This is a genomic window from Amycolatopsis sp. NPDC004378, from assembly GCF_053602455.1.
In genome coordinates this window covers 1-56,326 of record NZ_JBSGDR010000027.1, presented here as the reverse complement: position 1 = coordinate 56,326, position 56,326 = coordinate 1, and the positions used below count along the sequence as shown (strand labels likewise).

The 56,326-nt window shown below is 69.3% G+C and carries 55 protein-coding genes and 3 pseudogenes (1 of these 58 cut by a window edge); 29 read left to right on the top strand and 29 right to left on the bottom strand.

The annotated features are described in order from the left end of the window. The 4 genes in view from ACWEN0_RS43535 to ACWEN0_RS43520 are tightly spaced (at most 53 nt apart) and all read left to right on the top strand, a layout consistent with a single transcriptional unit that may run on beyond the window. Positions 1–190, top strand: the 3' end of a protein-coding gene (locus tag ACWEN0_RS43535) for a glycoside hydrolase family 35 protein (protein ID WP_451986841.1). 1,580 nt of this gene lie to the left of the window's left edge; the window shows 190 of its 1,770 coding nt (coding positions 1,581–1,770); its start codon lies off the left edge, out of view; the stop codon is at positions 188–190. A 25-nt stretch (positions 191–215) separates the two neighbouring features. Beyond that, complete coding sequence (locus ACWEN0_RS43530) at positions 216–1,583, top strand: ABC transporter substrate-binding protein (RefSeq protein WP_451986839.1); 1,368 nt, start codon at positions 216–218, stop codon at positions 1,581–1,583. A 10-nt stretch (positions 1,584–1,593) separates the two neighbouring features. Beyond that, on the top strand, positions 1,594–2,547 hold the full coding sequence (locus tag ACWEN0_RS43525; protein WP_451986837.1) for a carbohydrate ABC transporter permease: 954 nt from the start codon (positions 1,594–1,596) through the stop codon (positions 2,545–2,547). A gap of 53 nt (positions 2,548–2,600) precedes the next feature. Then, the gene (locus ACWEN0_RS43520) at positions 2,601–3,416 is read left to right on the top strand and encodes a carbohydrate ABC transporter permease (RefSeq protein WP_451986835.1); all 816 of its coding nucleotides are present in this window, start codon (positions 2,601–2,603) and stop codon (positions 3,414–3,416) included. Positions 3,417–3,451: 35 nt separating this feature from the next. Here the strand turns inward: ACWEN0_RS43520 and ACWEN0_RS43515 are convergent. Continuing rightward, a pseudogene (locus ACWEN0_RS43515) lies at positions 3,452–3,643 on the bottom strand (MmyB family transcriptional regulator); the annotation flags it as partial. Positions 3,644–4,199: 556 nt separating this feature from the next. On the opposite strand from ACWEN0_RS43515, the gene ACWEN0_RS43510 reads away from it, so the two are divergent. Beyond that, positions 4,200–4,805, top strand: a complete 606-nt coding sequence (locus tag ACWEN0_RS43510) for a hypothetical protein (RefSeq protein WP_451986833.1) — start codon at positions 4,200–4,202, stop codon at positions 4,803–4,805. Here the strand turns inward: ACWEN0_RS43510 and ACWEN0_RS43505 are convergent. The 8 genes from ACWEN0_RS43505 to ACWEN0_RS43470 form a co-directional block, all read right to left on the bottom strand. Then, positions 4,777–5,013, bottom strand: coding sequence for a hypothetical protein (locus ACWEN0_RS43505; protein ID WP_451986831.1), 237 nt, complete (start codon positions 5,011–5,013; stop codon positions 4,777–4,779). The genes ACWEN0_RS43510 and ACWEN0_RS43505 overlap by 29 nt on opposite strands. Before the next feature lie 119 nt (positions 5,014–5,132). Beyond that, entirely contained in the window at positions 5,133–6,680 is a 1,548-nt protein-coding gene (locus tag ACWEN0_RS43500) for a hydroxysqualene dehydroxylase (RefSeq protein WP_451986829.1), read from the bottom strand. Then, complete coding sequence (locus ACWEN0_RS43495) at positions 6,677–7,408, bottom strand: class I SAM-dependent methyltransferase (RefSeq protein WP_451986827.1); 732 nt, start codon at positions 7,406–7,408, stop codon at positions 6,677–6,679. Before ACWEN0_RS43495 ends, ACWEN0_RS43500 begins: the two co-directional genes overlap by 4 nt. Then, positions 7,405–7,728, bottom strand: coding sequence for a lycopene cyclase domain-containing protein (locus ACWEN0_RS43490; protein ID WP_451986825.1), 324 nt, complete (start codon positions 7,726–7,728; stop codon positions 7,405–7,407). The genes ACWEN0_RS43495 and ACWEN0_RS43490 overlap by 4 nt, the downstream gene beginning before the upstream one ends. After that, complete coding sequence (locus ACWEN0_RS43485; protein ID WP_451986823.1) at positions 7,725–8,066, bottom strand: lycopene cyclase domain-containing protein; 342 nt, start codon at positions 8,064–8,066, stop codon at positions 7,725–7,727. The genes ACWEN0_RS43490 and ACWEN0_RS43485 overlap by 4 nt, the downstream gene beginning before the upstream one ends. A 1-nt stretch (position 8,067) precedes the next feature. Beyond that, positions 8,068–9,030: a phytoene/squalene synthase family protein gene (locus ACWEN0_RS43480; protein WP_451986821.1), complete on the bottom strand. Its 963-nt coding sequence runs from the start codon at positions 9,028–9,030 to the stop codon at positions 8,068–8,070. Further along, positions 9,027–10,544 carry a phytoene desaturase family protein gene (gene crtI / locus ACWEN0_RS43475; RefSeq protein WP_451986819.1) on the bottom strand — a complete coding sequence of 506 codons (1,518 nt, stop codon included), beginning with the start codon at positions 10,542–10,544 and terminating at the stop codon, positions 9,027–9,029. Before crtI ends, ACWEN0_RS43480 begins: the two co-directional genes overlap by 4 nt. Beyond that, a complete protein-coding gene (locus ACWEN0_RS43470) occupies positions 10,541–11,608 on the bottom strand; it encodes a polyprenyl synthetase family protein (RefSeq protein ID WP_451986817.1) in 1,068 nt (355 codons plus the stop codon). The genes crtI and ACWEN0_RS43470 overlap by 4 nt, the downstream gene beginning before the upstream one ends. Before the next feature lie 475 nt (positions 11,609–12,083). Here ACWEN0_RS43470 and ACWEN0_RS43465 point away from each other — a divergent pair, with 475 nt between their 5' ends. From ACWEN0_RS43465 to ACWEN0_RS43455, 3 genes are read left to right on the top strand one after another with little or no spacing between them, the layout of a single operon-like run. After that, positions 12,084–12,899 (top strand): carotenoid biosynthesis protein, encoded by an 816-nt coding sequence (locus tag ACWEN0_RS43465; protein ID WP_451986897.1) that lies wholly within the window; start codon positions 12,084–12,086, stop codon positions 12,897–12,899. Beyond that, the gene (locus ACWEN0_RS43460; protein ID WP_451986815.1) at positions 12,881–14,014 is read left to right on the top strand and encodes a glycosyltransferase; all 1,134 of its coding nucleotides are present in this window, start codon (positions 12,881–12,883) and stop codon (positions 14,012–14,014) included. Before ACWEN0_RS43465 ends, ACWEN0_RS43460 begins: the two co-directional genes overlap by 19 nt. Continuing rightward, positions 14,011–15,531 carry a phytoene desaturase family protein gene (locus tag ACWEN0_RS43455; protein WP_451986813.1) on the top strand — a complete coding sequence of 507 codons (1,521 nt, stop codon included), beginning with the start codon at positions 14,011–14,013 and terminating at the stop codon, positions 15,529–15,531. Before ACWEN0_RS43460 ends, ACWEN0_RS43455 begins: the two co-directional genes overlap by 4 nt. Here the strand turns inward: ACWEN0_RS43455 and ACWEN0_RS43450 are convergent. Next, complete coding sequence (locus ACWEN0_RS43450; RefSeq protein WP_451986811.1) at positions 15,454–16,092, bottom strand: CDP-alcohol phosphatidyltransferase family protein; 639 nt, start codon at positions 16,090–16,092, stop codon at positions 15,454–15,456. The genes ACWEN0_RS43455 and ACWEN0_RS43450 overlap by 78 nt on opposite strands. A 51-nt stretch (positions 16,093–16,143) precedes the next feature. Between ACWEN0_RS43450 and ACWEN0_RS43445 the strand changes: the two genes are divergently transcribed. The 4 genes from ACWEN0_RS43445 to ACWEN0_RS43430 all read left to right on the top strand — a co-directional run bounded on the left by ACWEN0_RS43445 (position 16,144) and on the right by ACWEN0_RS43430 (position 20,306). Continuing rightward, complete coding sequence (locus ACWEN0_RS43445) at positions 16,144–17,064, top strand: YhjD/YihY/BrkB family envelope integrity protein (protein ID WP_451986809.1); 921 nt, start codon at positions 16,144–16,146, stop codon at positions 17,062–17,064. 168 nt (positions 17,065–17,232) lie between these two features. Continuing rightward, complete coding sequence (locus tag ACWEN0_RS43440; RefSeq protein ID WP_451986807.1) at positions 17,233–18,129, top strand: MerR family transcriptional regulator; 897 nt, start codon at positions 17,233–17,235, stop codon at positions 18,127–18,129. A 179-nt stretch (positions 18,130–18,308) separates the two neighbouring features. Then, positions 18,309–19,199, top strand: coding sequence for a MerR family transcriptional regulator (locus ACWEN0_RS43435; protein ID WP_451986805.1), 891 nt, complete (start codon positions 18,309–18,311; stop codon positions 19,197–19,199). Positions 19,200–19,295: 96 nt separating this feature from the next. Next, complete coding sequence (locus ACWEN0_RS43430) at positions 19,296–20,306, top strand: DUF5914 domain-containing protein (protein WP_451986803.1); 1,011 nt, start codon at positions 19,296–19,298, stop codon at positions 20,304–20,306. On the opposite strand, the pseudogene ACWEN0_RS43425 reads toward ACWEN0_RS43430, so the two are convergent. Continuing rightward, positions 20,297–21,007 (bottom strand): annotated as a pseudogene (locus tag ACWEN0_RS43425) (phytoene/squalene synthase family protein); the annotation flags it as partial. The gene ACWEN0_RS43430 and the pseudogene ACWEN0_RS43425 sit on opposite strands and share 10 nt — an antisense overlap. Positions 21,008–21,037: 30 nt before the next feature. Here ACWEN0_RS43425 and ACWEN0_RS43420 point away from each other — a divergent pair. From ACWEN0_RS43420 to ACWEN0_RS43410, 3 genes are read left to right on the top strand one after another with little or no spacing between them, the layout of a single operon-like run. After that, entirely contained in the window at positions 21,038–21,535 is a 498-nt protein-coding gene (locus ACWEN0_RS43420; RefSeq protein WP_451986901.1) for a hypothetical protein, read from the top strand. Positions 21,536–21,593: 58 nt separating this feature from the next. Then, a complete protein-coding gene (locus ACWEN0_RS43415; protein ID WP_451986801.1) occupies positions 21,594–22,226 on the top strand; it encodes a hypothetical protein in 633 nt (210 codons plus the stop codon). Between the two features lie 2 nt (positions 22,227–22,228). Beyond that, positions 22,229–23,446, top strand: coding sequence for a copper amine oxidase (locus ACWEN0_RS43410; RefSeq protein ID WP_451986895.1), 1,218 nt, complete (start codon positions 22,229–22,231; stop codon positions 23,444–23,446). 15 nt (positions 23,447–23,461) lie between these two features. Here the strand turns inward: ACWEN0_RS43410 and ACWEN0_RS43405 are convergent, their stop codons facing one another. Next, complete coding sequence (locus ACWEN0_RS43405) at positions 23,462–25,294, bottom strand: PAS domain-containing protein (protein ID WP_451986799.1); 1,833 nt, start codon at positions 25,292–25,294, stop codon at positions 23,462–23,464. A 1,571-nt stretch (positions 25,295–26,865) separates the two neighbouring features. Between ACWEN0_RS43405 and ACWEN0_RS43400 the strand changes: the two are divergent. Both ACWEN0_RS43400 and ACWEN0_RS43395 read left to right on the top strand, forming a co-directional pair. Next, positions 26,866–27,021: pseudogene (locus tag ACWEN0_RS43400) on the top strand (oxygenase MpaB family protein); the annotation flags it as partial. A gap of 261 nt (positions 27,022–27,282) precedes the next feature. Continuing rightward, complete coding sequence (locus tag ACWEN0_RS43395) at positions 27,283–27,414, top strand: hypothetical protein (protein WP_451986797.1); 132 nt, start codon at positions 27,283–27,285, stop codon at positions 27,412–27,414. A 48-nt stretch (positions 27,415–27,462) separates the two neighbouring features. Here ACWEN0_RS43395 and ACWEN0_RS43390 read toward each other — a convergent pair whose 3' ends face one another. The 3 genes from ACWEN0_RS43390 to ACWEN0_RS43380 are packed head-to-tail and all read right to left on the bottom strand — an operon-like array spanning position 27,463 to position 30,264. Then, the gene (locus ACWEN0_RS43390) at positions 27,463–28,290 is read right to left on the bottom strand and encodes an SDR family NAD(P)-dependent oxidoreductase (protein WP_451986795.1); all 828 of its coding nucleotides are present in this window, start codon (positions 28,288–28,290) and stop codon (positions 27,463–27,465) included. Then, positions 28,287–28,817, bottom strand: a complete 531-nt coding sequence (locus ACWEN0_RS43385; RefSeq protein ID WP_451986793.1) for a DUF4188 domain-containing protein — start codon at positions 28,815–28,817, stop codon at positions 28,287–28,289. Before ACWEN0_RS43385 ends, ACWEN0_RS43390 begins: the two co-directional genes overlap by 4 nt. After that, positions 28,810–30,264, bottom strand: coding sequence for an MFS transporter (locus ACWEN0_RS43380; RefSeq protein ID WP_451986893.1), 1,455 nt, complete (start codon positions 30,262–30,264; stop codon positions 28,810–28,812). The genes ACWEN0_RS43385 and ACWEN0_RS43380 overlap by 8 nt, the downstream gene beginning before the upstream one ends. 54 nt (positions 30,265–30,318) lie before the next feature. On the opposite strand from ACWEN0_RS43380, the gene ACWEN0_RS43375 reads away from it, so the two are divergent. The 5 genes from ACWEN0_RS43375 to ACWEN0_RS43355 all read left to right on the top strand — a co-directional run bounded on the left by ACWEN0_RS43375 (position 30,319) and on the right by ACWEN0_RS43355 (position 32,532). Then, positions 30,319–30,789, top strand: coding sequence for a winged helix-turn-helix transcriptional regulator (locus tag ACWEN0_RS43375; protein ID WP_451986791.1), 471 nt, complete (start codon positions 30,319–30,321; stop codon positions 30,787–30,789). Positions 30,790–31,170: 381 nt separating this feature from the next. Further along, complete coding sequence (locus ACWEN0_RS43370; RefSeq protein ID WP_451986789.1) at positions 31,171–31,332, top strand: hypothetical protein; 162 nt, start codon at positions 31,171–31,173, stop codon at positions 31,330–31,332. Positions 31,333–31,351: 19 nt separating this feature from the next. Next, positions 31,352–31,906, top strand: coding sequence for an ISL3 family transposase (locus ACWEN0_RS43365; protein WP_451986787.1), 555 nt, complete (start codon positions 31,352–31,354; stop codon positions 31,904–31,906). Then, a complete protein-coding gene (locus tag ACWEN0_RS43360; protein ID WP_451986785.1) occupies positions 31,899–32,090 on the top strand; it encodes a hypothetical protein in 192 nt (63 codons plus the stop codon). The genes ACWEN0_RS43365 and ACWEN0_RS43360 overlap by 8 nt, the downstream gene beginning before the upstream one ends. A 247-nt stretch (positions 32,091–32,337) precedes the next feature. Further along, the gene (locus ACWEN0_RS43355; RefSeq protein ID WP_451986891.1) at positions 32,338–32,532 is read left to right on the top strand and encodes a transposase; all 195 of its coding nucleotides are present in this window, start codon (positions 32,338–32,340) and stop codon (positions 32,530–32,532) included. A 614-nt stretch (positions 32,533–33,146) separates the two neighbouring features. Here ACWEN0_RS43355 and ACWEN0_RS43350 read toward each other — a convergent pair. The 3 genes from ACWEN0_RS43350 to ACWEN0_RS43340 form a co-directional block, all read right to left on the bottom strand. Then, positions 33,147–33,680: a hypothetical protein gene (locus ACWEN0_RS43350; RefSeq protein WP_451986783.1), complete on the bottom strand. Its 534-nt coding sequence runs from the start codon at positions 33,678–33,680 to the stop codon at positions 33,147–33,149. A gap of 476 nt (positions 33,681–34,156) precedes the next feature. Continuing rightward, positions 34,157–34,540, bottom strand: a complete 384-nt coding sequence (locus tag ACWEN0_RS43345) for a hypothetical protein (RefSeq protein ID WP_451986781.1) — start codon at positions 34,538–34,540, stop codon at positions 34,157–34,159. A gap of 25 nt (positions 34,541–34,565) precedes the next feature. Then, positions 34,566–34,928 (bottom strand): hypothetical protein, encoded by a 363-nt coding sequence (locus ACWEN0_RS43340; protein WP_451986779.1) that lies wholly within the window; start codon positions 34,926–34,928, stop codon positions 34,566–34,568. Positions 34,929–35,175: 247 nt separating this feature from the next. On the opposite strand from ACWEN0_RS43340, the gene ACWEN0_RS43335 reads away from it, so the two are divergent. Continuing rightward, on the top strand, positions 35,176–36,243 hold the full coding sequence (locus tag ACWEN0_RS43335; RefSeq protein WP_451986777.1) for a helix-turn-helix domain-containing protein: 1,068 nt from the start codon (positions 35,176–35,178) through the stop codon (positions 36,241–36,243). A gap of 945 nt (positions 36,244–37,188) precedes the next feature. On the opposite strand, the gene istB is transcribed toward ACWEN0_RS43335, so the two are convergent. The 5 genes from istB to ACWEN0_RS43310 form a co-directional block, all read right to left on the bottom strand. Further along, on the bottom strand, positions 37,189–38,004 hold the full coding sequence (istB, locus tag ACWEN0_RS43330; RefSeq protein ID WP_451986775.1) for an IS21-like element helper ATPase IstB: 816 nt from the start codon (positions 38,002–38,004) through the stop codon (positions 37,189–37,191). A gap of 4 nt (positions 38,005–38,008) precedes the next feature. After that, complete coding sequence (locus ACWEN0_RS43325) at positions 38,009–39,301, bottom strand: Mu transposase domain-containing protein (protein ID WP_451986773.1); 1,293 nt, start codon at positions 39,299–39,301, stop codon at positions 38,009–38,011. 354 nt (positions 39,302–39,655) lie between these two features. Next, positions 39,656–41,209, bottom strand: a complete 1,554-nt coding sequence (locus ACWEN0_RS43320) for an ISL3 family transposase (RefSeq protein WP_451986889.1) — start codon at positions 41,207–41,209, stop codon at positions 39,656–39,658. A gap of 85 nt (positions 41,210–41,294) precedes the next feature. Then, positions 41,295–41,468: a hypothetical protein gene (locus ACWEN0_RS43315; RefSeq protein WP_451986771.1), complete on the bottom strand. Its 174-nt coding sequence runs from the start codon at positions 41,466–41,468 to the stop codon at positions 41,295–41,297. A 160-nt stretch (positions 41,469–41,628) separates the two neighbouring features. Continuing rightward, positions 41,629–42,930: a PP2C family protein-serine/threonine phosphatase gene (locus ACWEN0_RS43310; RefSeq protein WP_451986769.1), complete on the bottom strand. Its 1,302-nt coding sequence runs from the start codon at positions 42,928–42,930 to the stop codon at positions 41,629–41,631. 352 nt (positions 42,931–43,282) lie between these two features. Between ACWEN0_RS43310 and ACWEN0_RS43305 the strand changes: the two genes are divergently transcribed. Continuing rightward, positions 43,283–43,525, top strand: a complete 243-nt coding sequence (locus tag ACWEN0_RS43305) for a hypothetical protein (protein WP_451986767.1) — start codon at positions 43,283–43,285, stop codon at positions 43,523–43,525. Positions 43,526–43,836: 311 nt separating this feature from the next. On the opposite strand, the gene ACWEN0_RS43300 is transcribed toward ACWEN0_RS43305, so the two are convergent. After that, positions 43,837–44,061 (bottom strand): hypothetical protein, encoded by a 225-nt coding sequence (locus ACWEN0_RS43300; protein WP_451986765.1) that lies wholly within the window; start codon positions 44,059–44,061, stop codon positions 43,837–43,839. A 1,693-nt stretch (positions 44,062–45,754) separates the two neighbouring features. On the opposite strand from ACWEN0_RS43300, the gene ACWEN0_RS43295 reads away from it, so the two are divergent. After that, the gene (locus tag ACWEN0_RS43295) at positions 45,755–46,909 is read left to right on the top strand and encodes an IS30 family transposase (protein ID WP_451986887.1); all 1,155 of its coding nucleotides are present in this window, start codon (positions 45,755–45,757) and stop codon (positions 46,907–46,909) included. A 162-nt stretch (positions 46,910–47,071) separates the two neighbouring features. Here ACWEN0_RS43295 and ACWEN0_RS43290 read toward each other — a convergent pair whose 3' ends face one another. Together ACWEN0_RS43290 and ACWEN0_RS43285 are read right to left on the bottom strand one after the other, a co-directional pair. Next, positions 47,072–48,718: a purple acid phosphatase family protein gene (locus ACWEN0_RS43290; protein ID WP_451986763.1), complete on the bottom strand. Its 1,647-nt coding sequence runs from the start codon at positions 48,716–48,718 to the stop codon at positions 47,072–47,074. 216 nt (positions 48,719–48,934) lie between these two features. Beyond that, the gene (locus tag ACWEN0_RS43285) at positions 48,935–49,423 is read right to left on the bottom strand and encodes a MarR family winged helix-turn-helix transcriptional regulator (protein ID WP_451986761.1); all 489 of its coding nucleotides are present in this window, start codon (positions 49,421–49,423) and stop codon (positions 48,935–48,937) included. Positions 49,424–49,478: 55 nt separating this feature from the next. Between ACWEN0_RS43285 and ACWEN0_RS43280 the strand changes: the two genes are divergently transcribed. Beyond that, positions 49,479–51,641 (top strand): MMPL family transporter, encoded by a 2,163-nt coding sequence (locus ACWEN0_RS43280; RefSeq protein ID WP_451986759.1) that lies wholly within the window; start codon positions 49,479–49,481, stop codon positions 51,639–51,641. A gap of 540 nt (positions 51,642–52,181) precedes the next feature. On the opposite strand, the gene ACWEN0_RS43275 is transcribed toward ACWEN0_RS43280, so the two are convergent. Beyond that, on the bottom strand, positions 52,182–52,790 hold the full coding sequence (locus ACWEN0_RS43275; protein WP_451986757.1) for a class F sortase: 609 nt from the start codon (positions 52,788–52,790) through the stop codon (positions 52,182–52,184). A gap of 80 nt (positions 52,791–52,870) precedes the next feature. Continuing rightward, entirely contained in the window at positions 52,871–53,701 is an 831-nt protein-coding gene (locus ACWEN0_RS43270) for a DUF4397 domain-containing protein (RefSeq protein WP_451986755.1), read from the bottom strand. Positions 53,702–53,934: 233 nt separating this feature from the next. Here ACWEN0_RS43270 and ACWEN0_RS43265 point away from each other — a divergent pair, with 233 nt between their 5' ends. The 3 genes from ACWEN0_RS43265 to ACWEN0_RS43255 are packed head-to-tail and all read left to right on the top strand — an operon-like array spanning position 53,935 to position 55,560. Continuing rightward, positions 53,935–54,549, top strand: coding sequence for an RNA polymerase sigma factor (locus ACWEN0_RS43265; RefSeq protein WP_451986753.1), 615 nt, complete (start codon positions 53,935–53,937; stop codon positions 54,547–54,549). Next, positions 54,506–55,225, top strand: a complete 720-nt coding sequence (locus tag ACWEN0_RS43260) for an anti-sigma factor domain-containing protein (protein WP_451986751.1) — start codon at positions 54,506–54,508, stop codon at positions 55,223–55,225. Before ACWEN0_RS43265 ends, ACWEN0_RS43260 begins: the two co-directional genes overlap by 44 nt. Positions 55,226–55,251: 26 nt before the next feature. Further along, a complete protein-coding gene (locus ACWEN0_RS43255) occupies positions 55,252–55,560 on the top strand; it encodes a DUF3099 domain-containing protein (RefSeq protein ID WP_451986749.1) in 309 nt (102 codons plus the stop codon). Positions 55,561–55,648: 88 nt separating this feature from the next. Here ACWEN0_RS43255 and ACWEN0_RS43250 read toward each other — a convergent pair. Then, positions 55,649–56,326, bottom strand: a 678-nt coding sequence (locus tag ACWEN0_RS43250) for an ABC transporter ATP-binding protein (RefSeq protein WP_451986747.1), incomplete at its 5' end; no start/stop codon positions are given.

The following is a 56,326-nucleotide window of genomic DNA, read 5'->3' as shown; positions in this document are numbered from 1 at the left end:
CGGCTTCAGCAAGGGACTGGCGTGGGTCAACGGATTCAACCTCGGGCGCTACTGGGACCGCGGTCCGCAGCACACCCTGTACCTGCCCGGGCCGCTGCTGCGTCGCGGGAGCAATGACATCCGCGTGCTCGAGCTGCACCATGTGCGCAGTCCGCGCATCGTGCTGACCGATACCCCCGATCTCGGCTGAACCGAACACGAGAAGGACAGGCGCAATGAGGCGTACTCCCCAGCTCCGCACTCCATCCCGTCCACGTCGGCTGCTGGTCGCGGCGATTCTCGCCGCACTCGGCCTGGTTGCGGCCGCTTGCTCCGGCGGCGACGACACGACCGCTGCCGGCACCGGAGCTTCCTGCGCGCCGACCGGTGGCAAGGTCGAGCTGTCGTTCTGGTCTTGGCTGCCCGGCGTCGACAAGGCAGTCGCGGCGTGGAACGCCGGTCATCCCGACATCCACGTCACGGTCGAGCAGACGCCACAGGGCAACCAGGGCACGTACAACAAAATGTTCACCGCGCTCAAGGCCGGGCAGGCACCGGACCTCGGCCAGGTCGAGTTCGACTCCCTGCCCGGTTTCCGTGTCCAGCAGGGGCTGCGCGACATCGCGGCCTGTCCGGGGGTGGCGGACGCCAAGTCGAAGTTCGTCGACTGGACGTGGGCGCAGGCTTCGGTCGGCGGCGACGGGGTCTTCGCCGTTCCGCAGGACACCGGCCCGATGGGGCTGTTCTACCGCAAGGACCTGTTCGAGAAGTACCAGATTCCGGTTCCGACGACCTGGGACGAGTACGCGGACGCGGCCAAGAAGCTGCACGCGGCCGACCCGGCGTTGACCATCACGCACTTTCCGCAGAAGGACGTCAACTGGTTCGCGGGCCTGGTCTGGCAGGCCGGCGGACACTGGTTCACCCAGAACGCCCAGGAGTGGAAGGTCGCGCTGACCGATCCCGCGTCGACCAAGGTCGCCGACTACTGGCAGGGCTTGCTGAGCCAAGGCCTGGTGTCCAACTTCCAAGGCTTCTCGGAGTCGTGGAACAAGGCACTCGACTCCGGGCAGATCGCGACCTGGACCGGCGCGGTGTGGGGTGTCGGCACCATTGCGAAGGCCGCCCCGTCGACGGCCGGGAAATGGGCCGTCGCACCGCTGCCGCAGTGGACCAAGGGTGAGCAGCGCTCGGGTAACTGGGGTGGGTCGACGACCGCGGTCTTCGCCGGTTCCAAGCACCCGGCCGAGGCGGCGCAGTTCGCTCTGTGGCTCAACACCGATCCGCAGTCGCTGGCCATCCTGCAGGAGGAGGGCGGTATCTACCCGGCGACCACCGATGCCCAGGCCAGTGCGAAGGCCTCGCCGGCGAACACGGCGTTCTTCGGCGGCCAGGACGTCGATGCGGTGTTCCGCGATGCGGGCAAGGGCGTCAGTCAGGACTTCACGTGGGGCCCATCGATGGAGCAGACCTACGCCCACGTGCGCGACGGCTTCGGCGCCGCACTGGCCGGCAACGGCACGCTCACCAAGGCCCTCACCGACGCCGGAGCGGCGACGATCACGGACCTGAAGCGCCAGTCCATCCCCGTGGCGTCGAACTGAGGATCCGCTCATGACCGCCGTGACCCCCGTCCATCTCGACACCGATCGAACGGACACCCGCCGGGCGCTTCGTGGAGGTGCCCGGCGGGGGCACTACGCGACGCGGGCCGCGTGGTTGCTGCTGGCGCCGTTCCTCACCGGCTTCGTGCTCTTCTACGTGATCCCGATCGTCGTGGCCGTGGTGAAGAGCTTCACGACGGTCAAACGGACATCCACCTACGGCGCCGCTCGCGATGTGTTCGCCGGAGTGGGCAACTACTCCGCGGCCTTGGGCGACAGCGGGTTCACCGGTTCCCTCGGCCGGGTACTGCTGTTCGGGGTGATCCAGATCCCGATCATGCTCGGGCTCGCACTGGTGCTCGCGCTGGCGCTCGACTCGACCATCGTGCGGCTGCGTCGCTTCTTCCGGCTCGCCTTCTTCCTGCCGTACGCCGTGCCCGGAGTGATCGCTGCGGTGATGTGGGGCTTCCTCTACGCCCCCAACCTGTCGCCGATCAACCAGCTCCTCGAGCCGCTCGGCATGAGTCCCGACCTGTTGTCCGGCAATGTCATCCTGTATTCGATCGCGAACATCGTCACCTGGACGTTCACCGGCTACAACATGCTGATCCTCTACTCGTCGCTGCAGGCGATTCCCCCACAGCTGTACGAGGCGGCCAGGTTGGACGGCGCGTCCGGCTGGGCGATCGCCTGGCGGATCAAGGTGCCGATCATCGCGCCCTCGTTGGTGCTGACAGGCGTTTTCTCCATCATCGGGACTTTTCAGCTGTTCACGGAGCCGCAGGTCATGGCGAGTGTGTCGACGGCAGTTTCCTCGACCTACACGCCATCGATGGCCGCTTACGCACAAATTTCCGCTCAGAACTACGGCCTCGGCGCGGCCATGAGCGTCATCGTCACACTCGTGATTGCTCTGCTCTCGTTGATCTTCTTCCGCATCACGCGCAATCGAGCTGCCTTATGACCAGATCAATGCCGACAGGATCCCGGCGCAGTCGCGAAGCACGGCTGTCCGTCGTGCCCACGGCGGCGATGTTCGTAGCCGGCGTTTACTTTCTCCTTCCGGTGTTCTGGCTTGTCGTCTCCTCCACCAAGTCCGCCGCCGACCTGACCTCGACCTTCAGCCTCTGGTTCTCCGACAACCAGCTCGGCCACAACCTCGACCGGACTCTCACCTACGGCGACGGTGTTTACCTGCGCTGGCTCGCCAACAGCGCCCTCTACTCGATCGTCGGAGCCGCCGCGGCCACTATGTTGTCGGCGATGGCCGGCTACGCCCTGGCGAAGTTCACCTTCCGCGGGCGCAACGCGACCTTTTCGACCATCCTCGCCGGTGTGCTCGTCCCCCCAACGGCGCTGGCGGTGCCGCTGTTCCTCATGCTCGCCGGCGTCGGCCTGACCAACAGTGTTTGGTCGGTGCTGCTGCCGAGCATGATCAGCCCGTTCGGGGTCTACCTCGCCCGCGTCTACGCCGCGGCGTCGGTGCCCGACGAGCTCCTCGAGGCCGGCCGCATCGACGGCGCCGGCGACCTGCGGGTGTTCTTCACCATCTCATTGCGGCTGATGGCGCCCGCACTGGTCACCGTCTTCCTGTTCCAGTTCGTCGCCATCTGGAACAACTTCCTGCTGCCGCTGATCATGCTCACCAGCGACCGCCTCTATCCGGTCACCCTCGGCCTGTACACGCTCAACACCCAAATCACCCGCGATCCGGACCTGAAGAGCATCGTCGTCACCGGATCACTGCTGTCGATCGTTCCGCTCATCCTTGCTTTTATCGCACTGCAGCGGTTCTGGCGGACCGGACTCGCGGCGGGGAGCGTCAAGGACTGAGCCGACGCGGGGAGCCGGCCCGGAACCGCTGATGGCCACTGGACTTCGCGCGAGCGTGCTGCCGTCTCCCTAGCCAGGGCGAGTTCAGGTTTTCCGACCGTCAGCTCGGCCACCAACCGGTCCCGGATGGAGTCAGGCCCGTCGGCTCCGACGGACGCGCGCAGCGCGGCCACGTCCTGGGCGACAACCTGCTCCGAGTCGGGATAGGTCGTTCGGGCCGGGGGCATCAAGGTGGCCATCGGCCACCGATCAGCGGTCGTCCTACAGCCTGTGATCACCTGGACCAAGGCATTTCAGACATGCTTCAGAGAACTGCGGCGCTTGCTTGCCGACGACCGGGGTCGGCGTCAGCTGAATGCCACCGGGGTGTCGCTGAGCGAGCCCGTCGACGTCGATGAGAGTCGGTAGGCGATGACCGACAAGATCACGCTCAGCGCCACGAAGTGTGCCAAGCCGGCCGCCCAGCCGATGCCGACGGTGAGCGACCGGCGGGTACTCGAGGAGATCCGGGATCGAGCCACCACGCGCTTCCCCGGACGGGTTGGCCGGAGCGCGGTGAGGCCGGCTCTGCCTGACCCGGGCCGCCCGGTTCGTTCTCGACCAGAGCAAGCAGGGCGGAAAGCCGGTCGGCCGGGGCAAGCGCAAGAATTCTGCTTTGAGTGCCTGAGAAGGGTGATCTTTGTCGCCCAGCGCGCTGCGGGTGCTCAATCGCTTCATACTCGACTCACCTGGCGGCCGCGCGGTGAACAGGGCGCCTGGCGAACGCCAGGATGCTCGAAGGAAGTGGAGGCGATCTTGGTGATCGGGCCATGGACGGCCGGCAAGCGACTGCGGCAGCTGATGGTGTTCGTGCACGTCGTGGTGTCCGTCGGGTGGATGGGCGCCGGTGCGGCGAACGTCGTGCTCGCGATGACCGCCGGGTACTCGAACCAGCCCGAGGTGCGCAGCGTCTGCTACACCATGATCGACCGGATCGACGAGTTCGTGGTGATCCCGGCGGCGTTCGCCAGCCTCGTCGGCGGGATAGTGCTGTGCCTGGCGACGAAGTGGGGGCTGACCCGGCACTGGTGGGTGCTGATCAAGCTCGTCCTGACGGCCGCCGTGATCGTCTACAGCACCTACGGCCTCGGCGCGTGGGTCGAGGAGAGCATGGCCGCGAGCGCGGCGGGCGTCGCCAGCCCGGTCGCCGGCCAGCTGGCCTACGGCGCCGCGTTGAACATCGTCGCTTTCCTGTTCATGACGTGGCTTTCGGTGGCCAAGCCGTGGGGCCGTACGCCGTGGGCTCCGCGCCCGGCCGCGCGTCGGCGACTCGGCGTCCCGGCGCCGCGCGATCGGGCCGGCGGCGGTGTGACCGGCTTGGTCACGGCTCTCCGCGGAAGCGCAAACTGACTGCCAGCGCGCACACCAGGATTCCGAGCGCACCGGCCGCACAGCCGCCTACCTCGTGGCCGGTGAGGGCATCCGCGCACCACGGGCCGGCGCTGTCGGCTTGCTCGAACACGGAGCCGCAGACCACGTCGCGGGTTTCGTTGTCCGTTGCGGTGATCGGCATCGTGAGCAGAACGAGGCCGGTGCCGAGCGCGGCGGCCGCGATCACGTACCCGGCGCAGCGGAGTCTTGCGGACACGGCAACGCCTCCGGTGCTCGGCGGTCGAGGCGCTCACCGTACGAGCCCTCGCTCGAGAGACGCCGGGGTCCCGGTCGAGAGGCCGGCGATCACGCCGGGGCGCCACCGAAGTGCCGCGACGCGGCCAGGCGGTTGAGCAGGCCGATGCGGCCGTGGTTGGGGACCGAGCGGATCGGGTGCCCGGCCAATCCCCAGTGACCGAGCAGGGCGTTGGCCGCCGTCCAGCCGGTCGTCGCCGCGCGTTCCATCAGGGCGACCGGCAGGTCGATCCGGATGCCGTCGCCGGCGAGCACCAGCCCGGGATCGGCGGTGGTCACCGTGGGACGGCGGGCGAAGTCGCCGAGCCCGAACAGCGGGCAGTCCCTCCGCCACAGGTTGATCTCCGCGGTCACGCTCGCGTCGGCTGTCTCCGGGTAGATCTCGTGCAGCCGCTTGTCCATGGCGTTCGCCAGGCTCGCGGGGTCCTCGGTCGTCGCGGCGTAGGCGTGCAGTTCCACCACCGAGCCGTGGTGGGCGGCGGCCCAGCGCCGGGCTTCGCCTTCGTACCGGTGCAGCAGGCTGATGTTGTCCAGTGGCGGGACGCTGCCGGTGCCGAGGAACGGCGGCCGGTCCGCGGCGAGCGGCCGGTCCAGCCACAGCCGCCGGACCAGGAACGGCGGAGCGGTGCGCAGGCCGTCGACGGATTCCCGCCACTGTGCGGTGCCGAGCGTGCGGGAGGCGCCGACGATCTCGCGCAGTCCCGGCACGTCGCAGGCGAGGACCACCGCGTCGAACCGCTCGGCGCCACCGGTCACGACAGTGAACCCGGCTTCGGCGCGCTCGATGCTCGCGACCCGCACGCCGGTCCGGATTTCGACGCGGCGCGACACGAGGTGGTGGGCCAACGGGTTCCACAGTGCCTGGGGGAACGGTTCGGTCGGGACGTCGAAGACGAGCCCCTCGCTGGACCCGAGGAAGTACAGGTGGAACATCGTCGCCAGCTCCGCGGCGGACAGCTCGCGCGGATCGGCGAAGAAGCTGCGCGAGAAGACTTCGAACGCGAGGTGCTGGGCGGCGGCGGGGAAGTTGATCGACTCGAGGAAGGTCGCCGCGTCGATGTCGTCGAGGCGCCGGTAGGTCTCCGGCACGCTCACCGTGGCCAGCGGCAGGGCGCCGCGGCCGCTGATCTTCAGCAGGTCCCGCGGCGTGAAAGTCGGGCTGCGCCAGGCGAAGGCGAGCGCGTTCCACGGCGGGGTGCGCGGCAGGCCGGCGAAGGTGTCGGTCCGCCCTTGGGCGTCCAGGAGCGGGTAGTCGGTCAGTGGAGTCAGCCGCTCCAGGAGCGGGTCGGTGCGCATGAGCAGCGCGCGCAGGTTGTAGTACTGGCGGAAGAAGGCGTGGAAGCCGCGGCTCATCGTCGCCGCGGTGCCGCCCTGCAGCTGCTCCGGCCAGCCGCCGACCCGGCCGCCGAGGTGGTCCTCCCGCTCGAACAGGGTCACGTCGACGCCGCGCTCGGCGAGGCCGGTGGCCGCGGTCAGGCCGGCGATTCCCGCTCCGACGACGGCGGCCGAGGGACGCCGTCCGAGCATTCCGGCGTCGTTCAGCCCCGGCGGCGCCGGCCGGGTGACGCGCCGCGGATCGGTGCCGAGGGGACGGGTCACGGGTTCTCCTCCGGGGCGGTGCCGAGGACGGTGTGCACGATGCCGTGCTGCCAGCCGGGCATCGAGGCGGTGCGGACGTCGGTGAACCCCGCGTCGGTGAGCCGTCGGACGAGTGCGCTGATCCCGTCGAACCGCAGGACGCTGCGGCGGAGGTGGCGGTACAGCGTCGCGTCGCCTGTCGTGGCCTTGCCGAGCGGGATGATGATGCCCGCGCACACCGCGTTCCAGACCCAGCGGGCCCGCCGCGAGTCGCGGACCGAGTACTCGTGCACGGCGATCCGGCCACCGGGGCGGAGCAGCCCGCGCAGCCGGCTCAGCCCCGCGGTCGGGTCGGCGAGGTTGCGCAGCAGGTACGCGGTGAGGATCGCGTCGAAGGGCCCCTGGATCCCGTCGAGCCGCTCGAGCGGGGTGTGCACGAACTCGACGTCGCCGGGCCAGTCCTTGGCGCGGGCCCGCATGAGCATCTCGCCCGAGGCGTCGAACGCGGTGATCCGCGCTTCCGGGGCGACCGACAGCAGCGCCGCTGTGGACGCGCCTGTCCCGCAGCCCGCGTCGAGCAGGCGCAGGCCCGCGGTGTCCGCCGGCAGCTCGAGCCGGCGAGCCGAGAGACGCAGGTGCTCGTGGTATCCCGGGTTGGCGCCGACCAGCCGGTCGTACCAGCGCGCTTCGACGTCGAAGGTGGTGGGGACGGCCCTGCGGGGCAGGCCGTCCCGGGCCATCGGGTTCATTCGGCGTCCTCCAATGGCGGTCGCGCGCGCTCCCACAGCAGCAGGACCGCGGTGACGAGCGCGAACCCGAACAAGAAGTCCTCGACCGGGATGTCCCACGGGAAGCGCAGGCCGGTGATGTGCTCGGGGGTGTAGCGGACGATCGGCGCGGACAGCTTCGTCAGCCAGCCGTCGACCGGGATCTGGAACCCGGTGACGATCGCGATCGTGATCCAGTACGGCAGCCGGCGGAACAAGCCGGTGCGCAGCACGGTGAGCTCGGCGGCGACGACGAGCACCACGGCGGCGACGGCGGGCACGGTGTAGCCCCACGGGATCATCGCCGGACCGCCTCCCGGCTTCGTCGCCGGACGGCGGTCAGCGTGAGCTGGGTGATCTCGTAGGTCAGCACCCCGCACACCGGGATGACCGCGAAGAAGAGGATCTCCTCCAACGGGATGTCGAACGGCGCGCGGATCCCGGTGACGAACTCCGGCGCGTAGTCCCAGACCCCGCAGGCGATCGCGATCGCGTCCCAGACGAGGAACACCGCGGCCACCGGGAGCACGGCGCGCGCCAAGCGCCGCGGCTGCCGGTAGACGCGTGTGCCGGCGAACTCCAGCGGCAGCGTCACCAGGACGCAGGCCCCGAGGACGATGAGGTACTCGACCTTGCCCACCTCAGGTCACCGCCACCGGGGGAGCGGGGACCGGGTGCCGCCGGCGCGCCCACCACGTCCGCGCGAACGCGCCGCCCGCGACCGCGAGCCGCCGGCCGCGGGACACGGTGGCCCGGCCGGCGAAGATGTCGTGGCCGGCGTCCTCGACCCGGTCCAGGATCCGGCCGTAGAGGACGGCCGCGGTGGCGACGCACGGCCGGGAAACGGGGTGCAGCATGGCGATCCCGGGATGCGCCTCGGCGTACACGCGCCGCGTGACGGCGATCTGGGTGCGGATCGCCTCCCGTACCGCCGTGTCGGCCCGGCCGCGGGCCGCGCACCAGTCGAGCCGTTCGCGGTCGACGCCGGACTCGGCCAGTTCGTCGGCCGGCAGGTACACCCGGTCGCGAGTGAGGTCTTCGGCGACGTCCCGGATGAAGTTGGTCAGCTGGAACGCCTTGCCGAGGGCCGCCGCGGGCGGTTCCGCCTCTTCGCGCGGGGCCACCGCGCCGAGGACCGGGAGCACCTGCAGGCCGATCACCTCGGCCGAGCCGTGGACGTAGACATCGAGGTCGGCGCGCGTGGCGTAGGAGCCGACCGTGAGGTCCATCGTCATGGAGGTGAAGAACGCGCGGAAGAGCGACGACGGCAGCGTGTAGCGCGCCGCTGTGTCGATCACCGCCGTCAGCAGGGGATCGTCACTCACGCCGGCGGTGAGGTCGGCGAGGAAGCGTCCCTCCACTTCGGACAGCCGGGCCGCGAGCCCGGCCGGGGTGGCACCGGGTTCGGGTTCGTCGACGATGTCGTCGACCCACCGCGCGAAGCCGTAGAGCGCGTGGACCGCCGGCCGCTGGGCCGGGGTCAGCAGGCGGGTGGCGAGGAAGTACGTCCGGCCGTGACGGGCGTTGAGCTCCCGGCACCAGGTGTAGGCGCGGCGCAGGCCGGGATCGGTGATCCCGGCGGCGTCGAGTTCGTGCCGGGTCATCGGGCGCTCCTGTTCGCGAGGTCGACGACCCGCCCGCGCGTACCGGGCGTTCCGGTGACGCGGTCGGCGGCGAGCCGGCCGGAGATCAGCACGGTCGGGACGCCGACCCCGGGCACCGTCGCCCCACCCGCCAGCACGACGTTTTCGGTGCCCCGCGGGAGGTTCCGCGGCCGGAACGGGCCGGTCTGGGGGAAGGAGTGCGCATAGCTGAACGGCGTCCCGGCGACGTGCCCGCGGCTCGCCCAGTCGGCCGGGCTGATCACCTCGGTGAAGTCGGGCTCGAAGCCGGGCAGGAGCCGCTTGCGGGCGAGGTCGAGGATCTCCTCGGCGTACGGCCCCGCGTCGGTCGCCCAGTCCGCGGGTCCGCGCTCGAGGTTGGGCACCGGCGCGAGGATCGAGTAGAGCTGGCGGCCGGGTGGCGCGAGGCCGGGATCGCTCGCCGTCGGGCGCGTGATCAGCAGCGACGGGTCGCTCATCCGGCGGCCCGCGGTGATGAGCTCGTCGAACGTCGAGCGCCAGCCGTGCCCGAAGGAAATCGTGTGGTGGGAGACGTCGTCGTGGCCGCCGGGCCCGCCCGTGTGCAGGACCAGCGCCGACGGGGCCGGCCGCAGCGGGAGCGGCCGGCGCGGGGTCCGGCCGAGCAGCCGGTGGCTGTCGGGCAGCTCGGTGGTCAGGACGACGGCGTCACACGGGTACCGCTCGCCGTCCGCCGTGCGGACCGCGGTGACCCGGGCGCCGGTGCGGTCCAGTGAGGAAACCATTTCGCCGTAACGGAAAGTGACTCCGGCCTTCGCCGCCACCCGGGCGAGCGCACGGGGTAGCGCGGCGATGCCACCCGGCGGGAAGAACACCCCGCCGACGGTGTCCATATAGGAGATGACCGCGTAGAGCGCCAGCGCGCGCATCGGGGACTCGCCCGCGTACAGGGCCTGGAAGGTGAAGACCCGCTTGAGCCGCTCGTCGGACAGGAACGCGCCGATCTTGGCGTCGAGGCTGCGGAACCCGCCCAGCGCCACCAGCTTCGCGAGGTCAGGACGGAGCATGCCCAGCGGCGAGTCGATGTTCGAGTCGATGAAGCGCGCGAACTCGGCCCGGTAGAGCCGGGTCAGCCAGTCGCGCAGGCGGAGGTAGCCGTCGGCTTCGGCGGGCCCGGCGAACTCGCGGACGGCGTCGGCCATCGCTGTGGCGCCGGTGTGGACGGGCAGGGAGCTGCCGTCGGCGAACTGCGCCACATAGGCCGGATCGAGCCGCGTCAGCGGGAGCTCGGTGGCCAGTTCCGCGCCTGCCGCGGCGAAGGTGTCTTCCAGGACACTCGTCATGGTCAGCACGGTCGGGCCCGTGTCGAGCAGGTAGCCGTCCCGTTCGACGCGCCCCGCCCGGCCGCCCGGACCGGGGTCGCGTTCGAGCACGGTGACTTCGCGGCCCCGCCCGGCCAGGTGCAGCGCGGCGGCCAGCCCGGACAGCCCGGCCCCGACCACCACGACCCGGTTCGAGGGCCCGGGGATCGTCTTCACTGCTCACGCTCCGTGCAGCGGGTCGCCAGCGCGGCGAGCAGCTCGCTCGCCCGGGGCGGGACGACGGCCGGGTCGATCGCCGCGAGCGCCTTTTCGGCCCGTTCCCGGATGAGCTCGCCGAGCCGCTCCCGGGCGCCGGTCGCGGTGATCAGAGTGCGCCACCGGGCGACGGCGTCGTCGTCAACGGTGCCGAGCCGAAGCAGGTCCGCCAGCTCGGTTTCCTGGTGTCGGCCGGCCATCGCGGCGGCCAGCACGACGACGCTGGAAGCCTTGCGGTCCCGCAGGTCCTGCCCGTCGGGCTTGCCGGTGACGGCGGGGTCGCCGAAGACGCCGAGCAGGTCGTCCCGGAACTGGAACGCCTCGCCCACCAGGCCACCGAACTCGGCCAGCCCGCCCAGCACCTCCGGTCCGCAGCCGGCCAGCGACGCGCCGAACTCCAGCGGGCGGCGGACGGTGTAGTTGCCGGACTTGCGGCGCAGGACGTCGAGCACCGTGTCCCAGCTCGGCAGCGCCCGCGCGTCGTTCACCAGGTCGGCGAGCTGGCCGACGGCGAGCTCGGCACGCATCGAGTCGTAGACCGGCCAGCCCCGGGCGAGGTCCGCGTCATCGAGTCCGCTTTCGCGCAACAGCTGCTCGGACCAGACCAGGAACAGGTCGCCGAACAGCGTGGCCGCGGACTCGCCGAACCGGTCGGGCGATCCGCTCCAGCCCTGCTCGGCGTGCCACCGCGCGAACTGCACGTGCAACGCGGGGCGGCTGCGGCGCAGCGCGGACTGGTCCATGACGTCGTCCTGCGCCAGCGCGAAGCAATGCAACAGCTCCAGGCTCGACGCCGCGCGCATTGCCGCTTCCGATTCCGGCCGCCCGCAGCACCAGCCGACGTAAGCGAACAGCGGCCGCAGCGCCTTCCCGCCGTCGACGAATTGTGGAAGTGCCGTTTCCGCGAGCACGCCTTCACTGCGGCCGGCGAAGTGCTCGGCAGCTCGTGCGGTCACGAAACCATGAGCTTCGGCCAGACAGCGCCCGGCCTGCTCGTCCAGCCACGCGGTGGCAGCGGTGCCCACGGGCACCACCCCCGTCGTCGTGGTCGCCGCCATCCAACCGCCCCTCCGCCTGGTCACCCATTCGATTCGCAACCGTTTCACAACTCGTGTAGCTTGTCCACTACGGGAGTCAAGTTCCTGGTCCCGGGTCGATTGACCTGCTTGGGGTGGCAGGAAAGTGGGGTGGGGATGCTTCCGCTCGGCAGGGCATCGTGAATCGAACGCGGAACGAAACAGTGGATCGCCGGACCGGGCGACACGGATCCCTCGTGCCGCCTCCCAGAGGCACGGCTCCACCCCCTCACGCTGTGCCTCGGCGCCCGGCGTGCCCCGGCCGGGCGGCCCCTGCCGGCGCGACCGTGGTCACGCCGGGCGTTTCTTCCTGCGAATCTTCGCGCATTCGACGCATTGTTCGAACCGGGGCTCCGAAGATTCTTCCCGCTCTTTCCCAGATTTGTGACGGAACGCTCCGCGAACGGTCTATCGTCGGTTCGTGATGGTTACGCGGACCGCCGCACTCCCACGTTCCCCGGTTGATCTCCTCGCTCCCGTCGCGTGGATCTGCGCCGCCGGCACCCTGGTGTGCCAGATCTTCTACTCGATCACCGATCCCGGCAGCCGCACGGTTTTGACGGTGGGCACCGTGCTCTTCTTCGCCGCGGCGTCCCTGGCCGACGCCTGGTCCCGGGCCGGCGCCCGGGCGGCCGTGGCGCTGGCGGTGGTCGCCGGCGGGGGCGGGCTCGCCGCCGAGGTGATCGGGCTGCACACCGGCTTTCCCTTCGGCCACTACGCGTATACTGACGCGCTCGGCGGCGCCGTCGTCGGCGTGCCGGTGATCGTCCCGCTCGCCTGGCTGATGATGGCGTGGCTGGCGTTGCTGGTCGGTCGCGCTCTCGCCGCGCGGCCGGCCGGCGTGGTCGCGATCGCGGCCTGTGCCCTGGCTTCTTGGGATGTTTTCCTCGACCCGCAGATGGTCGACGAGGGGTACTGGCGGTGGTCGTCGCCCGAGCCGGCGCTGCCCGGGGTCGCCGGGATCCCGATGACCAACTTCGCGGGCTGGCTGCTCGTCGCGGTGCTCCTGCAGGTGGTGCTGCACCGGGTGGTGCCCCGGGCCGAGGACCCCGTGCCCGGCTTGGCGGCAGGCCCCGCGCCGGCGCTGTTCGTGTGGACGTGGTTCTCCTCGATCTGGGCCCACCTCGCGTTCTTCGGCCGCCCCGCGGTCGCGCTGGTGGGCGGCGTCGCGATGGGACTGACGGCGCTGCCGTTCGCGATCCGGGTCGTGCGGGGGTGGCGATGGTTCCGCTGCGCGTGATCGGGCGGATCGCGGTCCGCGCGGCCTCGGTCGCCGCCTTCGCCGCCGCCGGGCACGCCGCATACAACGCGCGGCTGGTGCGCGTGCCGCCACGGAACCCACCGCGCTGTGCGGAACCGGTGTCGATCCTGCTGCCGTTGCGTGACGAGGCGGCCCGGGTGTCGCCCACTCTGCGGTCGCTGCTGGCCCAGCGTGGCCTCGACGACGTCGAAATCCTGGTGCTGGACGACTGTTCGAGCGACGGCACGGCCGAGGTGGTCCGGCAGGTGTCCGGGGGCGACCCCCGGGTGTTCCTGAGGACCGGGGCCGAACCGCCGGCCGGGATACTCGGCAAGCCGCACGCGTGTCACCAGCTCGCCGGCCTGGCCCGGGGCTCGGTGCTGGTGTGCGTCGACGCGGACGTCGTCCTGGCGCCCGACGCCGTCGCCGCCGCGGTCGCGCTGCTGCGCACCGCCCGGCTCGACGCGGTCTCGCCGTTCCCCCGTCAGCGCGCCCGGGGATTCGGCGCGCGGCTCGTGCAGCCGCTTTTGCAATGGTCGTGGCTGGTGCTGCTGCCGCTGCGCCTGGCCGAGCGTTCGCCCCGGCCGTCGCTCACCGCGGCCAACGGCCAGTTCTTCGTGATCGACGCCGCGATGCTGCGCGAGTGCGGCGGATTCGCCGCGGTGGCGACCGAAGTCCTCGACGACATCGCGCTGATGCGCGCGGTCAAGCGAGCGGGCGGCCGGGGCGTCGTCGCGGACGGCAGCGGCGTGGCCGAATGCACGATGTACGAGTCGTGGGCCGATCTCCGGAACGGGTATACGAAGTCGCTGTGGTCGGCCACGGGGTCGGTGGCCGGCGCCACGGCGGTTTCGGCTCTGCTGCTGGGAATCTGGGTTCTCCCGGCGGCCGCGGCGCTGGCCGGCTCGCGAGTGGGGCTGCTCGGCTACGCGGCCGGTGTCGCCGGGCGCGTCGTCACGGCCCGCCGGACCCGGGGCCGGGTGTGGCCGGACAGTCTCGCCCATCCGCTGTCGGTCCTCGCCCTGGTCGGTCTCATCGGGCGGTCGTGGCGGGCCCGGTTCACCGGACGGTTGACGTGGAAAGACCGCGTCCTGCCGGGGCGGGAGGCAGCATGACCGACGTGATCGTCGTCGGCGGCGGCATGGGCGGGCTGGCGGCCGCGGCCCGGCTGGCGGCGGCCGGCCATTCCGTGACCGTGCTCGAACGCGCTGCGCGCTGCGGCGGAAAGCTCGGCACCTACAGCCGGGACGGGTTCGTGTTCGACACCGGGCCGTCGCTGCTCACCATGCCCGGCGTCTACCGCGCGCTCTTCGCCGCGACCGGCGCCGAACTCGACGACCTGGTCGACATCGTCCCCGTCGACCCCGCCTGCCACTACCGCTTCGCGGATGGCACGGAGCTGGCCGTCCCGCACGCCGCGGCGGAGGTGCCCGCGGCCCTCGACGCCGCTTTCGGCGGGGGAGCCGGGGGCGAGTGGGCCGCCCTCATGCGCGAGGCCGCCCACCTCTGGGACCTCGTCGGTGAGCGCGTGCTGCGCCGTCCCTTGACCGGGCCCGGCGAGCTCCTCCGGCACGCCACCGGAGTTCGGGACCTGGCGGCCATCGCACCCTGGCGCACCTTGCGCGGCGCCGGCCGACGGCGGCTCGGTGACCCGCGGGCCCGGATGCTGCTGGACCGCTACGCCACCTACACCGGCTCGGATCCCCGCCGCTTGCCCGCGCTGATGAGCGTCGTGCCTTACGTCGAGCAGGAGTTCGGCAGCTGGCACGTCCGGGGCGGCCTGCGCCGGCTCGGCGAAGCGCTGCTCGGCCGGCTGGCCGCGCTCGGTGTCGACGTCCGGACGGGTGCCGAGGTGACCGCCATCGAGACCGGTCCGGCCGGCGTGCGCGGGGTGCGGCTGTCCGGTGGCGAACGCCTGGCGGCGCCGGTCGTCGTCGCCAACGCCGACGCGGCACACCTCTACGAGTCCCTTGTGGACGATCCGCGGGCGCGCGGTCCGCGCCGTGCGCTGCGGCGGGTCCAGCCGTCGCTGGCCGGGTTCGTCGTGCTGCTCGCGCTGCGTGGCACCACACCGGTCCGCGCGCACCACCGGGTGCTCTTCCCCGCGGACTACGACGCGGAATTCGACGCCCTCTTCGGCCGGGCGCCCCGGCCCGTCGCGGACCCGACGATCTACGTCTGTTCGCCCGACGACGCCGAGATGCACCCGCCCGGCTGCGAGTCGTGGTTCGTGCTCGTGAACGCTCCCCGGCACGACCCCGGTGGCGGCGTCGACTGGACGGCGCCCGGGCTGGCCCAGTCCTATGCCGACCAGGTGCTCGACCTGCTCGCTACGCGCGGGCTCGACGTCCGGAACCGGTTGCTGTGGCGGGAAGTCCGCACACCGGCCGACCTCGAGCGCGAAGCCGGCGCACCCGGCGGCTCGATCTACGGCTCGTCGTCCAACGGGCCCCGCGCGGCGCTGCTGCGGCCCGCGAACGCCAGCCCGGTGCCCGGGCTGTACCTGGCCGGCGGCTCGGCGCACCCGGGCGGGGGACTGCCGCTGGTGGCGCTGTCAGCCGCGATCGTCGCGGACCTGGTCGGCCCGGCGGCCCGGGACACGCAACGCGACGCCGAGCGAAAGATGGGTTAGCCCGATGACCGACAACCCGGCCCAGAGCACCACGCATGTCGTCGCCCACGGCCAGCCTGTCCACGGTGTCCCGGCGGGAGCCAGCGCCGCGCCGGTCACGGCGACGGCCGTGACGATCAGCCGCGTCGGCCGCTCGGCGGCGGTGATCGCGCCCGGCCCCCGCATCCCCGCGGCCTGGGCGCGGGCACGGACGTATTCGTGCAGCAGCGCCAGGAAAGCGACTCCGGCGCACCAGGCGAGCGGCGCGCCGAGGACCAGCAGCACGGCGGCGAAGCACAGCTCAGTGACCCGGTCGGCCACCGCGTCGAGCACCGCTCCGAGCGGCCGGGCCCGGCCGGTGAGCAGCGCTACCGCGCCGTCGAGGCCGTCGAAGACCCCGGTGGCGACGATCGCGCCCAGCGCGAACCACAACCACGAGCCACCCAGCGCGGCCAGGCCGATCGCCGCCACGGCGCTGAGCACGCCGCAGCCGGTGAGGACGTCCGGCGGCACGCCGAGGAACGGCCGGGTGGCGACGTGGACGAAGCGCAGCCAGCCGACGGCCAAGGCGCTGCCGGACACGTCGTGCTCGTGGAGCCGGGACCAGCCCTCGACGCCGTCGGGACCGGCCGCGTGACCGGGGCCGTTCTGCGCCGGCGGACCGGGGTCGTGCTGCGCGACGCGGGCCGGGCGCTGCGGGGCCGGGACATGTCCCTGTGGGCCGCCGGGGTCACGTTCTTCGCCGTGCTCGCGGTCGTCCCCCTGGCGCTCGTCGCGTTGCGCGGCGCCGCGTTCCTTGCCTCGCCCGGCTTCGTCCGGCAGGGAGTCGCGTTGCGCGGCGCCGCGTTCCTTGCCTCGCCCGGCTTCGTCCGGCAGGGAGTCGAGGGGTGGGGCGCCGCCCTCCCGGCCGAGCACGGTGCGGGAGCCGCGCTGAGCGCGCTCGCCGAAGCCGCGCTGCGGACGCCGTGGGCCACACTGTTGCTGAGCCTGCTTCCCGCCACCTTCTACGGTGAGGGCTTGCTGCGCGGGCTCGTGCAGGTCGCAGGCCGGCCCGCCGGCGCGCTCGTCGGCTGGCGGGGCCGCCTGATGTTCGTGCCGGTGGTGCTGATCAGTCCCGCGCTCGCGGTCCTCCCGCTCGCGACCGCGCAGGCGGTCGCCGACCTGCACCGAGGCGGTGGCCTCTCGGCGTTCTGGGGCATCGCGGTGTCGTTCCACGTCGACTGGCTGGTCATCGCCCTGGCGACGGGGGTGGTCTTCGTGGGAAGCGCGCCCACGGGAGTGCGGCGCCGGCCGCTGGCCCTCGGCGCGCTGGCCCTCGCCGCGTTCCTCTCGGGGTTCTTCCACGGCTTTCTCCTGTTCCTGGCCATCCCGCTCGACTGGAGCGTCCCGTTCGGCGGGCTGGCGGTCGTGGGCGTGGTCTCGGCGCTGGTGCTCTGGCTCTATCTGCTGCACGTGCTCCTGCTGCTCGGCTACCGCCTCGCGCTGAGCGCGGAGCGGACTCGCGCCGGCCCGCCCGCCGACACCGGCGAATCGATGCAAAAGCGCACATTATGAGCGGGTATTTCCGCTGGTGAGCGGTGGTCTGCGGATTCGCGGTGTGGAAACACGGCAATAGCGTTGCACACTCGATACAGCTTCGACATCATCGGCTGAGTACGGCCGATCGGCGGATGCTCTGGCTTCCCGGCGGCGAGCAGGTGACCGCGAGCGCATGGAGCAGCTGTGGTGGGGGACGTGTCGAGCAGGCCGGACGTCGAGGCGGCCGAGCGTGCGTCCTGGTGGACCACGGGCCAGATCGCCACGGCGATCGGGGTGTCCCCGGTCGTGCTGCGGGCGTGGGACAGCCGGTACGGCCTGGGCCCTGCCCGGCGTGGTCCCGGCGGGCAGCGGCTGTACGGCCCGCGCGAACTGCAGCGCCTGCGCCGGATGAGCAGCCTGATCGACCAGGGCATCCGGGCCAGGGAGGCAGCCGGCCTGGTGTTGGCCGAGGCGGTCACGCCCGCAGGGTCGCTCAGTCGGGTCGAACAGCTCGACCAGGCCGCGGCCGAGGTCGACCTGCCCGCGCTGGCCGACCTGCTCGACGAGCTGCTCTTCAGCCACGGCACGATCGTCGCCTGGACCGACGTGCTCGCGCCGGTGCTGCACCGCCAGGGCCGGCGCTGGCAACAGGGAGAAAACGCTTTCGAGGCGGAGTGGGCCTTCTCCGTCGCCATCACCGCGGCGCTCGACCGGCACCAGCCCCCGCTGCCCCGGCGGTCCGAGGGCGCGCCGGTGCTGCTGGCCTGCTGCGGTTCCGAGCGGCACGTGCTGCCGTTCCGGATCCTCGTCGCCGTGCTGCGGGAGGCCGGGATCCCGGTGGTCTTCCTCGGCGAGATGGTGCCGGGCGAGGTGGTCGCGCGGACCGCCGCCCGTCTCCGGCCCGCCCTGGTGCTGCTGTGGTCGATGACGCCGTACACCGCCGACGTCCCGCTGCTGAGCGAGCTGACCCGCCGCGAGTTCGTGGTCCGTGCGGCGGGCCCGGGCTGGTACTCGGCCGGGGGCCGGGTCGGCCCGGTGGTCAACGGCCTGCACGTCGCGCTGCAGCTGGCCGCTGGACGCACCGGCCGAAGCTGGCCGTAGCCGGTCTGGCATGTGATTCGCGTCACAAAAAGGTGGGTAAAACCGTGCCACTCGAGCGTTCGCCGTGTCCAACGGGGATGGGATGCCGTATCGGTTGAAACCGACATGACCGGGTAACCGGTCGTCCGGGGCGGCTGCCGACAGCGAGAAGTCCCCGGTGGTGTGGGAACGTGGTGTTGATGGACGTCGACGCGATGCGCCGTAGTGACGAATCTCGGCCCGAGGGATCGTGGAATCCCGGCAGGGTGGCCGAGATCCTCGGCGTGTCTCCGGTGACCCTGCGGACCTGGGCCGCGCGCTACGGGGTCGGGCCGTCGCTGCACGGCGATCGCCGCCACCGCCGGTACTCCGACGCCGACGTTCGCCGCCTGCAGCACATGCAACGGCTCATCGAGCGCGGGATGCGGGCCCGGGAGGCCGCGGCCGCAGCGTTCTCCGGTCTCGACGAGGTGCCGCCCGAGGTGCCGGTCGGCCGCCGCGTCGACGAGCTCGTCCGCGCGGCGGAGGCCCTCGAGTTCGGCGCCATGGCCGTGCTGCTCGACGAGACGCTCGACGCGCTCGGCCCGGCCGAGACGTGGGTCGAGGTGGTCGTCCCGGTGCTGCGCGACCTCGGTGGCCGCTGGCTGCGGGGCAACGTCTGCTTCGAGTCCGAATGGGCGTTCACCGCCGAGGTTTCCCTTGCGCTGCAGCGCTACGGCGGCAAGTTCCCGACGGTGTCGCCCGGCCGGGTGGTCCTGCTGTCCTGTTGCCCGGAGGAGCGGCACACCCTGCCGATGGAGGTGCTGCGCGCGGCGATGGCCGAAGTGGGGATCCCGGCGATCTTCCTCGGTCAGATGGTGCCGGCGGAGACGACGGTCGGGATGGCGGGCAAGCTCGATCCCGCTCTGGTCGTGCTGTGGTCGATGTCCGCCAACACCGTCGACGACCTGCTGTGCCAGCGGCTGCAGCGGCACGGGTTCGAAGTCGCGATGGCCGGACCGGGCTGGGAAAGCCTGGAGATCCGCGAGTTCTCGTGGGTCAACGACCTGGCCGACGCGCTCGAGCTGGCCGCGGAGCGGATCAAGGCCTGACGTCGCGGCCGAACCGTTGCAAAATCGCTCCACATGCCAGAGGATGGCGGTGCATCCGGCCGGACCGGCCGGTGTCCTCAGGCGGGAGCGTGTCCGGTGGATCTCAGGCGGCAGGTGCTCGAACGCTGGCCGGAGCGCTGGCCGGTGCAGCTCTTCGGCGAACCGGCGTGGGCACGCCAGGCGCCGACCTACCGCGACTGCAGTCCCGCGCTCATCGAAGCCGCGGTCAAGCGGGCCGACGCCCGGCCGGCCGGCAACTGGTTCGTCTTGGCCGCCGGCAGCGACATCCGGGCCGACCGGCCGTTCGGCCGCACCGTGGGCGGCCGGGAGCTGGTGGCGTGGCGCTCCGCCGACGGCGAGCTCGTCGTCGGCTCCGGCGTGTGCCCGCACCTCGGCGCACCGCTGGCCGAGGCTCGGGTGCACTGCGGCGAACTGGTCTGCCGGTGGCACGGGCTGCGCGTCGGGCCCGCCCGGCCGGGCTGGTCCGCACTGCCGGTGCACTTCGACGGCGTGCTCGTCTGGGTGCGCCTGGACGACGTAGGGGGCGAGCAGCCCACCGACCGGCCGGTCGTGCCGGAGCGCCCGGCCGGTGTCGCGGTCGACGCGGTCGCGACGCTGACCGGGATCTGCGAGCCGGTGGACGTCGTCGCCAACCGCCTCGACCCCTGGCACGGCGCCTGGTTCCACCCTTACTCGTTCACCCGGCTGCGGGTTCTCTCGGCGCCGCAAGGTATCGACGTCGCGGAGGCGGACGACAAGTTCGTCGTCGAGGTGACCTTCCGGCTGGCCGGCAAGCTGGGCGTGCCGGTGGTCGCCGAGTTCGCCTGCCCGGAGCCGCGCACGGTCGTGATGACCATCGTCGAGGGCGAAGGGGTGGGCAGTGTGGTGGAGACGCACGCGACTCCGCTGGGGCCCGGTCCCGACGGCAGGCCGCGGACCGCGGTGATCGAGGCGACGATCGCGACCTCCGAACGCCCGGGCTTCGCCCATGCGGCTCGCCTCGCGCCCGCGCTGCGACCGCTGATGCGGCGCGCCGCGGCCCGCCTGTGGCGCGACGATCTCGCCTACGCCGAGCGCCGCTTCGCGCTGCGCTCGGCTCATCGCTGACGCACGGGCGTGGCGCGCGCGTCACCGGCCGGTGCGGGGAAGCGGCGCCGGGCGCGGTGAGCCGCACGCAACGCCCGCGCCGCGACGGCGAGCTTCCGGGTCCGGGGCACGCGCGCGCGGCGGGCGAAGACGTCGAGGTCGGCTTTCTCGATGCGGTCGAGGATTTCCGAGTACAGCCGGAAGGCCGTCGCGACGCAGGGCCGGGAAACCGGGTGCAGCATCGCGATGCCCGGCTCGGCTTCGCGGTAGATCCGGCGCGTGGTCGCGATCTGGTCGGCGATGGCCCGCCGCACCCGTGGCTCGGTGCGGCGGTGCTCGGTGCACCAGGTCAGCAGCTCACGGTCGACACCGAAGGTGGCCAGTTCGTCGGCGGGCAGGTAGATCCGTCCTCGCTGGATGTCTTCGGCGATGTCGCGCAGGAAGTTGGTCAGCTGGAAGGCTTTTCCGAGCGCCGCGGCACGGGGTGCCGCCTCCGCCCGCGGGGCGACGGTGCCCAGCACCGGAAGCACCTGCAGCCCGATCACTTCGGCCGAGCCGTGCACGTAGCCGTCGAGCGCGGCGCGGTCGGCGTATTCGGAGACGACCAGGTCCATCCTCATCGACGTCGTGAACGCCTCGAAGCACCGGGTCTCGATCCGGTACCGGGTGGCGGTGTCGACGAGCGCGCACAGCAGCGGATCTTCGCTGGTCCCCGTGCGAAGTCCCCGCTGGCCGGCACCGTGCAGGCCGCCGTGGCCGCACCGGCGGGTGGTCCCACTTACGAAGACTGCGCGACCTACCTGTGCACCGTCGACTACGACAACCCGGTGGTCAAGCCGAACGTCGTGAACTACAGCATCCACCACGGCGGCGGTTCGCAGACGTCAGGAACGCTCACCTACACCGAGTCGCAGGGCTACCAGGTGAGCATCAACGGCAAAGTCGGCGCCTCCGGTGACGTCAACGGCGCAAAGATCAGCGCCGAGATCGGTGGCTCGATCACCAGCACCTACACCGTCGGCTGGACCTGCTCCGGCACGCTGAAGAGCGGCTCGAAAGGCCGGCTGGACGTCTACCCGCAGATGGATGAATACCACTTTCCGATGATCCTTCACGGCCCGGATGGCGAGGACTACAACGTCTCACCGGACTACCTGATCGTACAGAAACCGGTCGGGATCCACTGCTCGTTCACGCCCAGGTCTGCGTTCCGCGACGCTCCCGACAGCGGCAAGCCTCCGAAGAACTGAATGCGCTGAGCCGTGGGGTGAGCGCTTTCGCGTCTCACCCCACGGGAAGGAGTGTCTGATGAGCTCTCTGCCGGGAATCCGGACATTCGTCTCCGGTCTCGTTGCCGCGGCGGCTCTGGCGGTTGTGTCGGTCGCCGGCGATCTCGTACCGGCCGCGGCTCCTGCGACCGGCAGCTCGGTTGCCGGAGAGGCCGCATCCGTTCAGCTGCCCGCGCTGGATCCCGCGGCGGTCCCGCTGAGAGCCGGCGAGACTGTGGCTCGGATCCGTCCCAGGACCGACGGTTGGGACGTCCTGCTCAGCAACCACAACGGTACCGGCGCGCTGGTGAGCCTCGACCTCGATCGGCGCCCCGGCAGCCGTCACGATCTCGGACATGTGCCTATCCCGGCCTCACCCGCCGAGACCGCCGAAGCGGCCGCGCTGCTGGTGAGCGATCCCGCCACTGCTTCCTACCTGCGAACGCAACTGTCGGCGCTGGGGTTGCCCGTTGAGCTGACCGGCTTGACGGTGATCGCCACCGCGTTCACCCCCGAGAACGCGCCCGCGGCCCGCAACGGCGGCGACCTCGCCCGCTGCCGGGTCGCCCGCTGCCTGCGATTGAGCGCCCACACCGCAGCCGGTATCTGGCTGAACGCGCGCATGATCGTCGCGGACTTGACCGATTACAAGATGCTGAAGGTGGTGATGTGACCATGGGTCGATTCCGGCGTACGCGATCTGCAGTCGTCTCTGCCGCAGCGGCCGGCGTGGTGTGCCTGCTGGCCACCACTGCCACGGCCGTTCCCCGCTTCGTGACCGCGTTGTCCGCCTCGGGCCAGGCCTGTGGCAGCGACCAGCACCTGTCCCGCACTTTTCCCACCGGCACCGGGTGGGACTTGTGCTGGAGCACCGGTCAGGAAGGGCTCATCCTTCGCCAGGTGCAGTTTACCGGCCGGGACGGGGCCCGGCACCTGGTCCTGAACCAGGTGGCGCTGGCCGAGATGGTGGTGTCCTACGACGACGGATCCTCCTTCGACCTCGACGTCGCCGGTTACGGTTTCGACCATCTCCTCCCGCAGCGCCGGGAGGACTGCCCGTCCGGAGATGTTCTGACCGCCGGCACCGGTCCTGGAATCCTATGCCTGGCGACGGCAACGCGCGCTCCCGCCCTGCGCACCGACGAGGTCTCGGCGTCCGGACAAGACCTGCAGCTGTCGGTCGTTTCCGAGGCAGCCTGGTACAAGTACGTGTCCCGTTACACCCCGTCCGACGACGGCACCATCCGGCTGGAGATCGGCGACACCGGGACGCTCAGCCCGTACCTCTCCGACGACACGTCCACAGGCTGGCGCATCGGCGCAGACCCGCATCAGGTGGCGACCGCCCACACCCACGCCGCTTACTGGCGGCTGGACTTCAACGTCGACGGCCGTCCCGATCGCCAAGCAGCGCAACAGGTCGAGCAGATCGACTCACCCGATGCCGGGACGAGCGTCCGGCCACTGGCGATCACGCCGATCACCGGCGAGACCGCGGCTCGGGCCGCCAATTCGCGGATGTGGGCGGTGACCGCCATCGGTGAGACATCGGCCAACGGGCAGCACCCGTCGTGGCAGCTGCGGCTCGACGGTCTCGACCACTACACCGGCCCCGCGGAGAGCCAGGCATACACCGCGGATGACGTCTACTTCACCGAACTTCACGACTGCGAACGATTCATCGATGCCAATTACGCCAACGACTGCGCCCGGAGCCTCGACACCTACCTCAACGCGGAGCACCTGACCCACCCGGTGGTCTGGGCCAGGGTCGACTTCCACCACCTCCCGCGACAGGAGGACACGCCCGTGATGTCCACGCACTGGCAAGGCTTTTCGATCGCGCCGCGCGACGTCTTCACTGCCAACCCCATCACCCCGCGCCACCACTGAGCCGCCGCGGAAAAGCTAGAGCGGCTCACGAGTGGTCCGGGGCGGCCAGGTGCCGGGCTGAAGGATTCCGTGTGCGTAGGCGCGAGCGACCAGCCCGCCGGTCCGTATGTCGGGGCCGAGCCCCAGCCGGCGGCGCAGCTTGTCCAGGTGGTGCTGGACGCCGGCCCGGCTCAGGTGCAAGTTCCGCTCGACCTCGGACAGCGTGCCACCGGCGGCAAGCGTGGTGAGGATGGTGTGCTCTTCGCGGCCGAGCCGCTCGTCGTCCAGTTGCGGCAAGTGCTCCTCGCCGCCTCGCCGATCAGGATCTGCGTCGGCGTCGCCAATCGGGGCCGCCACGCTGTAGACGTACTTCGGGGAGCCGTCGGGGTGGGTGATCAGAGCCTGCGTCGCGATCGTGGGGACGATGTGCCCGTTGCCGTGGCGTAAGGTCGCCCGGGAGCGGTAGACGCGCAACTCGCCCGTGACGAGCCGGCGCCAGCGGTCGGTGTCCTTGTCCCGGGTGCTCTGGGTGATCAGCGCCTTGATCGGCATGCCCTGGAGAACCGACAACGGACGGCCGACGAGCTGGGTGTAGGCGACGTTGGCGTTGATCACGTAGCCGTCCAGATCGAAGACCACGATGGGGAGACCTGCGTACTCGAACAGTTGCCGGTAGCGCGCCTCTGCGTCCTGAGCTCGTGCGCGAGTCTCGTGCAACTCGGTGATGTCGATGAACACCCCACCCAACCCGGTGGTGCCGTCGGGCAGGGCGAGGACGAACCGGAACCCGAGGTCGACGCCTGTGGTGCCGTCACCACGCTGATATCGCTGCACGTCGCGCAGCGGCTTTCCGGAGGTGAGGACTTGCTGGTCCAGGCGGGTGGCGTAGTCGGCCTGCTCACGGCTTGTCAGGTCATAGATGGTCGAGCCGAGAAAGCTGTGCGGGTCGGTGTGGTAGGTGTGATGGTAGGCGGGGTTTGCCCACACATAGCGTCCGTCGGCGGATTTCACCACGGCCGCTGCGGGAGAGTGCCGCATGAACTCGGTGAAGCGAGCCTCGGCCGCGCCGGCTTGCTGCCGAGCGCGGTGTTCATCGCTGACATCGACCAACATGGTCCCGATCAGCGTGCGGCCATCGTGATCGGTGAAGGAAAACCTGCTGCCGCGCAGCCGGGTCGGGTCCCGCGGATCGAGCGGCCAGGCGAAGTCGACCGCCATGGGCCGGCCGCCGGCGGCCAGCATCGTTTCGTCCTGGGCGCGATTCTCGGCACCGAATTCGGCCCCGAACAGCTCGGCGGGGGTTCGTCCGACGATGTCCTCCAACGGCAAGCCGTAGCGTTCGGCGACCATGCGGGAGACCCAGACGAACTGCTGGTCGCGGTCCTTGATCGTGGCCAGGACCGAGGTCTGGTTGATGAACAGTTCGAAACGTTCCTGGGCCCGGACTTGTGCGGACACGTCGAGGAACAAGCAGCCCACGCCGGGCTCACCGGACGGGCCGGTAACCGGGAAGCGGACTCCGCTGCCGTAACCGGTCCAGCCATCACCTTGGCGGTAGCGAACCATGGTCACAATGGGCACCCGCTGCGCGATCGCGGCGTCTTCTTCGCTGCGGATACGGTCGCGATCGGCCTCGTCCATTTCGAGGTCGGCGTCGGACAACCCGACCAGCGCATCCGGAGCGGTGGCGAGGCGATCGGCAAAACCCGCCGAGACGTGAACGAACAGCCGCTGCTCGTTTTTGACGACGAAGGACATTTCGCCGAGCGCCGCGGCCCAGCTCCGTCCCCACCAGACCGTCGCGTTCTCGTCATCGGTTTCCCGGATTGCGGGAGCCAATGGGGCGGTTGATTTTGGCGTGTCGGTCACCAGGCGGCACCTCCAGCTAGGAGACGGACGGGTTCGCTTGAGAGGAGCGCAGCACGTCCCAAGTGGTCACGCAGCACATTCGAACCCGACATATGTCTGGTTATCGGCGGATCCACCTCTCGGCTTGATCACTTGGTTCAGCAGCGTCGGCGAGAGCTGGGTCGCCGGAGCGGATTGCGTCTCTGACAGGCCGCGTACGTCGGCCATACAGTGGCTGTTCGGCTTGTAAGTTCGTGCGTTCGTGGTCGTGGACGATTGATCGGGCGAGACCCGGGCGAAGATCAGGTCGTGAGCTCGTTTCCGCAGGTGCCAGCAGGCGTGGCCCGGCGTCCGCCGAGCACTCCTGTCGAGCAGGCCGCGTGGGGCCCACGCCGATGCGGGAGGGAAACGGCCATGGTCACCGACGAGTGCTGCGACCGCCTGCCCCGGCCGGTCCGGCCCGGCATTCGCGGGCCGGGTGCGCTCATCTTGGTACGCCGGGGCTGCGGATTCGACCGGGGTGTCGGCCTGGCCGGCCGTGCTGGAGCGACGCGAACAACGGATCTGCGGCGGCAGCCGCCAGGTCGGCTGCGAGCGCACGGCTGACGAAACCGGTCGCTCTCGGCACCGTGCAGCGGAGTGTGTGCGGCGTAGACGTCATCGCGAGCCCGGGAACGGCTGTGCCGCGGTGCGCTGGTGAACGGCGGAGAACCGGCCCGCGACCTCGTGGATGCCTAAGCGGCTGACGACGGGTGTCACGTCCGGAAGTCCCCGGCGCCGGGCCTGAGGCGGATCGCCCATGACGTCGACCGCGGCGATGCCGAAGACTTCCCTGCGGCTGGGACAAGCGTAGAGGTGCGGGTTCGGCGCGGGGAGCCGGTGGGTGAGGCGGACCAGGCGAGTCGACCGGCCGCCGCAGCACCACGTGCCCCGAGCCACCGGCGCCCAGCGGCGTGATCCGGTCGCGGAGCTGGTCGCGGCCGAGGAGTGTCACTGTGACTGTCCGGGCGATTCCCGCGTGCCGGGGCAGAGCCGTTCCCAGGTGTCGCAAGAGGACGGTGAGCTAGCCGCTTGCCCCGGTGCCGGATTGGTCGAACGAGCCCAGCAGCATCGACTGCGCGACGGTCAGCCCGGTCTGCTCCGGCGGCGGGCAAGTCCACAACGGACCATTCGGCGTGATTTCGTCCCTCCCGGCAGGCAAACCGCAGTCAAGGCGTGCTCGTCAGGCCCCCCTCGTGTGCCAAGGTCAACTCGCCAGCCGCCTCTGGCTGCCCGCCACGCGCGTCGACCCGCGTCGGCGAAGAGGTCCACGGCGATCGAGGTGGCCGGCTCTGTGGACAGGCCACTGCTGGTCACCGGAATGGCCTCGAGCGCATCGGCCGCGCAACCGCGCACGCGTTCACGGCGCGCCCGCGAAGCGCTGGTTCGGGCTGCACAGCGCGATCCGGCGGGTTCGCGGGGACACGGCCACGTTCGTCGGTGGTCCCTGCGCGATGCTGCAGTCCCGGCACCCGCCGGCGATGGCGGCGGTGGCCGCGCATTCCGGTTGTCGCGGCCACCCGAAGGGGCGGCCGTAGAGCACCAGCACCTTTCTCGCCGTGACGACCTTCGGCGCGGCCGAGGACGCCCAACGCGCGGTCGGGACCGTGCGCTATGTCCATCGGCGGGTGCAGGGAGTGTCCCCGGATGGGCGTGCCCACCGGGCTTGCGATCCCATCAGCTCTTATGGACGCACATCGCCGAAGTAGACAGCTTCCTGCGCGCCCATCAGCTGCAAGGGGCCGCGGTCCCTCGACGAGGCGTGGCGTGACCGGTACGTCGCCGAGACGGCCGTGATCGCCCGCGAGTTCGGCGCCCTCGACCCGCCGGTGGCCCGAGCCGGGCTCCACGACGCGCCGGCCTGAGCTGCACCGCACCCCGGATGCCCGGCAGGCCGCTCGCTTCCTGCTGTTCGCCCGCTGATTTCGTGGCCGGCGAGGCTTCCCTACGCAGCGCTGGGGGTCTCGGCGGTGGCGATACTCCCGGATTGCACGCGACTGCACCTGCGCCTGCCGTGGCTGCCGGTGGCCGAAGCGACAGTCGTCCGGCTTGCCGGGCACAGCCTGGTGAAGGTCGTCTGCTGGGCGATCACCGCGGCCTGAGCGCGGCCGGAATCGCGGCTGTCCGCCAGGCCCGGCCCACGACGGCGATCAGGAAAGGGCTTCGTCGGCGGGAGCCGGTGTCGTTCCTCGGCGGGTCATGCCCGCCATGACCGAGCCCATGATCCGGACCCGGGTCCGGCGGGGGAGCGGGATCATCACGTCCTTCAGCCCTCGGCTGAGCAGGCCGGGCAGCGCGGTCGGTCGGCGGCCCAGAGCGCGCAGGATGCCGTGGGCGACGGTCTCGGGTGCGAGCGCGATGCCCATCGTCATGCCGGCGTGCTCGGCGAACTCGCTGTGTGTCGGGCCTGGGGCGGCGGCCAGCACATCGACGCCATGGGAGCGCAGTTCGACGTGCAGCGCTTCGGCGAGGGTCTGCACGTAGGCTTTCGTGGCCGCATAGTGGGCTGCGTTGGGCATGCCCTGAAAGCCGACGATCGAGCTCATCAGGATCATCCCGCCTCGGCTCCGTTCGGTCATGCGCTGTCCGAACGCGAGGCTGGTGGTCAGGACGGATTCGCAGTTGAGGCGCAGCATGTGCTGCTCCTGCTCGAGGTCGGCGTCCAGGAAGAGGCCGGACGTGCCGACTCCGGCGGCGGCGACGTAGAGGCCGATGTCGGTTCCGGCCGTCTTCGCGATCAGCTCGTCGGCCCCGGTCGCGGTGGCCAGGTCGACGGGCAGGACCCGGACGTCGATGCCGTGTGCGGCCGTGAATCCAGCGGCGAGTTCGTCCAGTGCGGGCGCTCGGCGGGCGGCGAGGACCAGGTCGAACCCGGCGGCGGCGAGCTCGGTGGCGATGGCGCGCCCGATGCCCGATGACGCGCCGGTGACCAGGGCGCGGGGCCCGTAGCGGTGGTGGAGCCGGTCGCGGTGGTTCATGCGGGCACCTCGGCGGGAGTGGTGGCGGGTACGTCCGGGACGGTCGGGTTCATGCGGTGTGCGGCGGACTGGCCGCGGGTGGCGATGGGGACGTGCCGGGTGGCGCGGGCCAGGCCGATGACCGGCATGTCGACGTAGACGGCTTCGCAGCCGTGGTCGCCGATGACGAAGGATTCGTGGTAGACGCCGGCGGCGTCGCTGTGGCGTACGGCGCGGTTGTAGGCGCGCCAGGCGGGCAGGTGCGGTGCGTCGGCCGCGCGGGCCCAGGCGGTGAGGGAGGCGAAGTCTTTCCAGTACTGCACGACCAGGAATGTCCGTCCGGATCGGAAGACCTCGAAGCTGAGCAGCCCGAGTTCGGGGTGGGCGGACAGTTCGCGCAGCATCCGGGGCATGGCCAGCAGGACGGGCAGCCAGGTGTGCGGGGAGCGCAGCCGGTTGATCCGCATGCCGATGTGGAACAGGACCAGGCCGTTGTGGTGTTCGGGGTCCGGATGGGCGGTGAAGCGCCCGCGCTTGATGTCAGTCATGGCCGGGTCCTTCCGCAGTTGTGGGCATGGTGGTGTCGCGGGCCCGGACACGTCCCAGGGCGAGACCGCACGCGGCGGCCGCGAGGCCGGCGGCGGCCATGACCCACCAGGCGCGGTGGAACGACGCGAGCGCCGCGGCCGAGGCCGGGGTGAGGACGGCGAGCAGGACGGCGATGCCGAGGACGGCGCCGATCTGCCGGAAGCTCGCGGTGATCGCGCTGCCGGTGGCCAGCCGTTGCCGGGGCAGCTCGGCGACCGCGGCGGAGCCGAAGGAGGAGATCGACAGCCCGATCCCGGCGCCGGTGGCCAGGATTCCGGGCAGGAAGTGGCCTGCGTAGTCGGAGGTCGCCGTGGCCGTGGTCGCGAGGAACGCGGTGCCGCCGGCGAAGAGCAGCCCGCCGGGCACGGCGACCACTCGCTGCCCGAACCGGTCGGCCAGGCGTCCGCCGACGGGAGCGACCAGTGCGGCGGTGACCGCGCCGGGGGTCAGGGCCGCGCCGGCCAGGCCGATGTCGTAGTGCCAGATCCCGGTGAGGAACAGGACGTTGCCCAGCAGCAGGGCGTAGAAGCCCAGCGCGAAGACGACGGTGCCGAGGTTCGCCACCGCGAAGGACCGGATCCGGAACATGCCGAGCTCGATGATCGGTGCCGGATGCCGGCGACATCGCCGGACGAACAGCCCCAGCAGGACAGCGGAGGCAGCGAAGGTCGCGAGGGTCCGGATGTCGCTCCAGCGCCAGGCCGGTCCTTGCACGAGTGCCAGTGCCAGCGCGCTGGCGTCCGAGGCCAGCAACACCGCGCCCCACCAGTCCGGCGAACGCGCGGACCGTCCTTCGCGGGTCTCGGCCAGCAGCCGCCGTGCCGGGGCGAGCGCGGCGATGCCGATCGGGACGTTGACGAAGAAGACCAGCCGCCAGTCCGCCCAGGCGACCAGCGCGCCGCCGAGCGCGGGTCCCGTCGCGGCCGCCACGGCTCCCATCGCGCCCCAGATCGCGGTCGCGGTGGCGCGCTGGGAGAGCGGGAATTCCGGGACCAGCAGCGCGAGCGAGGTCGGCACGACCGCGGCGGCGCCGACGGCCTGGACCACCCGCGCGGCGATCAGCACCCCGGGGGCGGGCGCGAGCCCGCACACGGCCGAGGCGAGGACGAAGACCACGATCCCGCCCAGGAACAGCAGTCGCCGCCCGACCCGGTCGGCGAGCCGCCCGGCCGGGACGAGGGTGGCCGCGAACACGACACCGTAGCCGTTGATGACCCACGACAGCAGCGGGACGGAGGAGCCGGCGAAGTCGGCGCGCAGGCTCGGGAAGGCGATGTTGACGATGGTGACGTCGAGGAAGCTCATGAAGACCGCGACCGCGGTCACGGCCAGGACCAGCCAGCGTCGCCGGTCGGCTCCCGCGGAATCGGGGGCGGCGGGCGGTGGCCGCCGCGAAGTGGGTTGCATCACGCGACTGACTGTAGACGACTCAGTCGCGTCACGCGACTTATACTTTCGGACATGTTGGGACGTGACTACGCCGACCAGACCTGCTCGATCTCCCGTGCGCTGGAAGTGGTGGGAGAGCGCTGGACCCTGCTGGTGCTCCGCGACGTACAGCTGGGTCTGCACCGGTTCGACGAGCTGATCGAGAGCCTGGGGGTCACGCGCACCGTGCTCAGCCAGCGTCTGCGTCACCTGGTCGACGAAGGAGTCCTCGAACGGTCCGCCTATCAACAGCGGCCGGAACGCTTCGCCTATCACCTCACCGACAAGGGCCAGGCTCTGGCGCCGGTGATCGCTCACCTGCTGTGGTGGGGTGACGCCTACTACCCCGAACCCGCCGGCCCGCCCCGCCTGCTGCGCCACCACGGCTGCGGAGGCCCGGTCGAAGCGCACTTCACCTGCGGCAAATGCGGATCCGACCTGAGTGCCAACGACGTCGACTCCGAACCCGGACCGGGGGCGCCCGGGCGCCCCCGGTCCGGATGAGCGCAGGTCGAGCCGGCCGGACCCCGCCAGAAGCCATGTATACGTCATATTCCGCCGCGGCGGTGTGGAGCGGTGCGAACAGCCGGAGCGAAGATGTGCGTCGGCGTCGCCAATTGCCCTCCTGGGGCAGGGGAAGCTGTCAACGGTCTTCTTGATCTGGCTCTGGCTCAAAGTCCGTGACGGGCAGCCCGGTGACTGGCGGGTCGGTGGTGTAGTCGATCATGTTGGTGGTGCGACGATCACGGTCTGAAGACGTTGTTTCCTCACCTCGCTCCGTTAACCATCGATCAGGTTGTTCGGCGAGTAGTACGGCTCGAACTGCATGCGCGCGTCCTTCATACCGACGCTGCCTGTTCCGGGTGCGGTGTCCGATCCGGCCAGGTGCAGAGCCGCTTCCAGCGTTGCCTCGCTGACCCGGCGGTCGGTGGGCAGGAGACCGTGATCCGGCTGCTGGTGCGGCGGTTCTTCTGCGACGAAACCAACTGCGCGAAGCGGACCTTTTGCCGAGCAGGTCGCGGGCGTCACCGTCGCACACGCCCGTAGGAGCCCGTTGCTGCGCAGGATGCTGGAGAAGATCGCGCTGGCGCTGGGCGGCAGGGCCGGTCATCGGCTGACCCGGCAGCTGGCAACCGAGGTATTCCGCTCGACTCTGCTGCGGCTGATCAGGGCACTTCCGTTGCCCGAACCCGGCAACCCGTCCGTCGTCGGCGTCGACGACTTCGCGTTCCGCCGCGGCCACTACTACGGCACGATCCTGATCGACATGGGTACCCACCGGCCGATCGACGTGCCACCCGACCGGCTCAGCGACACGTTCGCCGCCTGGTTGCGGGCCCATCCTGGCGCCGCAGTGATCGGCCGTGGCCGCGCCGGCAGCTACGCCGAAGGCGCCCGGCTCGGCGGACCCGACGCCATCCGGATTGCCGACCGGTTCCACCTGCGCTACAACCTCACCGACGTCGTCGACAAGGTCGCGCGCGTCCACCGCAAGTGCCCGCGTGACCGGCCCGCCGCCGAGGCCGTGACCCAGCCCGAACCGCCGAGCCTGGAGCCAGCCGAGGGTCGGCGGACCGCCGACTCGCCAGCGACACACAGAAGTTCATGCTTTGTTGGATAAAGGCATCGGAATCACAGCCATCAGCAAGGCGCTCAACCGGGACGACAAGACCGTGCGACGCTACGCGCGGACAGAGACCGCCGACGAAATGCTGACGCAGGTGGCCAGGCGCGGAAGGGACCTCGACGCGCATAGCGGATTCCTGATCCGGCGCTGGCAGGGCGGCTGCACCAACGCCGCCTAGCTCACCCAGGAACTGCGGGCCGGCTGCTGCCGTGGCAGCGAACGAACGGTTCGTCGATTCATCCAGACCTGGCGCGACAGCGTCACGCCACCGTCGCCACGACCACACCGAAACCACGGCAGGTCACCGGCTGGATCATCCGCCCCGCGGCCGATCGCGCCGCCCAGGAACAAGTCGATCTCGCGCGAATCCCGGAACGCGGCCCATCCTGCGCGCGGTCGACCAACCCGTCGCCGACTTCGGCGGGATGATACGCGACCTCCACGGCCAGCACCTGGACACGTGGATCACCAAAGCCCGCAACAGCGGCATCGCTCAACTGCAGGGTATCGCTGCTGGGCTGCTCGAGGACTACGACGCCGTCCGCAACGGACTGACCCTCGCCTACAGCAGCGGCGCTGTCGAAGGCGCCGTCTGCAAGATCAAAACCATCAAGCGGTAAATGTTCGGCCGCGCCGGCTTCGACCTCACTCCGGCGCCGCATCCTCCTCGGAAACTGAGCCCTGTCAAGGACTTTGAGCCAGTGCCCTTGATCTCCAGATGGGCGGACTTGGGTTCTCCGGGCTGGCGGATATTGTTTCTCCGGATGGGCGGACATCGCTTCCCGCCACGTCACGACCTGATCCGATGAGGTGAGCCGCCAGGGGTGCGTGCAGTTGGACCGCGAGCGTCGTGTGGCTCGCGGCCTGGAAAAGGTCGTTTGGTACTTGAAACGGTAGCCACCCACGTGGCGGGTGACCTCGAGCTCCGACCTTGCGACGGTCACCCGCCGGGTCTAGACGCCGATGGTCCGCGGCGGTTCCGGCGGCGGAGGCTGGACGATGAGCGGGTCCGCCACGATGTCGGTCGCGGCCGGCAGGGCGCCGCGGCTGTCGGCGGGCTTGCTCATTCGAACGATGACACCGGACGATGGCGGCCAGGGAGCTGACCACGTAGACGTTGCCCTCGACGGGTTCCGTCACGTGGCCAGCCTGCGTCGGCTGCGGACCTCCCCGGTGCTCTCGATCTCCAGGATCGAGTATTACCTCCGGCGCTCCTGGGCTGGCTGGTTGAAGGTCACCATTCGCAGTGTAGGTGGGTGTCGTGGCCTGCGTCGCCAGGGCCGAGGACGAGGCTGGCGCCGTTGTTCCGGCAGCTTTGCATGACCTGCTGGTAATAGGGGTTGGACGCGTCCACGTAGGTCCCGTTTATGGCCGCGATGTCGAAGGCGACACCGTCGTAGTGGCGGGAGCCGGCGGTGTGAGAGCCGCCGGCGATCTCGTTGATGGTCAGCCGATAGGCGGAGCCCACGTAATACATGCCGGTGAGCATCGATTCGGACAGGCACACCGAACCACCCGGGGCGGTGCCGTAATTGCTGCGCTGGGCCGGTAGGCCGGACGCCGCCTGGTTGATGTTGTCGTTGGCGGTCGCGCTGTCGGCAACACCACTTTCGTGGTAGCCCCAGAAGGCCGTTCGTCCCTGGTTGATGATCGACAATGCGGTACCCGACGCACACTGTCCCGCGGCGGCCGTCCCCGCCAGCACGGTCGTCTGCACTCCGGCGACGCATGCCGCGATCGCGGCGCCACTCAGCAGTGCAGCTGTCACACGCGAAACCTTTGACACGACATATCCTCCTGTATTTCCCAGTTGGTCAACCGGCACGCCTACTACGGCACCGGATGCTGAAGACTCAGCAGTTGTCATTCGCTTACCAGCGGTCGGCAGCGCCACTCACCGACCGCAGATGGCGGTCAATGTCGCGGTCACGTCGTAGGAGCCGTACGTCGCCGGCACGACGGTGAACGCCGTGGATTTCTCGGTGCACGTGGCGCCGTTCGTGCTGGCGTACCAGTTCAGGTTGGCGTTGGCCGCCTAATAGGCACGCTGCTCGGCACTCGGGACGTCGCTCGAGTCACCCGCTGAGGAGCTGCCCACGAACACCTGATCGACGACTGCGGGCGCAATAGGCGTCGCGGCCGCTGTCGTGGCGGTGCCGACTAAGCAGACGGCGGCCAAACCGGCAACTACGACAGTGGAAAAGTTCTGCACGGTGCTCGGCCTCTCGCAGTGGTCGAAGTTCCTCAGGCTGAGATGGTCAGGTAGACGTCCTGGCTGTAGGTCGTGATGCCCTGCATGTGGTTGATCGAGGAGCGGAAGTAGCCCGAGGGCACCGGGCTGCCGTAGGCGTACTGGTAGTAGCCGTTTCCCGGGCTGTGGCTGGTCGTGACGTTGACCCACGGGTCCCAGGTGTTCGCGCGGTATTCGATGACGAAGCTGCTCTGGACGCCGCAGGTGGTCTCCCCGTAGGCGCGGGCCGTGCCCGGACCGAAAGGCTGCGGCGGGTTTGCTTCGGAGTAGCAGCCGATGATCACGTCGGCGTTCGCGGGTACCGCGGCGACGGAGGCGCCGGCGAGGGCGCTGAGTGCTGCGGTGGCGATGATCGCTGTTCTGGCGAAAGTCTTCACGGAAACTCCTCAAACTCGGCCGCGGTCAGGCGACGAGATAGACGTCCGGGCTGTAGGTGGTCGCGGCGCCGCTGTGGTTGATCGACGAGCGGTAGTAGCCGGTGCGCGCCGGAGTTGAGTAGGCGAAGAGGCCACCCGCGCCGTTGGGCACAAGACTGGTCGTCACGTTTTGCCACTCCGCGTTCACGGTGGACCGGTATTCGATGACGAATGTGTACTGCACGCCGCAGGTGCTCTGTCCGCTTGATCGGACTGTGCTGGCGTTGAACAAGTAAGGCGTGTCGGACTGGGAGTAACAGTTGGCGGTCGCCGGGTTCATGTCCGTGACCCCGGCCGTAGTGGCCGTACTCAGCACGGCCAGAGCCGCGATCGCGGCAGAGACTCTCATCGAAATCCCCTCAGAGCGATGGGTGGTGAATGACGTGGGTCGGTCAGTGCTTCCCTCACAATCACCCCACGCCGTCAAGCGCTTTCGATTCTCGGTGGTCGATGTCGCGTACCGGAACGCCCCAGGTGGGACAACGCGCGGTCTACGTTGTCCCACCTGGGGTCTTTCAACCAAGATCGCGCCGGGCCCGTCAACGACTTAGGATGATCCGAGGAAGAGCGCAACCGTCACAGGCGGAGGTGGACCAGTGGGAATCCTCGCAGCTCTGGGCACGACGCTTCTCGTCGACTGCGACCAAGTCCTCAGCCGGTGCGAGGACCACGTTCCCGTCCTCGTGGGCATCCCGGGCCGTGACCGGGAGCGCGGATTGCGCGCGATCGTCTTCGGCCTGGACGAAGTACTCGCCGGCACACGATCGGGCAACGGGCATGGGGCCGACGCGGACTTCTGGCCCGGATACTTCTCCGACGCCGGCCAACGCGGTGTTCCCCTGTCAGTACAGCAGCGAGTACTGGATTTCTGCGTTACCCGCGTCCTTCGCTCTGCCTGGGCCCGGGCCGCCGACGACGACGCTGTGGAACTGATGGCCCTGACCTCGTTCGCCGAGATCCACCAGCGTCAGGTCCGCAGGTACGCCGCCGAGTCCTACCACCGGCTTTACGCGAATACCGGCGAGCACGAGCGAGCACGGCGCTTGCTCGCCGACGAACTGCTCACCGGAGCTCGATCGGACGACAAGCGCCCCTGGCTGGTCGCAGTCGCGCCGAAAGGACTTCCGGGGCCGTCGGACTTGCCGACAACCAGCCGTCCGGAAGGGAGCGTGCTGCTGGCCCTGGCCGAGCCCTCCCGTGTCTCCGCCGAAGAGACGGTCCGCGAGTGCCTCGGCGCTGTCACCGCAGGAGGCTGCTGGGCAGCCACCGCGGCTGACATACCCGCGGCCTTCGACGAGGCAGTCCGCGCCGCCCGTGCCGCCGCCGTCGTCCCCTCTGCAGCATCCCTGCTGCTCCCTTCCGACCTCATCCTGGAGCGCCATCTCCTCACTGATCCGACCTTCGCGACTGCCTTGAGCACCCCCTGGGCCGCCATTGCCCCTAACCCTGACCTCGAAGCCACGCTGCGCGCTTTGATTACTCACAACCTCGACCGGACAGCGACGGCTGCCGCGCTCCACATCAACCGCCGAACGCTGACGCACCGCCTCAACCGGATCGCCACGCTGACGGGCTACGACCCGCGCACCGCCCGCGGGCTGCAGGTTCTGGCCAATGCGTTGTCCGCCCAGGGACTCAGGTTCGACCATCCGGAGAACCGGTAGCCCGGGATCGCGGTCGCGCCAGTCTCAGATGTAAGTCGGCATTCGGAGCGAGGCCGAGAACTGCCTCTTCATCAGGCGGAACCACCACTGAACTTGGTTCTTCCGTGTGCCACGCGTAGTTTCGTGGTCACGGGCGCGAGTAGCCGCACATGACGCGATGAAACGACGCCCGTGAGCATCACTTGCCCTGGCAGTCAGCAGTCGGTCGGCGAGCCTGCCTTCGAAGGCGCGGTTGACGGCTTTCTTGGCCGGCGTTGTCGCGGTACCCCTGCCCGAGGTCCTGCACCTGACGACCAGGTCAGCAGTCCTTAGCGGACGTCCGAGACCCCATCGTCGCCTTGCACGCCGGCGGCGGCAGCCCACGCGGTGAGCCAGGGCTTCCCGAGCGCAGATCACCGGGATGGCGGACAGGGTCGAGTCCATGAGTGTCGGCACAGTGTCAGATGCGTAGCGTCGTCATCTGTTGCAGAAAGTGATTGCGGAGTGACTTCAGGAGCGCCGACAAGAGGGCCGGGAGCTAGGCTGATGGCGCTAAGCGAAATTCCCCAGAGATGATTGATCAACTTCCCCAGGTGGTTGGTGGATTCTAGCTGGTGTCAGCGTCGGAGTGGGATCACTCCGTCCGAGGCGGCGACGGGCATGCTCGGGCGTGCGGCTTCGGGCGTGGTGAGCAGCGCGACGATGGTGACCGGGCCGCCGCAGTGCGGGCAGTCGCGTTGAGCCGCGGTGAGCGGGACCGGCGCAGCCGGTCCGGGCGGCGGCGCCGCAGGCGCTGACGCCGGCTTGCTCGAGCCGGTGGAGGTGACTTGGTCGGTAGCGCGTTGTCCGGCGGCGGCGCGTTTGCAGAGCGGTGAGCAGTAGAGCCGATTCCTGGCTTGGCGACCGGTAGCGATGAACGGCTCGGAGCAGACCCGGCAGATCTTGGCGATGGTCTGGGTGCAGGTGTCAGGAGACATGAGCGTTCATCGCCTGGCGCAGCTTGTCCGATGTGGACTGATGCGACCGCAACCGGTAGGAGGGGCCGTCGATGCCGACGACGGTGGCCCGGTGCAGTAGCCTGTCGAGCATGGCTGCAGCGACCGTCGCGTCACCGAAAGCCGTTGCCCAGTCAGCGATCCCGACATTTGTCGTCAAGATTGTGCTGGACTTGAGGTAACGCTGGTTGATCACCTGGAACAGCGCCGAGGCGCCGTCACCGGGCAGCGGCAGATAGCCCAGCTCGTCGATCACGAGCAGCTTCGGTCCGGCGAAGAACCGCATGCATGTCGACCAGCGGCCCTCGACCGCGGCCTTGTGGCACTTGGCCGCGAGATCGGCGGCCGTGGTGAAGTAGACCCGGTTCCCGGCCTCGGCCGCGCCGCGGGCCAGCGCAGTGGCGAGCATCGTCTTGCCGACCCCTGGCGGCCCGACGAGCAACACGTTCGACGCATCATCGAGGAACCGCAGCATGGCCAGGTCACGGATCAGCTTCTCGTCGACTCCGGGCTGGGCAGCGAAGTCGAAGTCCGCCAGCGTCCAGGGATCCGGGAGGCAGGCGAACCGCAACCGGCCCGCGAGCCGGCGTTCCTCGGTGGCGTTGACCTCGATCTCCAGCAGCCGCTCGAGTGCGGCGGTCATGGACAGGTTCTCCGCGCGGGCTTGATCGAGCACTCTCGGCAGCGCGTCGGCGGCGGTGTCGAGCTTGAGATAGGACAGGTGGCCGCGCAGTTGCTGGTAGCGGCGGGCCTCGCTCATCTGTGGCCCTGAAAGCGTTCCGGTCACGTGATCAGTCCTCCTTGGACTCTTGGGTGGGTGCTCTGTCCAGCCGGGCTGCGGTGGCGGCGTAGGCGGACAGGTCGATCACGACGTGGGCCGCGGGCCCCGTCGCGGGCAGGCCGCGCAGCTTCGCTGCCTCGGCCAGTGCCGCCGCCGACGGCGGTCGGCGGGTCTTGTGGGTGCAGGGCCGTTCATGGCTGAACGCGGCCATCGCCGCGTGCTCGAGCGCGACCACGTGCCCCTCGTCGCGGATCACCCGCCCGGCGCCGTCCGGGGCTCGGTGGTGGAGGGCGACCGTGGCGCCGCGGGCGGTGACGATGCGCAGCTGCTCGGCGCCGAGCCGGTGCCGGACGTGAACCTCGCTGCCGCCCAGCCCCGGCGGGACCGAGTAGCGGTTGCCGCGGAACTCGACCAGGGCCTGCGGGCTGACGATGCGAGCCAGGTCGAACTCGGCCGGGAACGCGACCGGCGGAGCCGGGTGCAGCCGCTCGCCGGCGGCGAGCTGGTCGACGCCGGCCTGGGCCTGCTCGAGCGTGGTGTCGTCGGCCAGCGTGCGCCACCAGCGTTGCGCGGCGGAGTGGTTGGCCTTCTCTACCACGCCTTTGCGGTTCCCGCGCCGCGGCGGACACGTCACCGACCGAACCCCATAATGCTTCGCGACCTGGGAAAACGCGGCTGTGATCCGGCCGGAGGCGGGGTAGCAGACCGTGGCCATCCGGTCGAAGCGCCAGACCTGGGTCACCCCGCCCAGCCGGCGGACCACCGCGTCGAGGGACTCGACCAGGTGCGGGAAGTCCTCGGCGTCGGCCAGGACGCCGCGCCACTTGCTCGAGTGCGCCAAGGCGCCGACCAGCAGGTGTGCGTGCTTGCCGAGGCCCCAGCCGGGTGGCGGGTCGGGCAGCTCCACCCAGTCCCATTGCGTTTCCTCGCCGGGCGGGTGGGCGATGATCGCGACGTCGCGGCCGCGGGTGACCTGGCAGGGCTGGCAGTGTGGGCGCAGCTGGTGCGCTCGGATCGCCGCGGTCAACGCCGGGTAGGAGCCGGTGAACCCGAGCTCGAGTAGCTCGTCGAACAGGGTCGAGGCCCACAAGTGCGGGTCGTCGGCCAGCCGCAGCCGGCAGTACTCGAGGAAGGGCTCGATCAGCGTTGGCTGCGACCGGCGCCGCTTGCCCGGCTCGCGTTCGCCGGACAGGTAGGCGCGGACCGTCTTGCGGTCCACCTGCAGGTGGCGGGCGATCGCCGAGATCGACCAGCCCTGCTGACGCAACGCCTGCGCCTGCACGTCTTCCTCCCAGGACAGCATCCGGCCTCCAGCAACGGTCCACGGTGACCAACACCGCGAACCCTCACCGCAAGCCGATGACCAGCGCGGATGCCACGCCGGAACGGACACATACCTGAGGAAGTTGATCTAGTAACTCTGAGGAGAATCGCTTAGCGCCATCATAGGCCGGGAACGTCGGTCTGCAGTCGTTGGCGATCAGCACGTTCTTCCACGGTTCAGGGCGCTGCACGAGAAGTTGTCGACGTGCTCGGGGCGTCCAGCATCCGGCTTGCCGGTGTCCGTGGCCAGTGAATACTGGCTCTGGCTCAAAGTCCTTGACAGGGCTTGTCAACGCTTCGGGAACTTTGGTTCTGGCACGCTTTCCGTGATCGGCTAGTTGGCGAGGAGGACGCGTTTGCGGAGGAGGTCGGGTTTGGCGCGGCCGAACATTTGTCGTTTGAGCATCTTGATCCGGTTGACGTGGCCTTCGACCACGCCGCTGTTCCAGGGCAGAGTGAGACCTGCGGTGACCGCGTCCTGGTCCCGGCGCAACCCCCGGACGAACGACCGCAGCGCGGGGAGGTCGTCTGCCTCGACTGCGGTCATCCACTGCTCGAGATGCTTGCCTCGCAACGAGCACATCATTCGGGCGAACCCGCGGACATAGCCGGCCAAGGTGGTCAATGAGCCGCTGGCCGCGAGGATGGCGTCGAGGCGCGTCTGGTCGGCCGGTTCGAGGGTCGCTGGGTCGGTCATGATCCAGCCGACGACACGACGGACTGAAGGCGGTTTCATTGGTGGCTGCGGGATGTGGTTGGCAGCGCGGAACTGGTGCAGGTAGTGGCGGACCAAAGTCGGGCCGCCCCGATAGCCGCGCGCGGTGATCTCGGTGAACAGCGTGGTCGCGTTGGTGCAGCCGGCGTTCCAGCGTTCGCGCAGGTAGGGCTTGAACTCATCCAGGACGCTCGGACGCCGGCCGGTACCGTTGCTGGTCAGCAGTTCCTCAGCGGTGTCGGCTCGGGCGAAGCGCCGGACGGTGCCCCGCGCAAGTTCCAGGCGCCGGCAGATTTCCTTGATCCCGAGTCCGTCGTTGAGCAAGGCGTGCACTGCGGCGTGTCGTTCGCGGGCGCGTATCGCCCAGCGGTCCGTTCGCATCTCCGGCGTAAGGGACTCTTCGCCTCGCTTCTGACTCTCCGGCCGCGTGTGCCCACCGGTAGGAGAACCCTGGTCAGTCGGGATGTCACCGTCGATTTCCGAGGTCGTGGCGACGGTCCATGCGTTGCGGTGCTGCGCAACCGTGCGTTCGACGGCCTCGGCCAAGTTGTGCCAGACGTGCCACCTGTCGGCCACCTGCAGCGCCTCCGGGGCACCGGCATGAGCCCCTTCGGCGTAGGCGCCGGCCCGGTCCCGGCAGATGATCTCCACGCCTGGATGCGCGCGGAGCCAGTTTGCGAGGGTGGCTGCGGTGCGGTCGGTCAGCACTTCAATCGGGCGCCGGGACTCGACGTCGACGAGGACGGTGCCGTAGTGGTGGCCGCGGCGCAGTGCGAAGTCGTCCACGCCGAGCACTCGCGGCGTGCTTGGTTCTGGGTCTGGTAGGCCGCGGACCAGGCGCAGCAATGTCATTCGGCTGACGGAGGCGGCCAGGTGGCGGGTCAATCGTGCGCCGGCGCGGCCGCCCAAGGCCAACGCGACCGCGCACAACACCTGCTGCAAGATCGAGGTTCGGCGTGCGTAACGGCTGGTCAGCTCGGGTAACTGCTCAGCGAATGTCGTTTTCGCGCACCCTGGGTTGTCGCAGAACAGCCGGCGCACCCGCAGCCGGATCAGCACCTCGCGACCCGACGAGGCCGTGTCGGATAGTTGCCGCACGTAGCGGCTATGGACTCGGCCGGACACCGCTCCACAGCCCGAGCACCCAGCCGTCGCAGCGCTGGTCACGGCCATGATCTGCACAACCTGGCCTGCCACCGATACCGCCTCCACCTGCACCGAAGCAAGATGTGGCCACAGGACTCGAACAAGATCACGATCAGCGCACCCGCAGCATGATCGACCCCCGGCCAACCGGCCAGACATGGGGGTCCATCACGAAAACCGTGCCAGAACCAGTTTTCACGAAGCGACGACAACGCTCGTCAGTGCGCTCAACGTATTCGGTTTCGGCGACCACGGGGCCCGCTACGCCGCCGGACAGTGCGAGCACCTCGCCACCGCCATGCGCGCTCCCGCACTGTGATCGCGCAAGCCAAAGACACGCTCACGGCCATTCACCGCATCGGCGTCGAGCAGCCATACGGAGTCTGGTCGCCGAATCCCGGCAGACCAGCATCACGCTGCACGACGGCCGGGCACCACACGACCGGTCAGGCCGACTGCCGGTAGAGCAGCAGTGCAGTGTCGTCGGAGCGGAAGGTCTCCGCTGTCAGAGCGAGCAAGGACCCCGCGACCGTGTCGAGGTCTTGCTCCCGCAGGTCGGCCAGCAGTGCTCCGGCACGATCGATCCCGTCGTCGATGTAGCGACCACGGGCCTCGACCAGACCATCGGTGTACAGCAGCAGCAGCGAGCCCGCCGACAGCAGAGCGCCGGCTTGACCGCGTGCCCGGCGCGTGGGCGCACCCAGCGGCGGCCCCATCGCCTCACCAAGGCGCCGGTGGCCTGGAACGCCCGGCTCGCTAAGCAGCGCCGGAACGTGCCCTGCCGAGGCGTAGTCGATGTGCCCGGTCCTCCGGTGCACCACAGCGCAGAAAACAGTGGTGCAGAACGCGCCGTCGAGGTCTCCGGCAAAGGTGTCCAAGGACGTCAGAGCCTGAGCAGGCCCGCGGTTGTCCAACAGCAGGACTCGCGCTGCGCTGCGCAGCTGCCCCATCACGGTCGCGGCCTGGAGTCCCTTCCCGACGACGTCGCCGACCACCAGCGCGCATCGGTCGCCGGGCAGGGGCACCACGTCGTGGAAGTCGCCACCGACGAGCAGCAGCGGCGCAGCGTTCCTGGGGCGGGCCAGTTCGTCGTGGGCCGGGCGGTAGCGCACCGCGATATTCGCCGGCAGCTCGCGGCGTGAGTCGAGCATTGCGTGTTGCAGGGCGAGCGCGATTTCGGCGGTGCGGCGGTGCTCGCGTTCATCCTCGGTCCGCGAGGTGATGTCGGTGAGGATCATCGCAACCAGACGCTCCGGCTCCCCACCGATGTGCTCGACGAGATCGGTATCGGCGCTGTCGATGGCGAAAGCATCGATCTCGAGTTCGCGGCCGGTCTCGACCAGGCTTTGCACGCGACGAACCGTGACTCCGGTGCGCCACACCTGCTCATAGAGCGCGTTCCACTGCTCGGACTGGTCGGCAGGCAGGCGTTCGCCGACGGTGTCGCCCGACGGATCCGTCAGGCCGGTCTGGACGGCCACCGCCGGGTTGGCGTAAAGGCAGAGGAAGTCCGCATGCCCCCCGGGCGGAGGCGGACCGGCCAGGCGCATCACCAGCACGCCGTATGGGGCGCGGTCCAGCAGCAACCGGCTCCAGGGGCGGGCGGAGCCGGTCTCATTCGTTACAGAACCGATTCCGGAGCGCGATACACCGTCGGACACCCGTGACGGAAACGCGGTAGCCCCCGATTCGGGCGGGTGGGTGCTCGGCCGCTGGGGTTGCCGGCCTTGCCTGTCGGCGTTGCTCACGTCTGCCATCATCTCTGCCCGGCGCCAACAGCTACCGCGCGGGCCTGGACCGGCCAGGATCGCGGCCTCGTCACCGCTGGGACTGCTGTGTTCGGCAACGAACCTCCGGCAAATCCGGCACCGCGAAGTTCAGGTTCCCGCGAACGACAACGAATCCGTAGCACGTAACTCGAGCGCCCGCGTCGCGGGCTCGTCACGCGGAATCGACCACGCTACCACCCTGAGGCCGGCCGGAGACCAGTACACGATCGTCGTCTGCGGCCGCGACGAGAACCGGGCCGCCGACACCCGCAGGCGGCCGGGTCGCTGAACGTGCGGACGGCGCGGGCGAGGGAGGCGTGGGGCACGGTTGGTGGACGCCGTCGCTGGTCAACAGCAAGCGGCAACGCGGCCCGGTCGTGGTGATGTGGCCGAGGGAGTCGTCGTCGAGAGTGGCCACGGAGCTGGTGACGATGTTGTCTCGTCGGGCGGCCAGGTTCTCGAGTTCCTGTGGCCGGTCTCGGTAGTGCTCGGCGAGGCGCTTGCGCAGCTGCTGGCCTTCGGTGTGGTCGGTGGTGAGCAGGTGAGGACATCGGTGTCGGAGTCGTATTCGTAGGCGCGGCAGTCCCCGGCCGACGCGATGTCCCAGCCGTCACCACGGCCGGGTGGAAGCGCGGGGCGGCGACGACCAGGACGGTGTCGCCGGCGTGGACGTCGGCGAGGGTTTGGGTGGCGGCGAGCAGCCCGGCGACGGCTCCGCGGTCGGCGGCGTGGCGGCGGGCCGGTGCCGAAGTGTGCCGAGGCGAGGGTGCGCATCCCGATCTCCGAATGCCGGTGCTCGAGGTTGTAGGCCATGAAAAAGCCCGTCACAGAACACGCGTGCGTCCTCCAGCGAACCGAATCGCTCAGGGAAATCGAGCATATAGTTCAGGGTTTGAACTGAGCCTCCGAGTACGGGTTGTCATTCGAGGTGTGGAGGCGGGAATGGGAGTGGATGACACGGAGACCAACCAGGAGTTCCGACACCGGTTTCGATATCATTGCGCTACCACGGTCGGTGTGGATGGTGTGCGGCAGGCTTCCATTGTGGTTCATGGCTTCGTCGAGAAAATCCTTCGCCGCGACAGCGTCCTCCACGGCAACGACCAGCAAGCCGGTGGCATAGCGATACTAGATGTCGAGGATGCCGCGGCATTTGTACGAGATCCCTTTCGAGGGTCCCTTCAGTGCGGTGATTTCCCGCGACCACACCTCACTGGGCTCGCGGGGGACTAGCTCGGGTCGGACCCGGGCAGGGTGGGTGGCCAGCCGGCGCCGTTACCGGACCTGGCCGGCCGCGCGGGCGATCCGGTGCATCGTGGAGACCGAACACCAGTATCGGCACTCGTTCAGTTCTCTGTCCCATACTTGCGGGATCGTCAGGTCCCGGTATTCTAAATGGGTCGTCAAGGCCAGCGTCCAGTCCTGCTCGGCGGTGTCGAGGGCCTTCGGCGGTGGCGCGCGGGGCAGCCGCGGACTGTGCGCCGTCCTTGCGGGTTGACGTGTCGATCATGGGTCGCCCGCGATATATCGGTTAGCGTGCACGATCTCGTCACCGGCCCCTTTGCCGCGCGCAGTTCGGTGAACGCGGCGGTCAGGACGTCTTGGGCGGCTCGGTGTTTGTCCGTGCTCTCGGAGAGCTCTTCCAAGAGCGCGTGTGGTTTTTACATAATGTCGAGCACCACCCGGGTTTCCGTCAAATCAGCGGCCAGTTTCTGGTTTTGCCGGTGGAGTTTCTCCGGATCTATCTGCTTGGCCGACTTCCGTGTCCGTTTCAGTGATGTTCCCGGCTCGGCGGGTTCACCGCCCAGACCTGCGTCGCGAGCTCATGTCTACTCGATGATGTGAGAGGAGTACAAGCCCTCACGGCACAGGAACGCACCCTTCTCCCCGTTCGGGGCGTTCTCGTACTCGGCGGCCATGGCGAGCTTGTACTCCGCAGTGAACGCCCGTCACGACGGACGCGGTGCAGTGTCAGCCTGCTCCTCGCCGGACGGACCCCGGGACTGCTTGTCAGATGGTGTGGACATACGCACAGGATCTCCGATCCTGCCCTCTCGATCAGGGACCCCGCACTCACACGGGTGTCTTACTTAAGTCTGGCCGAGAGGGGCTCGCCGGAACCTTTTCGCTGATCACAGTTCGTTTCGTGGACCTGTATCTGTTGTCAAAGGCGTTTGGCCGCGCGGAACGCCTTGGCGTAGGTGCCGGAGCCATCGATCAGCGACACCGCCGGGGTCGCTGAATGTGGGACCGTTGGGGACTTTGCGGCTGGAGAGCACCTGATGGTGTCCGTCGCTGTCGATGCCCAGTGAGTCGTAGAGGTCCGACTTTCTCGCGGCGCCCTTGGTGCGTACGTTGTCTCTCGCCAGGGAGGCGTTCGTCAGCGCCGTACCAGCAACCGCGGTTGTCGTGGCGATGCTGCTTGGTCTTGTCGAGGTGATCGCCTGGTGGGTGATTCTCCGGGACCCGAGTACATCGTTCGTCGCCACGAATCCGACCGCTGGCGGAGAGTAGCCGACTGCCTGCGGGAAACGAGAAGCTTTGATCGACCGGAAGCCTGTTCTGTCGGCCTTTCCTACCAGCGGGCCAAGTGGGGCGTCGGCATGGCTAGTTGTCACGGCTAGGTCGGATGATTTCGGCAAGTCGAATTGGCCCCGGTTTGGCATCTTGAGTTCTAAAGGTGATCGCAACACCAGCTATGAAAGGTGTTGCAGTGACCGGATCCCGACGAAACATCCGCAAGCGTGGTCCCGAGCCCCAGGTGGCCAAGCGAGATCAATATCTTCAGCTCATGGCGCAGGGCATGAGCAACGCGGAAGCGTGTCGGCAGGTCGGGGTCAACCGCAGGACCGGCACCCGGTGGCGCTACGGCCGCACGAGCACCGACAGCGCGGGACGCACATACTCCTACGAGCCGATCTCGCCCGTTCGTGACATCTCCTCGCGGTTCCTGTCCGAGGAAGAGCGGATGAAGATCGCCGACCTGCTCCGCGCCGACAACTCCATCCGCGAGATCGCCCGCCAGCTCGGTCGCAGCCCCGCCACGATCAGTCGGGAGATTCGCCGCAACCGCGACCCGAAATCCACCGACTACCACCCTCACCAGGCCCAACGCCGCGCCGTCCTGCGACGCGCACGATCCAAGGCAGGCAAGCTGCGCCGCAACCCGCAGCTGGCCGCCGAGGTCCAGCAACGCCTCGACCACCACTGGAGCCCGGAACAGATCAGCCGCGACCTGGTCACTCAGTTCCCCGACGACCCGGAGATGCGAGCCGCGCCCGAAACCATCTACCAGGCGATCTACCGGCCTGAACGCGGCGGCCTGCACCGCGACACCGCGGCAAAACTCCGCACTAAACGCGAGCAGCGCCGCACCCGCCGACGCGCCGACCAGCGGGCCACCAGGTTCATCGATCCCGGCACGCTAATCCACCAGCGTCCCGCGCACGTCCTCGACCGGCTCGAGGCCGGCCATTGGGAAGGCGACCTCATCATCGGCGCCGGCAACCGCTCAGCCATCGCCACCCTGGTCGAACGCACCACCCGCTATCTGATGCTCGCCCACCTGCCCGACGGCCGCAGCGCCGAGCACGTCCTTGACGCCCTCATCCGCCGCTTCGCGACCCTTCCGGCGACCCTGGCCAAGTCGCTGACCTGGGATCAAGGCAGCGAAATGAGCCGCCACGACGCCTTCACCACGGCCACCGGGGTCCCGGTCTACTTTTGCGAACCAGCCAAGCCGTGGCAGCGCGGCCTCAACGAGAACACCAACGGGCTGCTGCGCCAGTACTTCCCCAAGGGCACCGACCTGTCCGTCCACTCCGCAGTCGACCTCTCAAAGGTCGCGGCCGAGCTCAACACCCGACCCCGCAAACGGCTCGACTGGGCGACACCAGCCCACCTCTTCGATAACCTCGTCGCAACACTCCTACCCCCGAACGTTGCGATCATCGCCTGAATCCGCCGTTTCGTCGGGATCCGGTCACTGCAACACCTTTCATAGCTGGTGTTGCGATCACCTTTAGAACTCAAGGTGCCAAACCGGGGCCAAATCACGATGCCATGGCCAGTCGGAAGCCGCCGCGCATCGCGGACCTTCCGGAAGACTTCTGACGACGTCTCAAGCGTCTCCCGGGTCAGAGCCGAGTCCAGTGGCGCTGAAGGCTCCGGTTGCCGTGTGGAGACCGGCGGTGCGGCGCAGGGTGAATTGGTCGATCTCGGCGCCATCGTTGCGGAGTGTCCGAACGGTCAGTGTGGTTTTGCGTCCGAACCAGGCAGGGCTTACGTCGATGGCGAGGAAGGAGTAGCCGGTGTAACGCACGCGAGACCAGCCGACGGTTTCGGTTTCCTTGCCGCCGCCGTTCACCCAGTGGTAGCTGGTGAACTCGCCGTCGAAGGTGTCGGGTACCGGGAAGCTGTAGATGCTGCGGCCTCCGCCGCCGCAGGTGGCGTAGACCGTGCCGTCGCGGTCCGGGTCGACGGTGTCGCCAATCGCGACCTTCCGCGTGATCCGGCCGCCGCGCAACGCGTCGGTTCGTTCGTAGATGTGGTTGTGCCCGTTGACGACCAGGTCGACGTGATATTGGTCGAACAGCGGCACCCACTCGTCCCGCACTCCGCCTTCGGAGGCGTGCTGGTTGGTCGTCGAGTAGGCGCAGTGGTGGAAGAACACCACGATGAAGTCGACGTCGGGCTGTTGCCGGAGGTAGCGCAGGCGGCGCTTGAGCCACGCGGTTTGAGAGCCGTGCGAATAGCCGTGGTTGGCCGGGATCTCGTAGGAGACGTCGTTGGCGTCCAGGGAGATCACGCCGACGTTGCCGTAGATGAACGAGTATACGCTCGGGCAGTCGGCCGGGCCGCTGCCGGGGAAGTCCCAGCGTTTCGTCTGGCCGCCGTAGCCATCGGGGGAGTACAGGGCTTCCATGTCGTGGTTGCCGGTGGTGACCATCCACGGCACGGAGGCGGCGACGCCTTCGATCTGGGTGTAGTAGGCGTCCCAGACCTTCGGGTCGTAGAGGTCGTGGCTGCCGTCGGCGACCGGACCGGGCGGCAGGCCGGCGCCGCTGGGATCGGCGTAGGCGATGTCGCCGGCGAGCAGGTGGAAGCGCGGGTGCTGCTTCGCGACTGCGCCGTCCTGAGCCAGCGCCGTGGTGGAGACGCCTTGGTCACCGAACGCGGTGAAGGTGAACTTGTCGGTGGGGAAGCCGCGGGCAGGGGCGGTGGTGAACGTCGAGAGCGCGGTGGCGCCGCCGTCGCCGCGAGCCGGGTCGAACCCGTCGTGGCCGACCGCGTAGGTGTAGGTCCGGCCCGGCCTGAGACAGTTCGCCTCGGCGTGCAGGTAGTACTGGTCGTAAGGCGCGATGACCCCGGCGACCTCGGAGTGCAGCGCGCGCGTCTCCGCGGGGATCCGGTGCCCCCACTGAATCCCGTGCCTGTCATGGTGCTGTGCCGATGGGTTCTCGCCGGGAAGGCGTGGCTCGAACTCTGCGATCCGCAGGAAGGGGTTCTTGACCCGTGTCGGCACCTCCCAGGCGACACGGATTTCGGTGCGAGGGTTGCGTCCGAAGGCGAGGTGACGGCCGGCCGGGGTGACCTTGGCGCCGTCGGCGTAGGCGGTCCCGGGCACCAGAAGCGGACCGGCCGCAAGAAGGGCGCCAGTGGCGGCGGCTCCCTTGAGCAGGGAGCGGCGGGTGAGGTACTCGTGCTGCTCGGCCATGGTGAGGCGGGTAGCCAGCGCGTCGGGTACCCCGACTCTCGGGATTTCCATGCGCGAATATTCGCCGACGCGCATGCCAGGTTCTCAACACTGAGACGAACAGCGGCTGACCAGGTGTCCCAGGAAAGGTCAAGAGAGTGTCAAGGTGAGTTTACCTTGTGGTGGAGGATCGGCATGTGCCGAGCGTCCGCGAATGCTTGATTGACCTGGGAGCACCCGTATCGGGCCGCATCTGTGGACGCCGCCGCTTGGTGACCGCTGTTTCGGCTACGGCTCAGCGGTGGCTCTGCGCGCGTCGACGACTGCGGTGATCATCATCCGCACCACGGCGGTCGCGTCCCGCAGATCTTGGGAGCTGACGTCAGCGACGGTGTCGTGCATCAGCCGGCCGAGGGGTATGAAGAATTCCGTCGCCAACCGCAGTGCCTGTGGCGTCATGACGATAGTGACCCTGCGGCGGTCTTGCGGATCGCGTTGACGACGCACATGGCCGACCTTCTCCAGGCGGTCCACCAGTCCGGTTGTCGCGGGGGCTCCGAGCCCGAGTCGACCAGCCAGTTCACCTACGGTCATTGACTGGCCACTGCGGGTACCCTCGCTGATCCACATGATCGCATTGAGGTCGCTGCGTCCGAGTCCGTGAGCGCGGGCGAACACGTCGACGAACACGTCGGTCTCGACGGTGAACAGCCGCAGTGCGTCGATGAGGTCGTCCAGGGCCTCGTCGCGCTCGGGGGAAGAGGGTTGCGTCGGCACGGCTATCATCCTATCGTTTCGTTCAACGAAAGATTCACTGAACGAAGGAAATTCCGTGGGTGCTCGCTGGACCGCTGCTGTCACCAGCAGGATTGGTGCCGTCCTCGTCGTGCTGGCGACGGCGCTCCTGGCTGTACTGGTGCTCCTGACATCGCCGGCGCAGCCGGCCGCGCAGCCCGCCGACGGCCTCCCCGCCGGAAAGCAGTCGACGCGGGTGACGCAGCTCGCAGACCGATTCCCCAGTGGCCGCGCCGATGCCGCGATCGTCGTCTTCGAACGTGCGGACGAGACGCTGAGCGCACTCGACAAATCCGTCATCTCCGCCGCTCGCAAGCTCCTCGCCCCCCTCGCAGACGGCGGTTTTGTTCCGGAGCCGACACTGTCGCCGGACGGTGCGGCGGCGTTGCTGATCGTTCCCGTCGGCGGGGGTCTCGACGACGCTGCCGAGAGCAAGTTGGTCGACGACATTCGGGCAACCGTGGCCGGGACCTCGTCGAATCCGCTGCCTGCCGGTCTTGCCGCCCAGGTCACGGGGGGCCCCGCATTCAGTCGTGACATATCGGCAGCCTTCGACGGCGCCGACATCACTTTGCTGCTTGTCACCGCCGGCGTGGTCGCCCTGTTGCTGCTACTCACCTACCGCAGTCCGATCCTGTGGATCATCCCCCTGGTCGTCGTCGGGGTGGGTGATCAGCTGGCAGCCAACCTCTTACCGTGGGTCGCACGTCTGGTAGGTGAACGTACTGACGCGTCGGTCAGTGGCATCGTGTCAGTGCTGGTCTTCGGCGCCGGTACGGACTACGCGCTGTTGCTGATCTCCCGCTACCGAGAAGAGTTGCGGCGCACGCCGGATCGCCGCACGGCGATGGCCCAGGCCCTGCGTGGTGTCACACCGGCCATCCTGGGCAGCGCTGCGACCGTCATCTTAGCGCTGCTGACGCTCCTTGCGGCGGTCTTGACCAGTAACCGCACTCTCGGCATTTCCGCTGCCCTCGGGGTCGCGGTCGCGTTGGTGTTCGGAATTGTCGTGCTACCGGCAGCCCTAGTCTCCCTGCCGCGTGGCGTGTTCTGGCCGTTCGTGCCCAAGCTCGGTAGTGATGAGCCGGCTGATACCGGGTTGTGGGCACGCATCGCCAGTGGGGTCGGCAAGCGTCCGGCGACTGTGCTGACCGTTGCGGTTCTGATCCTCGGTGGCTGCGCGGCGGGTCTCTTCACGACGAAGATCGGCTTGTCGCAGACCGAGCAGTTCCGGACACCCGTCCAGTCCGTCACCGCGCAGAACGCGCTGGCCAGACACTTCCCCGCGGGTTCGTCCCAGCCGGTCACCGTGATCAGCGCATCCTCGGCGGCAGATGCCGTGACAGCCGGGATCAACGGGGTCGACGGAGTGGTGAACGTAGGACCACCCGAATCGTCCGACGACGGGCTGCTGACGAAGCTTTCGGTCGACCTGGCCGCGGGTTCCGGGACCGCGGAAGCCGACCGTGGAGTCCGGGCCATCCGTGCCGCGCTCGCCGAGGTGCCGGGTGCGGACGCGCAGGTCGGTGGCGCACCAGCGGCCGACCTGGACAAGAGGGACGCCAACCTGCGCGACGACGCGATGATCGGCCCGCTAGTCCTGGCGGTTGTCTTGCTGGTGCTCATCCTGCTGCTGCGCTCGCTGGTGGCGCCGGTACTGCTCTTGTTGACCGTGATCGCCAGCTTCGCGGCGAGTCTCGGCGCGGCGTCGACAGGCCTGACGCGTCTGCTGGACATCCCGGCTTTGGACGCCAACGTGCCGTTGCTCAGCTTTCTGTTCCTGGTCGCCTTGGGCGTGGACTACAACATCTTTCTGGTCACCCGGGCCCGGGAGGAAACCATCGTCCTGGGCGACACCCGCGGCGCGATGGTTCGCGCGCTCGGCGCCACCGGCGGAGTCATCACCTCGGCGGGCATTCTCTTGGCTTCGGTCTTCACCGTCCTCGGTGTCCTACCGGTCATCGTGCTCACCCAGATCGGCGTCGTCGTCGGTATCGGTGTCCTGCTCGACACTCTGTTGGTGCGCACGCTGGTCTTGCCCGCTATCGCGCTGTTGCTGGGTGAAAGATTCTGGTGGCCCTCGAGGCCGTCCGAGAAAGCGCCGCCGTCACGCCACGGTGCCGGCGGCCGCGAAGACCGTGAAAGTGACGCCCGATCCGGTGGTCCTCGCGGCACGTCGAGGATTGTCGGTCGCGCTTGATCATCGGACCGCTGCGCGGCAACGCAGGGGCGGGATCACCACAACGCGGGAGGGCGTATCCGGGCCGCTCCACGGCTCGTTCGTCGGTACTCTGGGAGTTTTCTTCGCCCCGAACGTTCTCAGGGCCTTCGTGCATGAGCAAGCGCGTCCGGCAGTGGGATGGGAGGTCCGTTGGAACGGGCGAGTTGTCGATGGCGCCGCTGGGTTCTCCAGCTGTCCGACAAGGACAAGCTCGATATCGACGAACCGATCCGGCAATACGTACCGGAGTTCGTCTCGCCGACGAGCGGATCACGGTGCGCCGGCTGCTCAGTCAAACCGCGGGCTTCAGAGGGGCGACTGTCTCGAGAAGCCGCTCCGCGACGTACCCCAGGAGTTCTCGTACAACCACACTGGCTACAGCCTGCTCGGCCACCTCGTTGAGATCCTCCGCGGCACGTCCTACGACGCCTGTCTGCGCAACACCTCATCGCGCCTCGTCGAAACCGCGATATGACCAGCAGGGTCCCGGCAACCAACCGGGACCTCGCCAGGCGCTCGCTAGCTTTCACCGACCTGCGTGGGTACCGCGGTCACCACGATGTTGTCGCGATAGCTCCTTGCCGTTCGGTCGAAGCTTCCGCCGCAGGTGAACAGCGTCACCCGAGGGGCTCCCATCGTCGCGAAGTATGACCGGAGGTCGATCTTGTCCTTCGCGATCCGCTCAGTCGCCACCACTTTGTAAGCGCGGGTCACGTTGTCGTCGCCGGTGAGAGAAAGGACTGAACCTGATTTGAGCTCTTTGAGCCGGAAGAACGCGCCCGGTCCGGCTTCGGCGCTGTCGACGTGTCCGCCGATGACCAGAGAGCCGGCCGAAGCATCTAAGCCCGGCCCGAACCGGTACCAGCCGACGGTGTTCACACTCGGCGGGACAAAAAACGCTCCCTTCTCGTCGACCCCGGCTGGTATCACGGTCGCCTCGACGCCGATCTGCGGCACGTCGAGCCGGACTGGTCGAATCGTACGAACTTTCGTGGGCAGGTTGGCGGGCTGCGTGGCCGGGAGGGAGGCCTGAGGACTTGGCGTCTCCAAACCTGCGACGGCTGGCGAAATCTCCTCGTCCGACGGCTCGTGCCAGGTGCTCAGCAGTGTTCCCGTGGCAGTGGCCATCACTCCGGCGGCGATCAGGGCGACGGCGGTGGGACGGCGGGTCCCGGTGGAGCCCCGGGACCCGCCGCGTCGGGTGCGTGTCACCGCGATCGCGTCTCCGGACGCCGCCGGAGCAGCAGGACCACCCCGGCGACCACCAGGAAGACTCCAACCGCCGAGACCACGGACCACCAGTCACCGGCGTCATCGACGGCAAGTCCACCGGTTCCGGTCGGCATCGAGGACGGCGCGCCGCCCAGATTCTTGATCGTCTGCGCGACGAGCGCGAGTGTTTTGGCGTCGGCCGAACCGATCGCATAAACGATCGTCGATGTCCCCGCGGTGAGGTTAAGGTCCTTCGGGCCGAGCACGATGGTCGAGGTCCCGGCCAAAGTCACGTCGGCGCTGACCGTTCCCGCGGGGACATCGGCCATCGCTTCCTTCGGGTTGGTCAAGCCGGGGAACCTTGGTTTGCCGGCCGCTCGGACGTCCACCGCCGGCGCCGCGGCCGTGTGCCGGACCACCCGCCGGGCCTTCCCGGCCGCGATCATCGACGTGTCGTTGGCGAACGCGGTCAGTGCTGGTTTGGCCGAGGTGTCGAGATGAGCCACCAGGCTCAGGTTCTTCCCACCGGGCACTGCCAGGCTTTTGTTCTCCAGCAGGGCACTGCTGACCGGATCGCCGGGCTTCGTCAACGCGACGTCATAGGTGCCCGCTGTCAGGCTCAGGGGCCCGGCCACACTCGCCGGCTGGAAGTTGTCCAGCGTCTTCTTGCCGTTGACGTACACGTCCACGGGTTGGCCGGGAATGCCGTGCACCACCGACACCATCGACTCGTCGGCCGCCGACGCCGCGCCGGGGAAAGCGACGGACAGCGCCGCCAATGCTCCGGCCGAGGCCAGGAGGGCGAGCGAGCGGAGTGGGTTGTTCATCGACAGCTCCTTCGGACTGGAGGTTGAGGTGTCCGTCGATTCGTCCGGACTTACCCGGCTGGATGCAGCGAGCGCGACAGTTACTCCGAACGAACGGTTCCGCACCGCATCCGATGCCCTGTCGATCGACGTACACCATTCGACGGATCACCCCGCCAGGAGCACCCGGAGCGACGACGATGCTGATGACCAGAGGTGTCGCGCCGCCGTCACGTACGGCTAGGGTGTCGCTCGTGCCCGATGATGCCGCGCTGAGCGACACGGCAGACGATCTCGCGCGGCGGTTCGCCGACGGCGAGCCGGACGCCCTGCGCGCGGTGTTCGACCGGCACGGCCCCGCTGTCCAACGGCTGGCCCGGGCCAGTCTCCGCGACATCGCGGACGTCGACGACGTCGTGCAAGCGACCTTCGTCTCCGCATGGAGCGGCCGCGAGACCTACGACCCGGAAAAGGCCGGCTTGCTCGCCTGGTTGCTGGGGATCACGCGGCGCCGCATCGTCGATCTGCTTCGTTCACGCGGGCGCCACCAGCGGGACAGCGAAGCTGTCGCTGCCGTCACAACGACCGGAGGAGAGGTCGCCGAGTCACCGGAACGCATCGTGGACCGCTTGGTCCTCGCCGACGGCATGACGCGGCTCCCGGAGTCACAGCAGGAGGTACTCCGGCTCGCCTTCTACGCTGATATGACCCACACTCAGATAGCGGAGGAGACCGGACTGCCCCTCGGCACGGTGAAGAGTCATCTCCGCCGCGGCATACAGAGCCTGCGTGCCCAGCTCGAACGTTCCCCGCAGGAGGTGAATGATGTCGCACCCCGATCCCGAGCACCTCGTCCTGCTCGCCCTTGACCACCAGCGCCCCGACGCCGCCGACACCGCTCACCTCGACCGCTGCGCCGACTGCCGAGACGAATTCGACTCGCTGCGCGCTGTCGCTGGACTCGGCCGGGAGACGGCCGCGGAAACGTCGCTGCCGCCGGTGAGCGAAGCGGTGTGGGACCGGATCGCCGCCGAAACCGGCCAGAGACGGCCAGCGTCCGTGGCGGAAGCCGATCACCGGGCGCTGATGGCGCAACGGCCGATCCGTGCTCGCCGGTCGTCCCGCGGAGTCCGTTACGCTGTCATCGCGACCGCCGCCGCGGCGGTAGGAGTGGCCGGCACGCTCATCGCCTCGAACACTGGTGGTGGCGATGCGCGCGTCGTCGCGGAGGCGCAGTTGACCCGGCAGACGTCGGCGCCGGCCGGTGCTACCGGGCGCGTGCAGATCGTCGATGACGGCTCGGGTTCGCTGCGGATGAAGGTTCGGTTGAGCGGCATGCCCGCGCCTGACGGGCTCTACGAGATCTGGCTTTTCGACGGCCTCAAGACGATGATCCCGTTGGGTGTCACTTCGAGCACCGAGGTGGAGGTCGCCGTTCCTGCCGGCCTCCCGCTGAGCAGCTACCCCGTCGTCGACGTTTCGGCTCAGGCTCTCGGGCAGCAGGAGCACGGCACCAGCATGCTGCAAGGCACCTTCGGTGCCTGAACCGATCGACGTGCGGAGGTGAAGACATGTCAGGCAAAGAACCCCGTTCTGTGCTCATCACCGGCGCCGAGCCGTCGTACGAAGACCAGTTGGCTGCCCGCAAGCGCAAGTACGTGGTCATGATGGCCTGCCGCGTGCCGTGTCTCGTGCTCGCGGGGGTGACGGCGCAGACCTGGTGGCTCGCGCTGACTTTCCTGGCGATCTCGGTTCCGCTCCCGTGGGCGGCCGTGCTGATCGCCAACGACCGGCCACCGCGCAAAACCGAGAAGGTCAGCCGTTACCACCGTGATCCCGCTGCCCTCGAGCGGGCGGGCCACCGAGTGATCGACGGTTGAACCACCATGCGGTGCGCGGTGATTTCGTCCGATCGTCCTCGTGTTGACTGCTTGATCCACTACCGCCCGACCTTCACGGGCTTGCGGGTCAGTCCTCGTAGGTGAGGTTCTTGCCGTTCGACGGGTCGAACAGCTTGATCTTGTCCGCGTCGTACCAGACTTCGAGGTCCGCGTTCTCCGCCGCGGCCGACTCGGCCGAGAGGCGGGCCACGATCTGGGACTCCGAACCCGGCACGTCGGACGAGCCGCTGTCGGCGGCGAGCTCGGCGAGCTCTTCCGACGTCGCGATCTCGCCCTCCACCGTGAAGTGGGCGAACTTCTCCGAGCCCATCGACTCGAGCACGTCGATGTGCGCGGTGAACGTGCCGCCGCCGGACTTCTGCCCGGCCTCGACCAGGCCCGCGTCCTCGAAGTGCTCGGGCCGGATGCCGACGAGGACCTCGCGCGGCGCGTCCGCCTTCTCCACCAGCTGCCGGACGCGGTCCGTCAGCGGCGTCGTGCCCAGCGCGCTGCGCAGCTCGTTGTTCTCCAGCGTCGCCGGGACGAAGTTCATCGACGGCGAGCCGATGAACCCGGCCACGAACAGGTTCGCCGGGTTGTCGTAGAGGAACTGCGGAGAGCCGATCTGCTGCACGTACCCGGCTCGCAGCACCACGACGCGGTCGCCCAGCGTCATGGCCTCGGTCTGGTCGTGCGTGACGTACAGCGTCGTGGTGCCGAGCTGCTTCTGGATCTTCGACACCGACGTCCGCATCTGGCCGCGGAG

Coding starts and splice junctions, on each gene's coding strand:
- ACWEN0_RS43410 (WP_451986895.1), top strand. CDS start 22,229: ATGGGTCGATTCCGGCGTACGCGATCTGCAGTCGTCTCTGCCGCAGCG.
- ACWEN0_RS43495 (WP_451986827.1), bottom strand. CDS start 7,408: ATGAACCCGATGGCCCGGGACGGCCTGCCCCGCAGGGCCGTCCCCACC.
- ACWEN0_RS43255 (WP_451986749.1), top strand. CDS start 55,252: ATGTCAGGCAAAGAACCCCGTTCTGTGCTCATCACCGGCGCCGAGCCG.
- ACWEN0_RS43320 (WP_451986889.1), bottom strand. CDS start 41,209: ATGGCCGTGACCAGCGCTGCGACGGCTGGGTGCTCGGGCTGTGGAGCG.
- ACWEN0_RS43270 (WP_451986755.1), bottom strand. CDS start 53,701: ATGAACAACCCACTCCGCTCGCTCGCCCTCCTGGCCTCGGCCGGAGCA.
- ACWEN0_RS43390 (WP_451986795.1), bottom strand. CDS start 28,290: ATGAACCACCGCGACCGGCTCCACCACCGCTACGGGCCCCGCGCCCTG.
- ACWEN0_RS43385 (WP_451986793.1), bottom strand. CDS start 28,817: ATGACTGACATCAAGCGCGGGCGCTTCACCGCCCATCCGGACCCCGAA.
- ACWEN0_RS43490 (WP_451986825.1), bottom strand. CDS start 7,728: ATGATCCCGTGGGGCTACACCGTGCCCGCCGTCGCCGCCGTGGTGCTC.
- ACWEN0_RS43375 (WP_451986791.1), top strand. CDS start 30,319: ATGTTGGGACGTGACTACGCCGACCAGACCTGCTCGATCTCCCGTGCG.
- ACWEN0_RS43355 (WP_451986891.1), top strand. CDS start 32,338: ATGATACGCGACCTCCACGGCCAGCACCTGGACACGTGGATCACCAAA.
- ACWEN0_RS43295 (WP_451986887.1), top strand. CDS start 45,755: ATGAGCAACGCGGAAGCGTGTCGGCAGGTCGGGGTCAACCGCAGGACC.
- ACWEN0_RS43325 (WP_451986773.1), bottom strand. CDS start 39,301: ATGCTGTCCTGGGAGGAAGACGTGCAGGCGCAGGCGTTGCGTCAGCAG.
- ACWEN0_RS43480 (WP_451986821.1), bottom strand. CDS start 9,030: ATGACCCGGCACGAACTCGACGCCGCCGGGATCACCGATCCCGGCCTG.
- ACWEN0_RS43290 (WP_451986763.1), bottom strand. CDS start 48,718: ATGGAAATCCCGAGAGTCGGGGTACCCGACGCGCTGGCTACCCGCCTC.
- ACWEN0_RS43435 (WP_451986805.1), top strand. CDS start 18,309: ATGGACGTCGACGCGATGCGCCGTAGTGACGAATCTCGGCCCGAGGGA.
- ACWEN0_RS43340 (WP_451986779.1), bottom strand. CDS start 34,928: ATGAGAGTCTCTGCCGCGATCGCGGCTCTGGCCGTGCTGAGTACGGCC.
- ACWEN0_RS43525 (WP_451986837.1), top strand. CDS start 1,594: ATGACCGCCGTGACCCCCGTCCATCTCGACACCGATCGAACGGACACC.
- ACWEN0_RS43530 (WP_451986839.1), top strand. CDS start 216: ATGAGGCGTACTCCCCAGCTCCGCACTCCATCCCGTCCACGTCGGCTG.
- ACWEN0_RS43365 (WP_451986787.1), top strand. CDS start 31,352: ATGCTGGAGAAGATCGCGCTGGCGCTGGGCGGCAGGGCCGGTCATCGG.
- ACWEN0_RS43455 (WP_451986813.1), top strand. CDS start 14,011: ATGACCGACGTGATCGTCGTCGGCGGCGGCATGGGCGGGCTGGCGGCC.
- ACWEN0_RS43380 (WP_451986893.1), bottom strand. CDS start 30,264: ATGCAACCCACTTCGCGGCGGCCACCGCCCGCCGCCCCCGATTCCGCG.
- ACWEN0_RS43465 (WP_451986897.1), top strand. CDS start 12,084: ATGGTTACGCGGACCGCCGCACTCCCACGTTCCCCGGTTGATCTCCTC.
- ACWEN0_RS43275 (WP_451986757.1), bottom strand. CDS start 52,790: ATGGCCACTGCCACGGGAACACTGCTGAGCACCTGGCACGAGCCGTCG.
- ACWEN0_RS43415 (WP_451986801.1), top strand. CDS start 21,594: ATGAGCTCTCTGCCGGGAATCCGGACATTCGTCTCCGGTCTCGTTGCC.
- ACWEN0_RS43260 (WP_451986751.1), top strand. CDS start 54,506: ATGTCGCACCCCGATCCCGAGCACCTCGTCCTGCTCGCCCTTGACCAC.
- ACWEN0_RS43460 (WP_451986815.1), top strand. CDS start 12,881: ATGGTTCCGCTGCGCGTGATCGGGCGGATCGCGGTCCGCGCGGCCTCG.